Origin of the sequence: Glycomyces harbinensis, assembly GCF_900101745.1 — a bacterium.
GTDB lineage: Bacteria > Actinomycetota > Actinomycetes > Mycobacteriales > Micromonosporaceae > Glycomyces > Glycomyces harbinensis.
In genome coordinates, this window is the sequence record NZ_FNAD01000023.1 from 42,249 (window position 1) to 89,259 (window position 47,011).

Annotated in this window: 44 protein-coding genes, 1 pseudogene and 1 riboswitch; of the genes and pseudogenes, 26 read left to right on the forward strand and 19 right to left on the reverse strand. The window is 73.0% G+C overall.

The features are described 5' to 3' along the window. Positions 1 to 265: 265 nt before the first annotated feature. From BLQ63_RS25750 to BLQ63_RS25785, 8 genes are all read right to left on the reverse strand, one after another. Positions 266 to 748 carry an Rv3654c family TadE-like protein gene (locus BLQ63_RS25750; protein ID WP_091040405.1) on the reverse strand — a complete coding sequence of 161 codons (483 nt, stop codon included), beginning with the start codon at positions 746 to 748 and terminating at the stop codon, positions 266 to 268. Further along, positions 745 to 1,272, reverse strand: coding sequence for a TadE family type IV pilus minor pilin (locus tag BLQ63_RS29485; protein ID WP_177155112.1), 528 nt, complete (start codon positions 1,270 to 1,272; stop codon positions 745 to 747). Before BLQ63_RS29485 ends, BLQ63_RS25750 begins: the two co-directional genes overlap by 4 nt. Beyond that, on the reverse strand, positions 1,269 to 1,415 hold the full coding sequence (locus tag BLQ63_RS25760; protein ID WP_290427474.1) for a DUF4244 domain-containing protein: 147 nt from the start codon (positions 1,413 to 1,415) through the stop codon (positions 1,269 to 1,271). Before BLQ63_RS25760 ends, BLQ63_RS29485 begins: the two co-directional genes overlap by 4 nt. A gap of 458 nt (positions 1,416 to 1,873) precedes the next feature. Continuing rightward, on the reverse strand, positions 1,874 to 2,476 hold the full coding sequence (locus tag BLQ63_RS25765) for a type II secretion system F family protein (RefSeq protein WP_091040408.1): 603 nt from the start codon (positions 2,474 to 2,476) through the stop codon (positions 1,874 to 1,876). Then, a complete protein-coding gene (locus BLQ63_RS25770) occupies positions 2,473 to 3,150 on the reverse strand; it encodes a type II secretion system F family protein (protein ID WP_091040409.1) in 678 nt (225 codons plus the stop codon). The genes BLQ63_RS25765 and BLQ63_RS25770 overlap by 4 nt, the downstream gene beginning before the upstream one ends. A 256-nt stretch (positions 3,151 to 3,406) precedes the next feature. After that, positions 3,407 to 4,570, reverse strand: coding sequence for a TadA family conjugal transfer-associated ATPase (locus tag BLQ63_RS25775; RefSeq protein WP_091040410.1), 1,164 nt, complete (start codon positions 4,568 to 4,570; stop codon positions 3,407 to 3,409). After that, positions 4,567 to 5,766, reverse strand: coding sequence for a septum site-determining protein Ssd (gene ssd, locus BLQ63_RS25780; RefSeq protein ID WP_091040411.1), 1,200 nt, complete (start codon positions 5,764 to 5,766; stop codon positions 4,567 to 4,569). Before ssd ends, BLQ63_RS25775 begins: the two co-directional genes overlap by 4 nt. A 231-nt stretch (positions 5,767 to 5,997) precedes the next feature. After that, complete coding sequence (locus BLQ63_RS25785; protein WP_245681098.1) at positions 5,998 to 6,909, reverse strand: aldose 1-epimerase family protein; 912 nt, start codon at positions 6,907 to 6,909, stop codon at positions 5,998 to 6,000. A 341-nt stretch (positions 6,910 to 7,250) separates the two neighbouring features. On the opposite strand from BLQ63_RS25785, the gene BLQ63_RS25790 reads away from it, so the two are divergent. The 3 genes from BLQ63_RS25790 to serC all read left to right on the forward strand — a co-directional run bounded on the left by BLQ63_RS25790 (position 7,251) and on the right by serC (position 11,739). Beyond that, positions 7,251 to 8,339, forward strand: coding sequence for a citrate synthase 2 (locus BLQ63_RS25790; protein WP_091040413.1), 1,089 nt, complete (start codon positions 7,251 to 7,253; stop codon positions 8,337 to 8,339). 146 nt (positions 8,340 to 8,485) lie between these two features. Beyond that, entirely contained in the window at positions 8,486 to 10,525 is a 2,040-nt protein-coding gene (locus tag BLQ63_RS25795) for a PIG-L family deacetylase (RefSeq protein WP_091040414.1), read from the forward strand. Positions 10,526 to 10,623: 98 nt separating this feature from the next. Continuing rightward, complete coding sequence (gene serC, locus BLQ63_RS25800; protein WP_245681099.1) at positions 10,624 to 11,739, forward strand: phosphoserine transaminase; 1,116 nt, start codon at positions 10,624 to 10,626, stop codon at positions 11,737 to 11,739. A gap of 194 nt (positions 11,740 to 11,933) precedes the next feature. Here serC and BLQ63_RS25805 read toward each other — a convergent pair whose 3' ends face one another. After that, a complete protein-coding gene (locus BLQ63_RS25805; protein WP_091040415.1) occupies positions 11,934 to 13,127 on the reverse strand; it encodes a sulfotransferase family protein in 1,194 nt (397 codons plus the stop codon). A gap of 81 nt (positions 13,128 to 13,208) precedes the next feature. Here BLQ63_RS25805 and BLQ63_RS25810 point away from each other — a divergent pair, with 81 nt between their 5' ends. From BLQ63_RS25810 to BLQ63_RS25830, 5 genes and pseudogenes are all read left to right on the forward strand, one after another. Further along, positions 13,209 to 14,120, forward strand: a complete 912-nt coding sequence (locus tag BLQ63_RS25810) for a fructosamine kinase family protein (RefSeq protein WP_218125508.1) — start codon at positions 13,209 to 13,211, stop codon at positions 14,118 to 14,120. 17 nt (positions 14,121 to 14,137) lie between these two features. Continuing rightward, positions 14,138 to 15,178 carry a GTP 3',8-cyclase MoaA gene (gene moaA / locus BLQ63_RS25815; protein WP_091040417.1) on the forward strand — a complete coding sequence of 347 codons (1,041 nt, stop codon included), beginning with the start codon at positions 14,138 to 14,140 and terminating at the stop codon, positions 15,176 to 15,178. Between the two features lie 2 nt (positions 15,179 to 15,180). After that, on the forward strand, positions 15,181 to 15,420 hold the full coding sequence (locus BLQ63_RS25820) for a MoaD/ThiS family protein (RefSeq protein ID WP_091040418.1): 240 nt from the start codon (positions 15,181 to 15,183) through the stop codon (positions 15,418 to 15,420). Between the two features lie 394 nt (positions 15,421 to 15,814). Further along, positions 15,815 to 17,011, forward strand: a complete 1,197-nt coding sequence (locus BLQ63_RS25825) for a UvrD-helicase domain-containing protein (RefSeq protein WP_143015097.1) — start codon at positions 15,815 to 15,817, stop codon at positions 17,009 to 17,011. Positions 17,012 to 17,140: 129 nt separating this feature from the next. After that, positions 17,141 to 18,406 (forward strand): annotated as a pseudogene (locus BLQ63_RS25830) (MinD/ParA family ATP-binding protein); the annotation flags it as partial. Here the strand turns inward: BLQ63_RS25830 and BLQ63_RS25835 are convergent. Then, positions 18,334 to 18,993, reverse strand: coding sequence for a TetR/AcrR family transcriptional regulator (locus BLQ63_RS25835; RefSeq protein WP_177155113.1), 660 nt, complete (start codon positions 18,991 to 18,993; stop codon positions 18,334 to 18,336). The pseudogene BLQ63_RS25830 and the gene BLQ63_RS25835 sit on opposite strands and share 73 nt — an antisense overlap. 99 nt (positions 18,994 to 19,092) lie before the next feature. Beyond that, positions 19,093 to 19,315: riboswitch (cobalamin riboswitch) on the forward strand. An 82-nt stretch (positions 19,316 to 19,397) separates the two neighbouring features. Between BLQ63_RS25835 and BLQ63_RS25840 the strand changes: the two genes are divergently transcribed. The 5 genes from BLQ63_RS25840 to BLQ63_RS25860 all read left to right on the forward strand — a co-directional run bounded on the left by BLQ63_RS25840 (position 19,398) and on the right by BLQ63_RS25860 (position 25,485). Then, positions 19,398 to 20,723 carry a prenyltransferase/squalene oxidase repeat-containing protein gene (locus BLQ63_RS25840; protein WP_091040421.1) on the forward strand — a complete coding sequence of 442 codons (1,326 nt, stop codon included), beginning with the start codon at positions 19,398 to 19,400 and terminating at the stop codon, positions 20,721 to 20,723. 533 nt (positions 20,724 to 21,256) lie between these two features. Continuing rightward, positions 21,257 to 21,928, forward strand: a complete 672-nt coding sequence (locus BLQ63_RS25845) for a hypothetical protein (protein WP_091040422.1) — start codon at positions 21,257 to 21,259, stop codon at positions 21,926 to 21,928. 2 nt (positions 21,929 to 21,930) lie between these two features. After that, positions 21,931 to 23,082 carry a CbiQ family ECF transporter T component gene (locus tag BLQ63_RS25850; protein ID WP_091040423.1) on the forward strand — a complete coding sequence of 384 codons (1,152 nt, stop codon included), beginning with the start codon at positions 21,931 to 21,933 and terminating at the stop codon, positions 23,080 to 23,082. Continuing rightward, positions 23,079 to 24,698 carry an ABC transporter ATP-binding protein gene (locus BLQ63_RS25855; RefSeq protein ID WP_091040424.1) on the forward strand — a complete coding sequence of 540 codons (1,620 nt, stop codon included), beginning with the start codon at positions 23,079 to 23,081 and terminating at the stop codon, positions 24,696 to 24,698. Before BLQ63_RS25850 ends, BLQ63_RS25855 begins: the two co-directional genes overlap by 4 nt. A gap of 1 nt (position 24,699) precedes the next feature. After that, the gene (locus BLQ63_RS25860) at positions 24,700 to 25,485 is read left to right on the forward strand and encodes an ECF transporter S component family protein (RefSeq protein ID WP_091040450.1); all 786 of its coding nucleotides are present in this window, start codon (positions 24,700 to 24,702) and stop codon (positions 25,483 to 25,485) included. A 30-nt stretch (positions 25,486 to 25,515) separates the two neighbouring features. Here the strand turns inward: BLQ63_RS25860 and BLQ63_RS25865 are convergent, their stop codons facing one another. Next, positions 25,516 to 26,220 (reverse strand): formylglycine-generating enzyme family protein, encoded by a 705-nt coding sequence (locus BLQ63_RS25865; RefSeq protein WP_091040451.1) that lies wholly within the window; start codon positions 26,218 to 26,220, stop codon positions 25,516 to 25,518. Between the two features lie 147 nt (positions 26,221 to 26,367). On the opposite strand from BLQ63_RS25865, the gene BLQ63_RS25870 reads away from it, so the two are divergent. Continuing rightward, a complete protein-coding gene (locus BLQ63_RS25870; protein WP_091040425.1) occupies positions 26,368 to 26,715 on the forward strand; it encodes a DoxX family protein in 348 nt (115 codons plus the stop codon). Between the two features lie 51 nt (positions 26,716 to 26,766). Here BLQ63_RS25870 and BLQ63_RS25875 read toward each other — a convergent pair whose 3' ends face one another. Next, positions 26,767 to 27,237, reverse strand: a complete 471-nt coding sequence (locus BLQ63_RS25875; protein WP_091040426.1) for a carboxymuconolactone decarboxylase family protein — start codon at positions 27,235 to 27,237, stop codon at positions 26,767 to 26,769. A gap of 93 nt (positions 27,238 to 27,330) precedes the next feature. Next, entirely contained in the window at positions 27,331 to 28,212 is an 882-nt protein-coding gene (locus BLQ63_RS25880) for a LysR family transcriptional regulator (RefSeq protein ID WP_091040427.1), read from the reverse strand. A 102-nt stretch (positions 28,213 to 28,314) separates the two neighbouring features. Between BLQ63_RS25880 and BLQ63_RS25885 the strand changes: the two genes are divergently transcribed. Continuing rightward, positions 28,315 to 29,172: an oxidoreductase gene (locus tag BLQ63_RS25885; RefSeq protein ID WP_091040428.1), complete on the forward strand. Its 858-nt coding sequence runs from the start codon at positions 28,315 to 28,317 to the stop codon at positions 29,170 to 29,172. A gap of 306 nt (positions 29,173 to 29,478) precedes the next feature. On the opposite strand, the gene dnaE is transcribed toward BLQ63_RS25885, so the two are convergent. Together dnaE and BLQ63_RS25895 are read right to left on the reverse strand one after the other, a co-directional pair. After that, a complete protein-coding gene (dnaE, locus tag BLQ63_RS25890) occupies positions 29,479 to 33,021 on the reverse strand; it encodes a DNA polymerase III subunit alpha (protein WP_091040429.1) in 3,543 nt (1,180 codons plus the stop codon). Between the two features lie 95 nt (positions 33,022 to 33,116). Beyond that, positions 33,117 to 33,998 carry a helix-turn-helix domain-containing protein gene (locus BLQ63_RS25895; protein WP_218125511.1) on the reverse strand — a complete coding sequence of 294 codons (882 nt, stop codon included), beginning with the start codon at positions 33,996 to 33,998 and terminating at the stop codon, positions 33,117 to 33,119. A gap of 128 nt (positions 33,999 to 34,126) precedes the next feature. Between BLQ63_RS25895 and BLQ63_RS25900 the strand changes: the two genes are divergently transcribed. The 3 genes from BLQ63_RS25900 to mobA all read left to right on the forward strand — a co-directional run bounded on the left by BLQ63_RS25900 (position 34,127) and on the right by mobA (position 36,413). Beyond that, positions 34,127 to 34,528, forward strand: a complete 402-nt coding sequence (locus tag BLQ63_RS25900) for a hypothetical protein (protein WP_091040430.1) — start codon at positions 34,127 to 34,129, stop codon at positions 34,526 to 34,528. A gap of 123 nt (positions 34,529 to 34,651) precedes the next feature. Continuing rightward, on the forward strand, positions 34,652 to 35,626 hold the full coding sequence (locus tag BLQ63_RS25905) for a DUF4192 domain-containing protein (protein WP_177155114.1): 975 nt from the start codon (positions 34,652 to 34,654) through the stop codon (positions 35,624 to 35,626). A gap of 172 nt (positions 35,627 to 35,798) precedes the next feature. Beyond that, positions 35,799 to 36,413: a molybdenum cofactor guanylyltransferase gene (gene mobA, locus BLQ63_RS25910; protein WP_091040432.1), complete on the forward strand. Its 615-nt coding sequence runs from the start codon at positions 35,799 to 35,801 to the stop codon at positions 36,411 to 36,413. A gap of 210 nt (positions 36,414 to 36,623) precedes the next feature. Here mobA and BLQ63_RS25915 read toward each other — a convergent pair whose 3' ends face one another. Continuing rightward, positions 36,624 to 37,550, reverse strand: coding sequence for a rhomboid family intramembrane serine protease (locus BLQ63_RS25915; RefSeq protein WP_143015098.1), 927 nt, complete (start codon positions 37,548 to 37,550; stop codon positions 36,624 to 36,626). A gap of 10 nt (positions 37,551 to 37,560) precedes the next feature. Beyond that, positions 37,561 to 38,073 carry a peptidylprolyl isomerase gene (locus BLQ63_RS25920; RefSeq protein WP_091040434.1) on the reverse strand — a complete coding sequence of 171 codons (513 nt, stop codon included), beginning with the start codon at positions 38,071 to 38,073 and terminating at the stop codon, positions 37,561 to 37,563. A gap of 116 nt (positions 38,074 to 38,189) precedes the next feature. Between BLQ63_RS25920 and BLQ63_RS25925 the strand changes: the two genes are divergently transcribed. Beyond that, positions 38,190 to 38,552: a hypothetical protein gene (locus tag BLQ63_RS25925; RefSeq protein WP_091040435.1), complete on the forward strand. Its 363-nt coding sequence runs from the start codon at positions 38,190 to 38,192 to the stop codon at positions 38,550 to 38,552. A 398-nt stretch (positions 38,553 to 38,950) separates the two neighbouring features. On the opposite strand, the gene BLQ63_RS25930 is transcribed toward BLQ63_RS25925, so the two are convergent. Further along, positions 38,951 to 40,045, reverse strand: coding sequence for an aminotransferase-like domain-containing protein (locus tag BLQ63_RS25930; RefSeq protein ID WP_091040436.1), 1,095 nt, complete (start codon positions 40,043 to 40,045; stop codon positions 38,951 to 38,953). Between the two features lie 420 nt (positions 40,046 to 40,465). On the opposite strand from BLQ63_RS25930, the gene BLQ63_RS25940 reads away from it, so the two are divergent. Together BLQ63_RS25940 and BLQ63_RS25945 are read left to right on the forward strand one after the other, a co-directional pair. Beyond that, positions 40,466 to 40,984 (forward strand): YbhB/YbcL family Raf kinase inhibitor-like protein, encoded by a 519-nt coding sequence (locus BLQ63_RS25940; protein ID WP_091040438.1) that lies wholly within the window; start codon positions 40,466 to 40,468, stop codon positions 40,982 to 40,984. Beyond that, positions 40,977 to 42,134, forward strand: coding sequence for a thiolase family protein (locus BLQ63_RS25945; RefSeq protein WP_091040439.1), 1,158 nt, complete (start codon positions 40,977 to 40,979; stop codon positions 42,132 to 42,134). Before BLQ63_RS25940 ends, BLQ63_RS25945 begins: the two co-directional genes overlap by 8 nt. 137 nt (positions 42,135 to 42,271) lie before the next feature. Here BLQ63_RS25945 and BLQ63_RS25950 read toward each other — a convergent pair whose 3' ends face one another. Continuing rightward, positions 42,272 to 42,532: a cell division protein CrgA gene (locus tag BLQ63_RS25950; protein ID WP_091040440.1), complete on the reverse strand. Its 261-nt coding sequence runs from the start codon at positions 42,530 to 42,532 to the stop codon at positions 42,272 to 42,274. Positions 42,533 to 43,154: 622 nt separating this feature from the next. Here BLQ63_RS25950 and BLQ63_RS25955 point away from each other — a divergent pair. From BLQ63_RS25955 to BLQ63_RS25975, 5 genes are all read left to right on the forward strand, one after another. Then, positions 43,155 to 44,201, forward strand: a complete 1,047-nt coding sequence (locus tag BLQ63_RS25955; protein WP_091040441.1) for a class E sortase — start codon at positions 43,155 to 43,157, stop codon at positions 44,199 to 44,201. 1 nt (position 44,202) lies between these two features. Next, the gene (locus BLQ63_RS25960) at positions 44,203 to 44,511 is read left to right on the forward strand and encodes a hypothetical protein (protein WP_091040442.1); all 309 of its coding nucleotides are present in this window, start codon (positions 44,203 to 44,205) and stop codon (positions 44,509 to 44,511) included. A 63-nt stretch (positions 44,512 to 44,574) separates the two neighbouring features. Next, a complete protein-coding gene (locus BLQ63_RS25965) occupies positions 44,575 to 45,165 on the forward strand; it encodes an anthranilate synthase component II (RefSeq protein ID WP_091040443.1) in 591 nt (196 codons plus the stop codon). Positions 45,166 to 45,330: 165 nt separating this feature from the next. Further along, positions 45,331 to 45,774 carry a DUF7144 family membrane protein gene (locus BLQ63_RS25970; protein WP_091040444.1) on the forward strand — a complete coding sequence of 148 codons (444 nt, stop codon included), beginning with the start codon at positions 45,331 to 45,333 and terminating at the stop codon, positions 45,772 to 45,774. Between the two features lie 58 nt (positions 45,775 to 45,832). After that, positions 45,833 to 46,777 carry a YihY/virulence factor BrkB family protein gene (locus tag BLQ63_RS25975; RefSeq protein ID WP_091040445.1) on the forward strand — a complete coding sequence of 315 codons (945 nt, stop codon included), beginning with the start codon at positions 45,833 to 45,835 and terminating at the stop codon, positions 46,775 to 46,777. The last annotated feature ends 234 nt before the right edge of the window (positions 46,778 to 47,011 follow it).

Below are 47,011 nucleotides of genomic sequence, written 5' to 3' on the forward strand. Positions count from 1 at the left end.
CGGTTCGCGGTTCGCGGTTCGCGGTTCGCGGTTCGCGGTTCGCGGTTCGCGGTTCGCGGTTCGCGGTTCGCGGAATTCTGCACGCGGTAGGTCGGGGCCGAAAGACCACGAGGTTTCGCGGGTGCGGGCAGAGGTCTTCCGGGGCCCCCTCCCCCTCCCCCCATGCCCACCCTCCGCCGACCTGCACACCGATGGCAACGTTGAAGACCTGTCTTGGTTTCGGTTCCCGGCGGCCTGGCCTCGGCCGCCGGGAACCGGTGTTCGTCTACTCCACGGTGACCGGGCCCGCTCGGGAGACCGCCCTGGCCGGGCCGAAGGCGGCCGGGACCCCTGTCGGGACCTCACTCACGCGGACCGTCACCTCCAGGCCGCCCACCTCGCATCCCTCCAGCTCGGCACCCGCACTCTCCACCATGGCCCGCGCCGCATCGCATGCCTCGCCCTCTCCGAACAGGACCCTCGCGGCGCCCGCCAGCGCGGCCGCGTCCGCCGCACCCTGCGCTCGGTGCCGGGCGGCGCTCGCCTGGCCGACCGCAGTGAATGCCACCGCGGTCACCATCAGCGCCGCCACGACTCCCGCGGCCAGAACCGTTGCCGAACCGCGTTCCCGGTCGCCCTCCGCAGCCGCGCGTCGGGCTTCGCCGGGCCTTCGATCGGCTCTCCTGCCGCTGCTCAGGGCTACTGCCTCGCTCACCCTTGACTCCGACCCTGGTGCGGGCGCCTTCGCCGGTATCCGGAACTCCGTCACGGCAGGCCCGGTTCCATCGGGGCTGCGGCTTCCGCGGTTATCGACATCGGCGGCGTCAGCGGGCCCAGCGGACTGGTCGGGGCCGTGACCCTCGCCCGTGCCACCTCACCGTCGATCGAAACCGCCACGGAGGCGCCTTCGGGCAGGTAGGCCGCCGCCACCGCCTGCGCGTCTTCGCCCCGGGCGGCGGCGATCGCGGCGCTGTTCGCGGCGTCGATCGCGCGGACCTTCATGCCCACGGCCGCCACCGCCCATATGCCGAGCGCCAGTACCGCCACGATCGCCGGGAGCGCCGCCGCCATCTCGGCGGTGACGAATCCGCTTTGGCCCCGGTCCCCGCAGGGGGCGCGCCCGCGGCGGAATAGTCGCCGTCTCAACAGCGGCGTGCTCGCTGCCGTGTCGCTGTCCTGCCCGTTCGGGGGGTCTTCTCTCAGGTTCGGTCTCCGGGTCACCGTCCGGTGTGCGGGGCCCTTTTCGGGCGATGGCCGGCAGTCGCTGCGCAGGCGCAGGATCGACGCGGTCATGCCAGTGCCTTCTCGATGAGGGCGGTCAGTGCGCTTTGGACCGGGCCCGAGGTGACGACCTTCAGCAGGACGCCCGCGAAGGCGACGGCCGCCAAGGTCCCGACGGCGTATTCTGCGGTGCTCATCCCGCTCTCGCCCCGCATCTTCGCGGCGAACTTCCCGCCCCAGCTCGGTTTGGTCACACCCTGCATCCGGCCCGGGCTCCACTCGTCCTCTTCGCTCGGCCGGGGGCTCGGGCGCCGCCGCTCGGGCGCCGGGCGGTCGTCGGGTACCGCCGGCGGCCCTGCGGTGATCGGCGGCCTGCTCCGGTTGGCGCCCGGCGACCAGCTGGTCTCGGTCGCCGGTGTCCCTTCGGCGGCGGCCGGTTCGACCGGTTCGGCCCGTGTCGCCCGGTCGCCGCATGCGGGCGTTCGACAGGCGCTGCTCGCATTGCACGGGGGACGCTGGCGGCTCTCGGGCCTGCAGGAAGCCTTCCGCGCATCGGGCCGGTCGGATGCCCGGCGGGCTCGTCGGGTCGGGAGGGCGATGGTCGTGCCGGTGTCGGCGTTCATTGCGGTTTCCTCTCTTCGGTGGTCGGGCAGAGCGATCAGGAAGGGACGGTTCAGAGTCCGGTGGCCAGGGTGTCGGAGACGATGCCGAGCACCACCGGTCCGATCCCGGCGATCACGAATGCGGGCAGGAAGCACAGGCACAGCGGTCCGACCAGCGCCACGGCGGCGCGTCCGGCGCGTTCCTCGGCCCGATTGCGCAGTTCCGACCGGAGCGAGGCCGCCAGTTGTTCGAGGCCTCCCGCGATCGCCGCGCCAGAGTCGCCGGAGCGGTCGAGTTGCCGGGCCAGGCGGGACGCCCCCGGCAGCCGCCCGAGTTCGGGTAGCGCCTCGGTCGCGCTGGCGCCCAGGTGGATCGCACCGGCGAAGCGGCTCAGCCGCTCGCCGATCTCCGGGTCGTCGGCATCGGCGACGGCGAACGCGGCCTGCGGGAACGGCGCCCCGGCCCGCATGCCCGCGGCGAGCAGGTCGAGCGTCCACGGCCAGGCCGGGGCGAGCCGTTCGGCCGCGGTCCGTTCGGTGCGGTCGGGATCGGACCGCAGAAGCTTGGCGACCAGCCACCAGGTGCCGAAGCCGAGGACGATGCCGGTGGGACCGCCGATCGCGAAGGCGGCCGCGACGCCCGCGACGGGGCCCAGGAGTCGGCGCGTCATCATGCGCCCCCTGTGCCGACGGACCGGATCAGCGCGCCCGTCCAGAGGAGGCCCGCGGCCTGGAGTCCCATCGCGGCGGCCGCCGCGCCGAGGCCTGCGGGGCCGGCGAAGAGGAAGGCGACGGCGTCGACGCCGAGCGCTTCGCCGAGTGCGACTCCGGCGGCGGGCAGTGCGATGAGGAGCGCGGCGGTGGCGCGGATCGAGGCGGTCTGGGCCCGGGTCCTGGCCGCGGCCTGCTCGTCTTCGCGGAGGTGTTCGGCGAGTCTCCGGCACAGGTCGGCTGCGGGGGCGCCGAGTTCGGCGGCGATCCGCAGGGCGGCGCGGAGGCGCTTCGCGGTGGTGGCGGCCTCGGCGGGCCAGTCGGGTTCCGCCGCTGCGACGGCGCGGGCCGGGTCGGTGCCGGCGGCGAGGTCGGCCGCCAGGTAGGCGACCGTGTCGGCGGCGGCACGGCCGGCTTCGCCGAGTCGTCTGCGGCGCAGGGCGCGGTGCCAGGCAGTCACGGCCGCCGCGGCGTAGACGGCGGCGACGGCTCCGGCGCCGGCCGCCGCGAGCGGGCCGAGTCCGCTGTCGTGGCGGTATCCGGCGAGCCAGGCGGCGGCGAGCGCCGCGGTCAGGGCGGCGCAGGCGGCGGCGGTTCTGGGCCGGTGGGCGATCAGGGCGTGGGCTGCGGCGGTCATGTGTCGGCTCCTTTCCGGTTCCGGTTCGGTGTCCGGCCGGTGCCTTCGGCGGCCATCGGCCGGGCTGCCACGGTCAGGCGCATGCGGGTGCACTCCGGTCGGTCGGCGGCGCGGGGCCGCCCGGTCCTGGTGCGGCGGGTCCGGACGGGTGGGGCGTCCGCGCCCTGGTCTCGGTGGGCTGCGGGCGGTCGCGGCAGCCGGCCAGAGGCGCGGCAGCGGCGGCGGTCGGGCGGCAGGGCGGAGGCGGCGGGGCTGCTCATGCGGTCCGCTCCCTCAGCAGGCGTTCGAGCAGTCCCGCGGCGGGACCCGGGCCGCGGCGGGTCCACGCGGTGGTCACTGTCAGCCCCGGCCCGTCGGCATCGGTGCCGATCAGGGCGATCTCGGTGACCTGGCGGCCGGTTCCGGTGCGCCGCAAGTGGACGATGACGCGCAGGGCCGCCACGAGCTGGGCGTGGAGTCCGGCCCTCGGCAGACCGTGCGGGAGCGCGAGCGCTTCGAGCCTGGCGGGCGCGTCGGCGGCCGCGTTGCAGTGGAGCGTTCCGGAGCCGCCCTCGTGGCCGGTGTTGAGTGCGCCGAGCAGTTCGAGCACTTCGGCGCCGCGGCATTCGCCGACGATGATCCGGTCGGGCCGCATCCGCAGCGCCTGCCGCACGAGCGCGGCCAGGTCGACCTCGCCGGCGCCCTCGATGTTCGCCGGGCGCGATTCGAGCGTGAGCGCGTGCGGGTGGTCGGGGGCGAGTTCGGCCGCGTCCTCGACGATGACGATGCGCTCCTGCGGCGGCGCGGTCGACAGGAGACTCGCCAGCAGCGTCGTCTTGCCCGTGCCGGTCCCGCCGGTGACCAGGTAGGCGAGGCGGGCTTTGACGATGCGCAGCAGCAGGTCGGCCATGTCGGCGGTGAGCGTGTCGGCCTCGACCAGCTGCGTGAGCGTGAACGCCTTCGACCGGTGGGTGCGGAAGGAGAGGTACGGCCCCGAGGCGGCGACCGGCGGCAGGACGGCGTGGAACCGGGTGCCGTCGGGAAGCCGCACGTCGGCGTACGGGCTGCCGGAGTCGAGGCGCCGCCCGGCGGCCGCGGCGAGTCGGCAGGCGAGCGAGCGGATCGCGTCGGGGCCGCCGAGGCGGACCTCGGCCGGGCGCAGTCCCTCGCCGCGGTCGACCCAGGCGCCTCCCGCGCCGTTGACGACCACGTCGGTGACTTCCGGATCGTCCAGCAGCGGCTGGAGCGGCCCGGCCCCGATGAGGTCGTCGCGCAGCGCCCCGGAGAGCCGCAGCAGCGAGTCCTGATCGGGCGGCGCGGCCCCGGCCGCGCGCAGGGCCCGCACGATGTCCGCCTTCGCCGAGCCGCGGCCGCGTACGGCGCCGGGCCGGGTCTGGGCCGCGAGCTGGCGGCGGACCTTGTCGAGCAGTTCGAGGCTCATCGCGACCCGCCGGTCCGGTCGGCGCCCGAGCCGACGAGTTCGCCGCGCGGCCGGGCGCGGCTCAGTTCGGCGGTGAGCTCGTGGATGCCGCGGCCGAGGCGGCCCCGCGGGATGCGGCCTTGGCGCAGCAGGACCGGGAGCCGGCGGTCGGTCGGGACGGCGCCCCACACGGGCGGGTCGCGCCAGTCCGCTTCACGCGGGCCGTCCCAGGACGCGCCGGCCGGCGGCGCTTCGGCCTCGCCGCGCAGGACCACGCCGAGGTTGGGGTTGTGGAGCCCGTAGGCGGCCGTGACGCTGCGGGCCGCTTCCCAAGAGCGCGAACCGGGCCCGAGCGTCACCGCGATCGAGCGGGCCGCCGCCGCGGCCCGGGCGGCGGCCCCGGTGCGGGCGCGCGGCAGGTCGACCACGACCAGGTCGGCCGCGAGGCGGGCCGCGCGCAGCACCTGGTCGAACGCGTCGGCGTCCACTTCGGCCGGATTGCGCGGGTCGGGGCCGACCACGTGGAGGCCGCCGCGCTGCGGCAGGCCGGCGAGCAGCCCCTCGGGTTCGAGCAGCCCGGCGTTCGCGAGCGAAGGCCACCGCCAGCCCGGTTGGGCCGCGAGCCCGGCGGCGGCGTCGATGCCCCCGCCGGTGTGGTCGAGGTCGACCAGGACGACCCTGCCGCCGTCCCGTGCGGCGCCGGTGGCCGAGGCGAGGGCCAGCGTCGAGGCGCCGGCGCCGCCGTGACCGGCGACGTGGGCGATGACGGGCGCCGGTTCGACATCGCGGACGGTCCGGGTGAACAGGTCGATGAGCCAGTCGCGCGCGTCGGGCAGGGCGACCACGCCGGTGGCCCGCATCTGGATCGCCAGCGGCCACAGCATCGAGGTGTCGGCGGAGTCGGCCCCGAGCCAGGACATGGTGGTGCACAGGACGAGGTGGTCTCTCGCAGGGAAGTCGCAGGCCACGCATTCGGGTGCGAGGTCGGGCCCGACGAGGACCATCGGGGCCCGCTGCCAGAGCATCGCGGCGTCGAGCGGATGGGTGACCCGGCGCAGCGAGTGCCCGGACGCGGCCGCGAGCGGGGTGATCGTCTCGGCGAGGCGGTCGTCGCCGGTGATGAGCAGGGATTCGGCCGCCGGAGCGGGTGCGGCGGGGCCGCCGCGGGCGTTCGCGGAGCCGCGGGTCGATGCGGTGCGGTCGAGTGTCGCTGCCATGGCTGCTCCTACGTTCGGTGATGTTCACGTGCCTAGGAGTAACCGTGACCGACGGCGCCATAGATCGGCAAGGAAAAGTTTTGCGCCTGTGGATAACTCCGCGAGGAAGGGACACATTGGCTGGTCGCGCACCTGTGGATAACCCGGGCCGGAAACCGCGAGGAGTATTCGGGCCCCGACGCGACGAGGGACCGCCCCGATGGGACGGTCCCTCGCGCAAGCCTGACGTCGCTATTCCGGGCGGATGCCCCAGACGCCGAACCACGCCTCGCTCGGCGAGAGTTCGACCAGGTCCTCACCCGTGGCGAGGGCGTTCGGCGGGCACGTGGTCGGCTCGATCGCGACCGCACCGCGCTTGCGGTCCCCCTCGAGGCCGTCCGAGGTGTAGATGTGGACCCACCCGAAGGAGTCGTCCATCCACACCGTCACCGCCTGCCCCGAGACCGGGTCGGCCAGCCGCACTTCGGCCGTCCCGTCGGAGCCGCGCTTGAGGTCCCCGTAGCAGTCGTCGATCACCAGGTCCTTGAGGACCGTCGGGTCGTCGAAGTCCGCCGCACCGGCTCCGACGGGGATGCGCTGCTTGTCGAGCTTGAGCTTCTTCGCCGCCGGGACGTGCAGCGTCGCCTCGTCGATCCGCTCGAGCGAACCGGGGATGAGATAGGAGTGGGTGCCCAGGCCGAACGGCGCGGTCTTGTGGCCGGGATTGGAGACCGTGTGTGCGGCGCGCAGGCCGCCGGGCCCGACCGACCAGCGCGTGCGCAGCTGGAGCGTCCACGGGTAGCCCAGGCGCGCGGGCAGGCGGCACTCGAGGGTGACCGAGGTGTCGGTCACGTCGACGGCGTTCCACTCGGCCCAGGCCACGAAGCCGTGGAGGGCGGTGTTGGTCTCGATCTCGTTGACCGGCAGCTGGTACTCGGTGCCGTCGTAGGCGTACTTGCCGTCGCGGATCCGGTTCGGCCAGGGGGCCAGCACGTGGCCCGACCAGCCGGGCGCGAGCTCCTCGTCGGCGTAGCCCATGACGACCGGGCGGCCGCGGTAGGTATAAGAGCGCACGCCGCCGCCTACGGCGACGATGACAGCCTCGTGATCGTTGTAGGCGATCGCCCATTGCTCGCCGGACAGCGCCATAGGGGGTACCTCCATGTCGTTATCGCTGGGCGGGATGTGCTTTGACGTTAGCTCATGTCCAATGACCTGCGGCACGCGTGTCGATGTGGGCGAGATCGCAGGAAACCGTTGAAACCAACAAGACCCATTATCGAAACCCTCCCAACAAAAAGTGCAAACTTGGACAAATAACCAGGCTCACGATGGTTGTCTCATATTTTGCGCCACTTCTGTACCGCCATTCAGGATCACCCCCGCACCCTGGGCACTTCCGTCCAGGACCGGCGTGAGGCACCATTTCCAGATAACTACGAACCGTCGCCTCCCGGAAGCCCCCGGTCGGCAACCACAGGGACAACACACTCAGGAGTACAACGATGTCTGAGTTCAAGCCCGGCCTCGAAGGCGTGATCGCCTTCGAAACCGAGATCGCCGAGCCTGACAAAGAGGGTGGATCGCTCCGCTACCGCGGTGTCGATATCCAGGACCTGGTCGGCCAGAGCACCTACGGCGACGTATGGGGCCTCCTCGTCGACGGCAAGTTCGGCAACGGCCTGCCCGCCGCCGAGCCCGTGCCGGTGCCCGTCTCCTCCGGCGACACCCGCGTCGACGCCCAGGCCGCGGTCGCCATGCTCGCCCCCTACTGGGGCCTTCAGCCGCTGCTCGACATCGACGACGAGACCGCCCGGGACGATCTCGCCCGCGTCTCGGTCACCACGCTGTCGTTCATCGCCCAGTCCGCCCGCGGATCCGGCCGGCCCGCCGTCCCGCAGTCGGAGATCGACAAGGCCGGCACCATCACCGAGCGGTTCATGCGGCGCTGGCGCGGCGAGCCCGACCCCGCCCACGTCAAGGCCGTCGACACCTATCTCATGTCCGCCGCCGAGCACGGCATGAACGCCTCCACCTTCACCTCCCGCGTCGTCGCCTCCACCGGGGCCGACGCGGCCGCCGCGATCTCCTCCGGCATCGGCGCGCTCTCCGGCCCGCTCCACGGCGGCGCCCCCTCGCGCGTCCTCCACATGATCGAAGGGGTAGAGAAGACCGGCGACGCCGACGCCTACGTCAAGAACCTCCTCGACTCCGGCGAGCGCCTCATGGGCTTCGGCCACCGCGTCTACCGCGCCGAGGACCCGCGCTCGCGCGTGCTGCGCGCCGCCGCCAAGGAACTGGGCGCCCCCCGCTACGAGGTCGCCGAGGCCCTGGAGAAGGCCGCCCTGGCCGAGCTCAAGGCCCGCAAGCCCGACCGCGTGCTCGCCACCAACGTCGAGTTCTGGTCCGCGGTGCTCCTCGACTTCGCCGAGGTCCCCGCCGACCTGTTCACCCCGATCTTCACCTGCGCCCGCGTGGCCGGCTGGAGCGCCCACATCCTCGAGCAGAAGAAGCTCGGCCGGATCGTGCGCCCCTCGGCCACCTATGTGGGCCCGGCCCCGCGCGGCATCGCCGAGGTCGAGGGCTGGAAGTAGCCCCCCGCACGCCGTGAGCGGCCCGCGCCCCGCGGGGCGCGGGCCGCTTCGCGTCCGCCCGAGTCCCCATATGCGAGGGCTCGTCTCGAACCTCCGGGTTCCGGATAGGATCGGGCGTCGAACCCGAACCACCCGAACGAGACCGCATGCCCGCCTCCCGGCACCCGTCACTGCGCCGCCGCGACCTCCTGGTCGGCGGCCTCGCCGGGCTGGCCGTGACCGCCGCGGTCGCCGAGAGCGCCTTCTCCCTGCGCGAGGCCTCGGGCACGGGCGACTTCCCCGCGCCGACGCGCACCGGGCCGATCCACATGCAGATCGTCGCCCACCCCGACGACTGCCTCTACTTCCTCAACCCACGCGTCGCCCGCGTCCTGCACGACGGCGCCGGCATCTGCACCGTCGTGCTCACCGCCGGCGAGGCCGACGGGCGCAACACCTGGAACGAGGCCGCCCCCGCCGACTACGCCGGGTACACCGCCGCCCGCGACAGCGGCCTGCGTCGCGCCTACGCCCACCTGGCCCTCGGCGACCCCGAAGCGCCCTGGGACCGGTACACGGCGAACCTCGACTCCGGGCAGGACGTCGAACTGTGCGTCCTGCGCGACAAGCCCGAGGTCCACGTCGTGTTCTGCTCGCTGTGGACGAACCTCGGGCGCCTCACCGGCGACTTCACGCGCCTGCTGGCCCTGTGGGAGGGGCGCCTGGACGCCTCCGCGATCCTGCCGCCGGCCGGCTCGCCCCTCAACTCCTCGTCCACCGTGGAACGGGCGACGGTGCACGCGAGCCTCGTCGAACTCCTCGACCGCTACCGGCCCGCCGTCGTCAACACGCTCGACCCCGACCCCGACCCGGTGGTCGGCGAGAAGCTCGGCGCCGAGCAGAGCGGCTACTCCGACCACATCGACCACACCGCCGCCGCCCTCTTCGCCTGGGAGGCCGTCACCGCCTGGGGCGGCGCCCGCGCCGTCGAGTCCTGGCGCGGCTACTACAACCGCCGCTGGCCCGGCAACCTCGGCCCCGCCGACCTGGAGACCAAGGGCGACGCCGTCGACGTCTACTCCTGGGCCGACGGCGTCGACGGGGCCGACTGCGCCGTCCCGAGCGGCTGCGGCGACCGCCTCATCGTCGGCCCCGGCGCCGGAACCACCTACGGCCACGCCACCCACCCGCGCTACACCGCCGGGCTCGCCACCACCGAGATCGACGGCCTCATCCGCCCGATCACCGTGCGCGGCACCCGCATCCAGTCCCTCGGCGACGACGGCTGGGAAGACCTCGGCGGACCCGACGCCCTGCCCTGCCTGGCCCGCGCCGGAACTGGGCTGTACGCCGCGAGCGCCCGCCACACGCACGACCCCGCCGCCCACGAGCGGGACGTCCACTGCCTCGACCTGGTCTCCGGCCAGTGGCAGTCCCTGGGCAACCCCGCCGGGACGGGCCCGGACGCCCGCACCGTCGGGCAGGTCGCGGCCGCCGACGACGGGCGCACCGCCGTGGTCTGCGTCCGCGGACCCGAAGGCGGGCTGTCGGCGCGCACCCGGCCCGAAGGGGGACAGTGGAGCGAGTGGACCCCCATCGAGGGGCCCGCCGTCCACGAGTCCCCCGTCGCGCTCGCCGCCGAGGGCGCGTTCACCGTCATCGCCGCCACCCCCGTCAACGTCGCGGCCTGGGAGGGCGACGGCACCGCCTGGACCGGTCGCACGCTCGACCTGCCCGGGCCCGGCGGCCAGACCTACGTCCCCGCCAGCGCCGTCACCGCCGTCACGGCTCCGGACGGGCGCGTCGTGATCGGCTCGCGCGCCGCCGAGTCGAGCGACGTGGTGCTCCACCTCGGGCAGGGCGAGACGTGGACGGCGGCGCTCGTGCCCCTGGAGGGCGGCGTGCTGGCGCCGGCGCTCGCGATCGGCCCCGACGGCTCCCTGGCGGTGGCGTGCGACGACGGCACCGGTGCGCCCGCGGTGCTGGTCCTGGACCTCGCCGACCTCGACGCCGGCGCGGCCGGGGAGGTCGCGCTGCTGTCGCGGCCGTGGTCGCGCGGCGACATCACCCTCGTCAAGCGCCCGGCCGCCGCGTTCGGGTCCGACGGGGCGCTGCGGCTGTGGGCGGTCGCCGCCGACGGTGAAGTGTGGACGGCCGGGGCCGAGCCCGGCGGGCAGGCCCCGACGGGCTGGGAACCCGCGGCCTGAGGCCCGTCCCACCCGTCGGCCGGTGCGGGCCCGCCCGGTCACGTTCGGAAACGCCGGGTTTACAGTGGCCCCGAGGACCGACGAGAACGGAGCCGAACGTGACCGACCCGATCACCATCCCCGCTGAGCTGCTGCCCGCTGACGGGCGCTTCGGATCAGGCCCCTCCAAGGTGCCGTCCGAGGCGATCGGCGCACTCGCCGGTCTGGGCCGGTCCGTCATGGGCACCTCCCACCGCCAGAAGGCGGTCAAATCGCAGGTCGGCCGGCTCCGCGCCGGCCTGGCCGAGTTCTTCGCGCTGCCCGAGGGCTACGAAGTGGTGCTCGGCGTCGGCGGCGCGACCGCGTTCTGGGAGGTCGCGGTGTTCGGCCTCGTCGAGGACCGGGCGCAGGCCGCTTCGTTCGGCGAGTTCGGCTCGAAGTTCGCCAAGGCCATCAAGATCGCCCCGCACCTGGGGGAGCCGACCGTGGTGACCGCCGAGCCCGGCACGGCCGCGTACCTGTCCTTCGAGGACGGCGTCGACGTCTACGCCACCCCGCACAACGAGACCTCGACCGGTGTGGCCGTGGAGGTCAAGCGCGTCGCGGCCGAGAACGCGCTCATGCTGCACGACGCGACGTCGGCCGCCGCGGGCCTGCCCGTGGACCTGCGCGAGAGCGACTGCTACTACTTCGCGCCGCAGAAGGGCCTGGCCTCGGACGGCGGCCTGTGGATCGCGGTCATGAGCCCCGCCGCGATCGAGCGGGCGGAGCGGATCGCCGCTTCGGGCCGCTACATCCCGGCGTTCCTGGACCTGAAGACCGCGATCGACAACTCGCGCAAGGACCAGACGTACAACACGCCCGCGGTGGCGACCGTGGTGCTCGCGGCCGAGCAGGTGGACGCGCTCAACGCCGCGGGCGGCCTGGACGCGGCGGCCAAGCGCTGCGCCGAGTCGGCCGGGGCCCTGTACTCGTGGGCGGAGTCGCGCGCGTTCGCGAACCCGTTCGTGTCCGACCCGGACCTGCGCTCGAACGTGGTCGCCACGATCGACTTCGAGGGCGTGGACGCCGCCGAGATCGCGAAGATGCTGCGCGCCAACGGTGTGGTCGACACCGAGCCGTACCGCAAGCTCGGCCGCAACCAGCTGCGCGTCGCGACCTACCCGGCGGTGGACCCCTCGGACACGGCCAAGCTGACCGAGGCGATCGACTTCGTGGTGGAGAAGCTCTCCTGACCACCTCCTTCCGACCGGTGACCTCGGCCGTCCTGCGACGGCACGGCGGCCGGCCGGGCGACGCGGCACCCGCATGCCGCGCCGCCTGACCGAGACCAACGTAGCGCCGGCCACCGACACTTCGGGCCCCGACCGTTCGGTCGGGGCCCTTTTGCGCGCCGGCGCGTCCCCGGTCCGGGGTTTTCGAACGGCCGCTAGAACCCGAGGCGGCCGTAGTCGCCGAAGGCCGCTTCGACGTCGTCGAGTTCGATCCCGTAGCGCGACAGGTGGTATTCGTGGCTGCGGCGCGTGTCCGGCCGGGCCAGGACGTGCTCGAGGCTCGCCTTCTCGTCCGCGGTCCATTCCAGACCGAGCTTTTCGAACAGTTCCGGCAGGCAGGCGTGCGGTTCCGCCGTCAGCGAGCGGTAGGGCACGTCGATGAACCGCTCGCTCGGCGCGGTCGCGCGCACGCCGCGGGCGGCGGCGACGCCCTTCCCGAAGATGTCGAGCCACTCCGGGCCGATGGCCGCGGCGTCGTAGCGGCGGTGGTGCAGGGCCCGCCCGGTCTCGACGAGCGAGCACCACGAGCCCATGACCGTGGCCGGGTCGCGGTGCGTCCACACGATCGTCGCGTCCGCGAAGACCTCGAGGAGCACGTCGAGGTTGAACAGGTGGAAGGGCGACTTGAGGACCCATCGCCGCCGCGGCTGGTTCCACTGGAGCACCTGGAGGACGCGCTTGAGGTGGCGGTAGTCCCCGGTGTAGTCGCGCTCGTCGGCCCAGCGCCGGTAGGCGGGCATCGCCGCGCGGGTGATGAACTGGTAGCCGTGGGGCAGCGCGAACACGCACTCCTCGGGCTGGAGCGCGTTCATCGGGTGGATGAGGTCCCAGACCGGCGAGGCCCTGCTGGCGAGGCCGGCCATCTGCTGGGCGTCCTTGACGAGCTTGTCGCGCAGCTTCGGTTCGATGTCGCCGCGGTGGGTGTTCATGAGCTCCCACATGAGCGGGGCCCGGTTGCCCTCGGGCTGGATGAGGATCTTGTGGGTGAGGGTGGTGGCCGTGCGCGGCAGGCCGACGACCACGACGGGGCGCGCGATCGGCTCGGCGGTGATCTCGGGGTGCTCGGCGATGAGCCGCTCGACCCGCAGGTGGTTGGTCATGCGGCGGGTGAGGTCGTCGATGAAGCCCTGCCAGCCGACCATCGAGAGCGTCTCCTGCTTGGCGATCTCCTTGAACAGGAAGCGGTAGGAGTCGACGAAGTCGCGCGCCAGGGCGGCGTCGGCGTCGGCCCGCTGCTCGGCCTGCTGGACCATGCGGTCGAACACGCGGTCGGCGCGGGCCCGCTGGGCGGTCACCCTGGGGGCGCTGAGGGCGTTGACGGGGGTGAGCCAGCGGGCGGTGCGGCGCATGCGGCCTCCTCAATGCGGCGGAGCGAACACGAAGAGTTTTGCACGGCCGACGGTCCGGGCGATCTCCGCTACATTGGAGCGGTGAACGAAGCCCCCGCCGATGAGCGGCTGCGGCTGCTGCCCGAGCTCATCGAGCACCAGCGCGTGCGAACGACGCCGGTGAAGGCGAACGACTTCGCGATGCCGCTGGCGGGCGCGAGCGCCGGATCGGCCGCGGCGCAGCGCCTGACGTTCGACGACGGCACCAGCATGTTCGCGAAGATCGCCGAAGGCCCCCGTCCCGGCTACCTCGCCGCCGAGGCGAACGGGCTGCGGTGGCTGGGCGAGGCCTGCGAGGCGGTGGTCGAGGTCCGCTACGCCGACGACCGGCTCCTGGTCGAGCCGTGGATCGAACCGGCCGAGCCGACGGAGGGGCACGCCCGGGAGCTGGGCCGCCAGATCGCGCTCATGCACTCGGCGGGGGCCGACCGCTTCGGCGCGCCCTGGCGCGGCTACATCGGCGAGACGTTCATGGACAACGACCCGGCCGGCACCACCTGGGCGGAGTGGTACGCGGCCAGGCGGATCGCGCCCTACCTGGGGCCTTCGCGCGACAACGGGGCCCTGGACGCGGCCGACGTGGCCGCGATCGAGGCCCTGGCCTCGCGGCTGCCCCGGCTCGCCGGACCCGAGGAGGCGCCCGCGCGGACGCACGGCGACCTGTGGTGGGGGAACGTGCTCTGGGGCGCCGACCGGGCCTGGCTGATCGACCCGGCCGCGCACGGCGGGCACCGCGAGACCGACCTGGCGAACCTGCGGCTGTGGGGCGCCGTGCCCCGTCTGGAGGCGATCTTCGACGGATACGCCGAGGTCAGCCCGCCCGCGGAGGGCTGGGAGGAGCGCACGGGGCTCCACCACCTGTTCCCGCTGCTGGTGCACACGACGCTCTTCGGCCGCGCCTATCGTGACCAGTTGATGGGAATCGTGTCTCACTTTACGGACTTGTCATATTGACGAACTACGCTCGAACCATGTTGGCACCGACCTCCCCGACCGCAGGCGAGGCCGCCGCGGAAGCGACGGCCGGGCTGCGCGACCGCCACGGCCGCACCGCGACCGATCTGCGCGTCTCGCTCACCGACCGCTGCAATCTGCGCTGCACCTACTGCATGCCCGAAGCCGGGCTGCCGTGGCTGCCCAAACCCACGCTGCTCACCGACGATGAAGTCGTCAGGCTGGTCGGGATCGCCGTGCGCGATCTCGGCGTCAAGGAGGTGCGCTTCACCGGCGGCGAGCCGCTGCTGCGCCCGGGCCTGGTCGGCATCGTCGAGGCCGCGGCCGCCCTGGAGCCGCGCCCCGAGATCTCCTTGACCACCAATGCGATCGGCCTCGAGCGCCTGGCGGGACCGCTCGTGGCCGCCGGGCTCGACCGCGTCAACGTCTCGCTCGACACGCTGCGTCCGGGCACCTTCAAGGACCTGGCCAAACGCGACCGGCTCGACGCCACCCTGCGCGGCGTCGAGGGCGCGGCCGAGGCCGGGCTCGCCCCCGTCAAGATCAACACCGTGCTCATGCGCGGGGTCAACGACGGCGAGGCGCCCGACCTGCTGCGCTTCGCCGTCGAGCACGGCTACCAGCTGCGGTTCATCGAGCAGATGCCGCTCGACGCCGCCGGGGTGTGGCGGCGCGACGAGATGGTCACCGCCGCCGAGATCCTCGAGGCGCTGCGCGCCGAGTTCGACCTGACGCCCGACCCGGCGCACCGCGGTTCGGCCCCGGCCGAGACGTGGCTGGTCGACGGCGGCCCCGCGAAGGTGGGCGTGATCGGCTCGGTCACGCGGCCGTTCTGCGGCGAGTGCGACCGGACCCGGCTGACCGCCGACGGGCAGGTCCGCAACTGCCTGTTCGCGCGCGGCGAGACGGACCTGCGCGACCTCGCGCGGTCGGGCGCGTCGGACGCCGAGATCGCCGAGCGGTGGCGCGAGGCGATGCGCGGCAAGCTCCCCGGGCACGGCATCGACGACCCGTCGTTCCTGCAACCCGCCCGCCCGATGTCGGCGATCGGAGGCTGACGGTGGTGACGGTGCGGTACTTCGCGGGCGCGAAGGCGGCGGCGGGGCGCGGCGAGGAGCAGGTGAGCGCCGCGGACGTGGCCGAGCTCCGGGCGGTCCTGGCGCGGCGGCACGGCCCGGCGCTGGACAAGGTGCTGTCGGTCGCGACCCTCCTGGTGGACGGTCTGGCCGCGAAGGACCCCGAGACCGCGATCCCGGCGGGGTCAACGGTCGAAGTGCTCCCGCCGTTCGCGGGAGGCTGAACCGGGCCGGACGCCGCAACGTCTCCGTCGTTCGCGGGGATCGCGGCGGGCACGCCGGTGCGTCGGCCGTTCGGGGGCGGCGAAGCCGGCCGGGAACCGCGGCGCGGTCGCGGCACTCGGCAGACCGGATCGGGCCTGGTTGATGGAATGCGTTGCACGCGAAGGGGATCGCGGGAGCTGCCGCAAACATGAAAGCGGATTTTCCGGATATGTCCCTCGATCGGACCCCCTTTCCATGACCGTACGTCGCGGGTGCGACACGGTGCGGAGATGCGTGCGAAGGTGCGCGGGGTTCGGTTCGGGGGCGATGTGAGGGCGGGTCGGATCCGGCCCGGGGGGTGCACATGCGGGAGCCGCTGGCTCGTGCGCGTCGCCTGTCTGCGAGGATGCAGGGGTGCGCCGTCCTGATGAACGCAGACAACCGCAGGTGGCGTCCCCGCTGTTCGAGCTCTCCGCCGACATGCGGACGACCGCCGAGCGGCGCCGCCGCTCCCACCGGTCCCACTCCAAGTACGACCGTGAAGTGGTGCCGATGCCCGAGCCCGCGCTGACGACGCGGACGCCGGACCCGTGGATGGAATCCGCACCCCTGCTCACCGGCATGGACGAGGTCGGCGCGGGACTGCTCGACTCACTGGACGCGATGCAGCGCGTCGCCGCCTCCGCGGGCCGCGGCCCCCTGCTCATCAACGCCTCGCCGGGCACCGGCAAGACGCACCTGCTCATCCGCCGCGTGGCCTACCTCGTGCAGGAGCTCGGCGTACCGGCCGGGCAGTGCCTGGTCCTGGCCGCCGCCGCGCCCGGCGCCGCCCGCATCCGCCGCGAACTGGGCACGCTCATGGGCCGCGAGGCCGCCTCGATCACCGTCGCCGAGTTCGACGACTTCGCCGCCGCGAGCCCGCCCGGACTGGGCCACCTGTTCATCGACGACCTTCCGCGCATGCCGATGCGCCTGTTCCGCCAGCTCACCGAGCGCCGCGGGCCCGAAGCGGACGTCACCGCGACCGGCGACCCCGACTCGGCCCTGTGCCCCGGCGACCCGGCCGCGTTCGCCGCGTTCTCCGAGCAGTTCACGCAGGCCCACGTCATGCGTCTGTCCCGCAACCACCGCAGCCCCGCCGCGGTCTTGGTCGCCGCCTCCCAGGTGATCGAGCCGATCAGCCGCGTCCCGGGCCGCCTCGTGCAGCCCGAGCGGCCCGCGCTCGAAGGCTCGGGCATCGGCCGCTACTTCGCCCTCGACCCCGACGACGAGAAGCGCTTCGTCGCCGACCTCACCGACCGGCTCGACGAGCTGGGCGTCGCGCCCGAGGAGCTGGCGGTCATCGGACCCGACGGCATGTCGGTCGCCGAAGCCGCCGACGGCGAGTTCCGCGTGGTGTGCCTCACCGGGATGACCGCCGAGGACTGGCCGAACACGGCCGCCGCGCGCCGCGAGCTCTACGTCGCGCTCGGGCGCACCAGGGACCTGGCCTACGTGAGCCACACCGGTACGGGCTCGCCGCTCCTGGCCGATGTGGACCAGGGCCTGTTCAGTCCTTTCGGGATGGTCCCGCGTCCGCGTTCGGGCCCTGAGCAGCCGCGACTGCTGTAGCCCGGTACGCACCGGCCACGCGGAGTTCCCACGCGACCACGAACGGATGGGACACAATAGTCGGGTAACCGCCGTCTCACGCTGGGAGTCCCGATGGAGCACACCGAAGAGGACACCGTGCCTCTGCACCGGCCCGACGCTCCAGGGTGGTCACCGTTCGCCCCGCCGGAATTGAACCGGCAGTACGCCGCTCCCCAGGAGCCGCACCGGCATCCGCCCGAGGCGGTCCGCAATCCGCGCAGCGGCGACCACGTCCCCAGCGCGCCGCCGCCCGCGGCGACGCCGATGCCCGGCGCCGAGGCCGAACCGGTCGCCGCCGATCCCGCCGCCCCCTTCATCCAGGGAAGCGACGGCTGGCCCGCGCCCCCGCAGCCGACGCCGCCGCAGGCCGCGCCGAACGGCCGGCAGCCGGACCGGCTGCCCGTGCCCGTCTTCCCCGACCACACCGGGGCCCTCGAACGCGTCGGCGTCACCGCCGACGACTTCTCCTCCCGCCGGGTCGTCCCGCCGCGCCCGCCCGTGGCCGAGACCGGCCTGCGCGGCGCGCTCCACCGCCTCAGCCTCGGCGTCCTCGCCCTCCCGCCCGGCCCGCGCGAGACGGCCCGCAACCGGGCGGTCGAGACGGTGCGCCGCAACTTCGGCGGGCTGCGCCAGATCACCGTCGTCAACCCCAAGGGCGGGGCGGGCAAGACCGTCGCGGTCCTCATGCTCGCCATGACCTTCGGCCGCCACCGCGGCGGCTACGTCCTCGCCTGGGACAACAACGAGACGCAGGGGACGCTGGGGATGCGGGCCCAGCAGGACTTCCACGTCCGCACCGTCCGCGACCTGCTGCGGGACCTCGACCACTTCCGGGGTCCGACCGGGCGCATCGGCGACCTGTCGCAGTACGTGCGGGCGCAGGGCGGGGCGATGTTCGACGTGCTCGCCTCCGACGAGTCCGCGACGGCCGGGGAGATGCTCACCTCGCAGGCCTTCGGGGATCTGCGCGAGGCGGTCTCGCGGTTCTACAAGCTCATCGTGGTCGACACCGGCAACAACGTGCGGGCGGCGAACTGGCAGGCGGCCATCGACGCGACCGATCAGCTGGTGGTGACCATGTCGGCCCGCAACGACTCGGCCGAGACGGCGGCGAGGATGCTCGACCACCTGGAGCAGACCGGCAGGCGGGACCTGGTGCGCGGGGCGGTGTCGGTGGTCTCGATGCCCGCCCACCGCAAGGACGTGGACCTGCCCGCGGTGCAGCGGCACTTCGCGGCCCGCACGAGGGCGGTGCTGCTGGCGCCCTATGAGAAGCTCCTCGACTCGGGGGAGCCGATCCGCTACGACTCGTTGAGCAAGGCGTCGTCGGGCGCCTGGCTGAGGATCTCCTCGGCCGTCGCCGAGGGGCTGTGAGCCGACAGGAGGTCGACCAGGCCCGCCGCGGCGTCGGCGAGGCGGCCGTCGTCCTCGTCGGCGTGGCCGATGACCAGCGCGCCCTGGATGAACACGAGGGCGGTGCGGGCCAGGCGGCCGGTGTCGGCCGCCGCGTCCATCTCGCCGCGCTCGACCGCCCGTGCCAGGATTGCGGCGAGATCGCGTTCGAGTTCGGTCCACGCCTCTTGGACGCGGCGCATCGTGGCCGGGTCGTCGGCCAGCTCGACGGCGGCGCGGACGACGAAGCCGCCCTCCTTGGAGTGGCGCACCACGACGTCGAGCAGGTCGCCCACGACCCGCGGCGCGTCGAGCCGCTCCTCCTCCACCTGATCGAGAGCCCGGCGGGTTATCGCGCGCAGTTCGGGTTCGGTGTCCTCTCTATAGCGGCCCAGGGCCGTGATGTAGAGCTGGTGCTTGGAGCCGAAGGCGGCGTAGAGTCCGGCCCGGTTCATGCCGGTGGCCGCCACGAGGTCCGACATGGAGGTCGCGGAGAAGCCGCGCTCCAGGAACACGCGTGTCGCAGCCCGCAGGACTCTGTCCAAATCGGCGTTCTTATTTCTGCTCACGTTGTGCACCGTATCGACACCCGGTGCTACGGGTCAATAACCGGAAGGCGGGAGTTCACTCGCGAGACGCGAGTGAACGGATGCACTGGGAGTACTCCCAGCTTGACACCCAGCGAAGTCACCCGCGAGAATGAGCCCAAACTGAACAGGCGCGAGGCGGGGGAAGTCCGGTGAAAGGCCGGCGCTGACCCGCAACGGTAGTCGCGGTTCGACGTCTTCAGCGAGCACGGTCGAAGCGAGCATGTCGAACGAATGCCGAGCACCCTTCAAAGCTCGGTCCACCCGCGTGAGCCCGAATACCCGTCTGCGCCGAACCCATTTTGTCAACGCCTGTCGTGGTCTACAGGCGCTTGCGGCGCCGCCGCCTGCCCGAAGACCCCACTCGCTCTAGGAAAGGTCAGGCAATGCGCCACCTGTCCGGTCGACTGCTGGCCGCCGCCGCGGTCGTGCCCATCTCCGTCCTCGCCTCCGCCGTACCGGCCCAGGCCCAATCCGAGACGTTCGACGCGCCCGCCCAGGCCGCCGCGAGCTGGCTCGTCTCCCAGTCCGACGGCACGTCCTGGTCCGCGGGCGACGTCTCGACCTCCCTGGACGCGGTCATCGCGCTCCAGGCCGCCGGGGTCGGCGGCGACCACGTCAAGACCACTTTGGAATGGCTGAACGACACCGAGACGCTCACGCCGTACGTGTACCCGGCGGTCGAGGGCGCGGCCGAACCGGTCCTGAGCGCGGGCTCGGCCGGGAAGGTCATGTACGCGGTCGCCACCGCCGGGGGCGACGCGACCGACTTCGCCGGGATCAGGCTCGCCGACGAGGTGACGGCCGCGCAGACCGCGAACGGCACCTATGGCGACGGGACCGCGCTGTCGACGGCGTGGGCGGTGCTCGGACTCTCGCGCACCGACGCCCCCGCGGGCGAGGAGGCGGCCGCGGGTCTCGCGGCGGTCCAGTGCCCCGACGGCGGCTTCAGCTTCGGCGACATCGACGGCGGGGACGACTGCGTCTCCGACCCGGACTCGACGGGCCTGGTCGTCTCGGCCCTGGCGACGCTCCCGGGCGACGCCGCCTCGACCTCGGTCGAGTCGGCCGTGACCTGGCTGGAGTCGGCGCAGGCCGAGAACGGCGGGTTCGACAACGGCTTCGGCGAGAACGCGAACTCGACGGCGATGGCCGCGCAGGCGTTCTTCGCGACTGAGCGCGCCGACGCGGCCGAGCGAGCCGTGGCGTACCTCCTGGAGCTCCAGTTCGACTGCGCCGGAACGGCTCCGGGCGCGTTCATGTACACCGACCCCGAGGACCCCGAGTTCGGCGAGGCGACGCGCCTGCTGGCGACGGCGCAGGCCATGGTCCCGGTGTCGGGTCAGAACCTCGCCGACCTCGACGCCTCGAGCATCGCGGCCGACGTGCCGGGCGACGCCTGCGCGGTGGCCGACGGCGGCGACGCGACCGAAGCGGAGACGGAGGCCGACGCCGACACGGCGGCGTGGCTGCCGTGGGCGATCGGCGCCGCGGTGCTGGTGCTGGCCGCGCTCATCATCGCGTTCGCCGTCAAGGCGCGCAAGAACGGTGAGAACGGCGCGGCCCCGACCGACCCGGACGCCCGTGCGGCCGACGTCGAGACGGACGCGCTCGCGACCGGCGAGGCCCCGGCGGCCGATGACGCGACCGGCACCGATTCCGGTCTCGACGACGAGCCGAAGGGCGACGAGCCCGGCCGGGACAAGCAGTAGCCGGGCGCATGATCCGCGCCGGGCGATCCGCGCGTAGCGCCCGCCGATTCGGCGGGCGCTACGCGCGCTTCACCGGGGCCGGCCTCCGGTCGGGACGCGGGCCGGGAGGCGATGTCGCACCCCGGTGGCACCCTGAAGACCGGGGGCCCGCGGCCCCGGCAACGCGATACCTTCGCGGTGCCCGCCGGGCGGCACGCCCCCTCGATGCCGCACCGCTGTGGCACCTTCGAAACCGGGGGCTTTCGCCACTGCCGCCCCGGGCCTCGCGGGGTGCCCGCCTGGCCCGGTGGGCCGACCGGGTCCTCGCGCCGCTGAACCTGCTGTGGCGCCCGCGCGCGCGGGCGCCGTTCCGGCACCTCCTCGCCGCGTTCCCCATGGCAGGCGCGAACCGCCCGGCGTCGAGGCGGGCCGGTTCCGCGGCGATCGCAGACGCCTGCAACGGCCGGACCCGCTGCCTCACGACGCCCGCCGAGGGCCGCGGTCCGGTGCCGTACCGGGCCGGTGTCCCGAGCAGTCGGCACCATGCGCTTCCGGTGCCCGCGGCGAGCCGCCGTCGAAGCCCGCGCCGGGCCGACGCCTCGGCGGTCGGGGCCGCTCGTGACGCCCGGCGCCGTGCGCTCGCGCCGAAGCGCCTCCGATCGGCCGGACTGTTCGCCTCGCTTCTCCCCGCGCTCGCGCTCGTGTTCGCGTCGGCCGTTCCGGCCACTGCGCAGGAGCCCTGCTCCGGGGTCACGGTGGTGGTCGACTTCGGTTCGCTCGCCTCCGATCCCGCGACCGGGTGCGCCGCCGATCCGGCCGACGGCCTCGACGCGCTCGTCCAGGCGGGCTTCTCGGTCACCGAGGTCGCCGCGATCCGCGGCATGGTCTGCCGCATCGACGAACTCCCCGCGACCGACTGCGGCGGCGCCCCTCCCGCCGACCGGTACTGGTCGTACTGGCGCGCCGAGGCCGGCGACGCCGAGTGGACCTACTCGGCCGTCGGCGGCGCCTTCGCCACGCCCGACGCCGGCGACCTCGAAGGCTGGGCCTTCGGCGACGGCGCCTCGCCGCCCGCGATCAGCCCCGCCGACGCGGCCGCCCCGGCCGCCGATGCCGATGCCGAATCCGACACGGGCGGCTCCCTCACCTGGCTCGTCGCCGTCGCCGCACTCGCCGTCATCGCCGGGCTCGTCATCTGGCGCCTGCGCCGCGACCGGCGCGCGTGACCATGTCCCCCGACGCGTCCCAGCGCACGGCCCCCGAAGCGACGCGGACCGTCCCGCTGCGCGCGCCCGGCCGCCGGGTCCACCCCGTCGCCTGGTGGGGCTGGGCGCTCCTGCTCGCCACCGTCGCCGGACGCACCGCGAACCCGTGGCTGCTGCTGCTCATCGTCGCCGTCGCCGGCCTCGTCGTGACCTGGTGCCGCGGCCCAGAGCCATGGTCGGACGCCTACCGGGTCTTCCTGTTCATCGGCCTCAGCGCCGTCGCGGTCCGCATGGCGTTCTACATCGTCTTCGGCGGCTCCGACGGCCCGACCGTGCTCGTCACGCTCCCCTCCGCGACCCTCCCGGAGTGGGCCGCGGGCTTCCGGGTCGGCGGCGCCGTCACCGCCGAGGGCGCCCTCGCGGCCGCCTACGACGGCCTGCGCCTGGCGACGCTCCTGGTCTGCGTCGGCGCCGCGAACGCCCTCGCGAGCCCGCGGCGGCTCCTGCGGTCGGTCCCGGCCGCCCTCTACGAGGTGAGCGTCGCGGTCGTCGTCGCGTTGTCGGTGGCGCCGCAGCTGGTCGAGAGCGTCGGGCGGGTCCGCCGCGCGAGGGCCCTGCGCGGCAACACCGGCCGCACCCCCGCGAACCTCATGCGCACCGTCGTCGCCCCGGTCCTGCACGACGCGCTCGACCGGTCCCTCTCCCTCGCCGCCGCGATGGCCTCGCGCGGGTACGGCCGCGCCGCGGGCGTCCCGGCCCCGGCCCGCCGCGCCACCGGCGCGGCCCTCCTCTTCGGACTCCTCGGGTTGTGCGCGGGCGCGTACGCGCTGCTCGGCACCACCACGCCGGCGCCGCTGGCCTGGGCGCTGCTCGCGGCCGGCGCCGCCGCGGCCGTCTTCGGGATCGCGTTCGCGTCCAGGCGCGTCCCGCACACCCGCTACCGGCCCGACCGCTTCAAAGCCGTGGACTGGGCGGTGATCGCCTCGGGCGCGGCGGCCGTCGCCGGGACCGTCCTCAGCGGCGTGTTCGAGCCCGCCGCGCTGTGGCCCGCGACGAACCCCCTCCGCGTACCCGAACTGCCGCTGTGGGCCGCGGCCGGCGTCGTCCTCGCCGCCGCCCCCGCGCTGCTCGCACCGTCCGCCCCGTCGTCAAAGCCGCCGAAGGGAACACCATGAGCACCGGGATCGCCTTCGAGCGCGTCTCCTTCGCGTACGAGGACGCGCTCGTCCTCGACGACGTGTCGTTCGACCTCCCCGAAGGCGAGTTCTGCCTGCTCGTGGGCCCCACCGGCGCGGGCAAGTCGACACTGCTCAAGACCGTGAACGGGCTCGTCCCGCACTTCACCGGCGGCACCATGCGCGGCGACGTCCGCGTCGCGGGCCGCGCCGTCCGCGGCGCCACCCCCGCCGACCTGGCCGACCTCGTCGGCTACGTCGGCCAGGACCCGCTGGCGGGCTTCGTGACCGACGAGGTCGAACTCGAACTCGCCTACACCGCCGAGCAGCTCGGACTCGCGCCCGCCGCCATGCGCAAGCGCGTCACCGAGATCGTGGACCTCCTCGGCCTCGCCGACGTGCGCGACCGCGCCCTCGCCCAGCTCTCCTCCGGTCAGCGCCAGCGGGTCGCGATCGGCGCGGCCCTGGTCGCCGGGCCCGCCGCGCTCGTGCTCGACGAGCCGACCTCGGCACTCGACCCGACCGCCGCCGACGAGGTGCTCTCGGCGCTCCACCGGCTCGTCCACGACCTCGGCGTCACGGTGCTCCTGGCCGAGCACCGGCTCGAACGCGTCGCCCAGTACGCCGACTCGGCGCTGCTCCTCAACGGCGGCAAGGTGACCGCGGGCCCGATCGCGGAGGTCCTGGCCGTCTCCCCGGTCGCCCCGCCCGTGGTCGCGCTCGGCCGCCTCGCCGCGTGGCCCGGCCCGCCGGTGACCATCCGCGAGGCCCGCAGGCACGCCGCCGGGCTGCGCGAGCGCCTCACCGGGCTCGAACGGCCGGCGATCGCCCCGGCCCAGGCGGGGCCGCCGCTGCTGGAGGCCCGCGGCGTCACCGTCGACTATCCCGGGGTGCGCGCGGTCGACGGCCTCGACCTCGCGGCCGGGCGCGGCGAGCGCATCGCCCTCATGGGCCGCAACGGCTCGGGCAAGTCGAGCCTGCTGTGGGCCCTGCAGGGCACCGGGAAGCGCTCGGGCGGGCGCGTCGCGATCGGCGGCGCCGACCCCGCCTCGCGCAGGCCCGGCGAACGCCGCCAGCTCGCCGGACTCGTCCCGGCCGAACCCGCCGACCTCCTGTACGCCGAGACCGTCGCCGCCGAATGCGAGGGCGCGGACGAGGACGGGCGGGCGCCGCGCGGCACGTGCGCGAAGATCCTCGACGACCTCGTGGACGACCTCGACGACGCGACGCACCCGCGCGACCTCTCCGAAGGCCAGCGCCTCGCGCTCGCCCTGGCCGTGACCCTCACGGCCGCACCGCCGCTGCTGCTGCTCGACGAGCCGACGCGCGGCCTCGACTACCCGGGCAAGGCCGCGCTCGCCGCGCGCCTGACCCAGCTCACCGCGGCCGGGCACTGCGTGGTCGTGTCGACCCATGACGTCGAGTTCTGCGCGGAGTTCGCCAGCCGCGTCGTGATCCTCTCGGACGGCGAGATCGTCGCGGACGGCCCGGCCCGCCAGATCGTGGCGGCGTCGCCGATGTTCGCCCCGCAGGTCGCGAAGATCCTGCCGGGGTGGCTCACGGTCGCCGAGGTCGCCGCGGCCCTGGAGGCGGACGGCGATGTCGCGGGAGGCTGAGATGGTCGCGGCGCCGCGCCCGGCGCTGCGGTGGCGGGCGGCGCTCGCGCTGGCGCTGGCGGCGGTGTTCGGGCTGGTCGCGATGTCGTGGCCGCTGCTGGCGGCCCCGGGCGGTGCGCTGACGGAGACGACTTCGGGCCCTTGGCTGTTCGTGCTGCTGCTGCCGCTGGTGACGGCGTCGGTGCTGATCCAGCTCGCCGACGGCGGCCTGGACGCGCGGGCGGTGGCGATGCTGGGCGTGATGTCGGCGGTGGTCGCGGCGGTGCGGCCGTTCGGGGCGGGTGCGGCCGGGGTGGAGACGGTGTTCTTCCTGATCATCCTGGCGGGCAGGGTGTTCGGGGCGGGGTTCGGGTTCATCCTGGGCTGCACGGGCTTGTTCGCGTCGGCGCTGCTCACGGGCGGTGTGGGCCCGTGGATGCCGTATCAGATGCTGGCGGCGGCGTTCGTGGGCCTGGGGGCGGGGCTGCTGCCGCGCACCGGGGCGTCGCGGGGCGGCCGGGCCGGGGAGTTGGCGCTGCTCGCGGGGTACGGGGCGGTGTCGTCGCTCGTCTACGGGCTCTTGCTGAACCTGTCGTACTGGCCGTTCGCGCTGACGCAGGGGAACCTGGCGTACGTTCCGGGCGGGAGTGTGGAGGAGAACCTGCCGCGGCTGGTCACGTACACGCTCGCGACTTCGCTGGGCTGGGACGTGGGGCGGGCGGTGACCACGGTGGTGCTGGTGCTCGCGACCGGGCCGCTGCTGCTGCGGGTGCTGCGGCGGGCGGCGCGGCGCGCGAACTGGGTCTGAGGCTTCGAAGCCGCCGCCGGCGCGCTGTCCTCAGGCGTTGCGCGCCAGGCGGAATCCGAGGTCGTCGATCTCCAGGACGGGCATGGTGCGGCGGCGCACGCCGGCCCGGCACGACCAGTGCTCGTCGAACCAGCCGCCGCCCTTGATGACCCGGTAGTCGCGGTAGACCTCCGGGTCGTAGACGTCGAAGCACCACTCCCAGGCGTTGCCGATCATGTCGTACAGGCCCCAGGGGTTCGGGAGCCTCCCGCCGCCGCGGTGCAGGCGCTCGCCGGAGTTGCCGCGGTACCAGGCGATCCGGTCGAGTTCGCCGTAGCGCGGCCCGGTGGTCCCGGCCCGGCACGCGTGCTCCCATTCGGCTTCGGCGGGCAGCCGGTATCCGTCGGCCGACCGGTCCCAGGCGATCCGCTCACTGCCGGACTCGGCGGCCGTCGGCGCGACCGCGCCGTCCCGAGCGCCGCTTTCAAGCGTGCCGGCCTCGAGTGGGCCGCCCCGGTAGGCCGGTGCGAGCCCGTCGCGTTCGGACAGGGCGTTGCAGCAGCGGACGGCGTCGAGCCAGGACACGTTCACCGCCGGGAGGGACGGGTCCCCGGCCGCCGGGCGTCCGGTCGCCTCGGCGTAGGTCCCCTGCGTGAGGTGTCTGTCCGACAGGAGGAACGGTGCGACCTCCACGGTCCAGCTCCGTTCGGTGCGCCGGTCGGTCAACGTCACGGACCCCGCCTCGATCGCCTGCATCGTCTCCACGGTCGAATCCTAGGCGCGGCCTCGCGGCGAACCCGGGTTCGTGACGCCGGACATGTTCGCGTCCCGGCTGTCACGTTCGCGGCGGCCGGGGGTTCAACCGGATGTCAGCGTCACCGCGAAACGAACCGGAGCCCTCCCATGAACACCGCCCACGTCATCGTCACGATCGCCGCCGCGCTCTGGGTGGGCTTCTCGGCCTACTCGATCCTCACGAAGGCCCCGTTCGTGGTCGAGCCGCTCACCGACTACGGCGTGCCGAGCTCGTGGTGGCCCTGGCTCGGCGCCGCGAAGGCCGCCGGGGCTCTGGGCCTCCTGGTCGGCCTGTTCGTCCCGGTCATCGGCGTCGCCGCCGCGGTCGGGATCATCCTCTACTTCACCGGCGCGGTCGTCACGGTCCTGCGGGCCCGCTCCTACAAGACCGTGGCCTACCCGGTCCTGTACCTGGTCCCGACCGCGGCCGCGCTCGTCCTCGGCGCCCTCGCCTAGCGGTGCGGACGGAACGGGCCCGCGCATCGCGCGGGCCCGTTCCGTCTGCGGCTACTTCGTCCACTGCTCGGCGAAGGACACGCCGACCTTCGGGTTCCCGATGAGGGCCAGCGGGATGAAGAATCCGATCTGGCCCAGGACCGCGGTGAGGACGACGAGCTCCTTGTCGCTGAAGTGCTTCGCGGCCTCGTCGAACAGCTCGTCGCTGACGCGCTCGCCGGACGGGTTCGGCGTGTGGACGGCCTCGGTCAGGGCGAGGGCGGCCCGCTCGGCGTCGGTGAAGTACGGCGAGGTGCGCCAGGTGGCGACCGCGCCGAGCCGCTCGGGGGTGTCCTCGGCGTCCAGGAGCTGGCGGGCGGTGAAGTAGGAGCTGCCGAGGATCTGGCCGACGCGCAGCTGCACGAGCGAGACGAGCGCCTTGGGGAGGACCCCCTCGGCGTTCGCCTTGTTGACGGCGGCGGCGATCTCGCCGACGACGGGCAGGTGCTGGACGGGGTTGTCGAAACGCGGGTAGGTGCTCATGGCGGTGTTCCTCTCTCGTTCTCTCTCACCGCCATGACGGATGCCGGGCCGCGGACGTGACCGCCCCCGAGCCCCGGGTTGACGTGATGCCGGTCATACTCCGGCGAGTTCGCGGACGACCTCGGCGAAACCGCGGACCAGGGGCGTCTCGGCGCCGACGGGCCAGGCGAGGACGACGCGCAGCGGCTCGACGTCGTCGATCGGGACCCACGCCAGGTCGGGCCGGGCGTAGTACGCGGCCATGCTCTGCGGCGCGATGCACACGGCGGTCCCCTCGGCGACCTGTTCGAGCATCTCCTCGACGTTGCCGTTCTTCGGCCCCCACAGGGGTTCGGACCCGTCGGGGCGCGGGTTGACCGCCCACCAGTCGACCCACTCGCGCGGCGCGTCCTCCGTCCACATGAGGGGCTCATCGTTCGTCTCGAGCACGCTGACGCCCGACCGGCCCGCAAGGTGGTGGCCGACGGCGAGGCCGACCACGCGCGGCTCGGTGTAGACCAGGACGGTGCGCATCCCGTCGAGATCGGCCGGGAGCCACACGAACGCGACGTCGACCAGGCCCTCGCGCAGGGCCGCGGCCTCCCCGCCCCAGTCGAACCGCTTGGGCTCCACGCGGACCCGCGGGTGCCGCCGCGCGAATTCGGCCCGGGCCCGCGTGGTCAGCTCGCCGGCGCCGCTGGCCTCGAAGCCGACGCGCAGCACCCCGTCCTCGGTGCGGCGGTGCCGCTCGGCGACCGCGACGACCCTGTCGGCCGCCGCGATCGCCTCGTCCGCGGCGCGCAGGACTTCGCGTCCGGCCGCGGTCGGCGCCACCCCGGCGGGCGTGCGGTCGAACAGGCGCACCCCGAGTTCGGACTCCAACCGCTTGAGCGCGTAGGAGAGCGCGGGCTGGCTCACGTACAGCGCCTTCGCGGCGCGCCCGAGGTTCCCGTGCTCGCCGATCATCGCCAGATACCGCAACTGCCGCAGCTCCATGCAGCGATCATAAGCCGCGCTTATGGCGTGGTCGAAGAACGGTATTGGACGCCCGCGCCGCAGCCGGGGGATAAAGGAGCGGACACCACCGAAGGGAACACCATGAGCGACAACCGCACCCGCACCGCCGAAGGCCGCGTCTGGCTCATCACGGGCACCTCCTCGGGCTTCGGCCGCGCCCTCGCCGTCGCGGCCCTCGAAGCGGGCGACACCGTGATCGCCACGGCCCGCAGGCCCGAGGCCCTCGACGACCTGGCCGCCGCCTACCCGGGCCGGGCGGTGCCCGTGGCCCTGGACGTCACCGACCCCGACCGCGTCAAGGCGGTCGTGGCCGAGGCCGTGCTCTGGTACGGCCGCATCGACGTCCTGGTCAACAATGCCGGCAGGGGCCATGTGGGCGCGGTCGAGGAGTCGACCGACGCCGAGCTGCGCTCGCTGATGGAGCTGCACTTCTTCGGTCCGGCCGCACTGGTCCGGGCGGCCCTGCCGCACATGCGCTCCCGGGGTTCGGGCGCGATCGTGCAGTTCAGCAGCATGGGCGGGCGCATGTCGTTCCCGGGCGTGGGCGCCTATTCGGCCACCAAGCACGCCTTGGAGGGGCTGAGCGCGGCTCTCGCCGCGGAGGTCCGGCCGCACGGGATCGACGTGCTCGTGGTCGAACCGGGCGCGTTCCGCACCGGCCTGGCGGCGGGCGGCCAGTCGCAGTCGGCGCCGATCGCGGGCTACGAGGCGACGGTGGGGCCGTTCAGGACCGCGTTCCCCGACTCGGACGGGACGCAGCCGGGCGACCCGGCGAAGGCCGCCGCGGCGATCATCGACGCCCTAGGGGCCGAGGAGATCCCGCTGCGGCTGGTCCTCGGCGCCGACGCGGCGGACGCGATCGGTGCCGAACTGAAAGCGCAGCAGGCGGAGTTCACCGCCTGGGAGCCGGTCGCGCGCGGCACGGACTTCGACGCGTAGCGGCGCCCAGCCCCGGTTCGACAGGAGCCACCGCCGGCGCGGCGGCTCGGCGACCAGGCTCGTGAGGGCCAAGGCGCTCAGGGCGGTCGCGGCCCAGGCGCCGATCCCGGTGTGAAAGCGGAGCACGGCGGCTTTGCGGCGCGCGGGCGAGGCCGCGCCGAGTTCGTGGACGGAGGTCACGGCGTCGGTCTTGGCGCAGCAGCCGCACACGACCGACACCAGTGGCCCAGGATGACCACGCCCGTTTCGGTGCGGGACACGCATGAAGGCCCGGCCGCTGGGAGGCGGCCGGGCCTGTCGTGTTCGCTAGCCGATGAGGGCCCCGGCGCCCAGGAGCGCCTTCAGGTCCGCGGACAACTCCACCGAGGGGCGCACGCGCCAGGCGTCGCCGAGCGCGAGCAGCGTCGTCTTGGGCCCGTTGGCGAGCTGGACGCGCACCTGCGCTTCGCCGCGGTGGGTCTTGAACGTGTCGGAGAGCTTCTCGATGAGCGCGGGGTTGACCGACGCGGCCCGCAGCGCGAGCGTGATCGGCGCCGAGTTCGCCTCGGGCCCCGTCGAGGTGTCGAGGACGGCGAGGTCCTGCGCGATGAGCTGCGCGGTGCCGTCGCGGCGGTCGAGCTTCCCCTTCACGCAGCACACGAGGTCGTCGGCGAGGGACTCGGAGACGAGCTCGTACGTGTTGGGGAAGAACCGGACCTCGATGGACCCGGCCAGGTCCTCCAGGGTCGCCGAGGCCCACAGCTTGCCCTGCTTGGTGACGCGCTTGGCGACGTTCTGGAGGATGCCGGCGACGCGCACGTTCGCGCCGTCGGGGATCTCCTCGCCGTGCAGGGCCGCGACGGGCCGGTCGGCGTTGGAGGACAGGAGCCGCTCGAAGCCGTTGAGCGGGTGGTCGGAGACGTACAGGCCGAGCATCTCGCGTTCGAACCCGAGCTTGTCGCGCCGCTCCCATTCGTCGTCGGCGATGGTGAGGTCGACCCCGAGCGTCTCGGTCGTGTCGTCCATCATGCCGCCGAACAGGTCGAACTGGCCGCGGGCCTCCTCCTTCTTGATGGACACCATCGCGTCGATGGCCTTCTCGTGCACTTCGGCGAGGCCCCGCCGGGCGTGCCCGAGCGAGTCGAACGCGCCCGCCTTGATGAGCGACTCGACGGTGCGCTTGTTGCACACCGGCGCGGGCACCTTCTGGAGGAAGTCCTTGAAGTCGGTGTAGGCGCCCTTCTCCTCGCGCGCCTCGATGATCCCGGCGACGACGTTCGCGCCGACGTTGCGGACCGCGCCCATGCCGTAGCGGATGTCCGTGCCGACCGGGTGGAACATGTGGCGCGACTCGTTGACGTCCGGGGGCATGACGGTGATGCCCATGCGCCGGCACTCCGAGAGGTACACGGCCGCTTTGTCCTTCGAGTCACCGACGCTGGTGAGCAGCGCCGACATGTACTCGGCGGGGTAGTTGGCCTTCAGGTAGGCGGTCCAGTAGCCGACGAGGGCGTAGCCGGCGGCGTGCGACTTGTTGAACGCGTACCCGGCGAAGGGGAGCATGATGTCCCACAGGGTCTTGATCGAGTCCTTGGAGTAGCCGTTGCCGAGCATGCCCGCCTCGTAGTCGGCGTACATCTTCTCCAGCACGTCGATCTTCTTCTTGCCCATGGCCTTGCGGAGCATGTCCGCCTGGCCCATCGTGAAGCCGGCGAGCTTCTGGGCGATGCGCATGATCTGCTCCTGGTAGACGATCAGACCGTACGTCTCCGAGAGGATCTCCTCCAGGGCCTCGCCGAGCTCGGGGTGGAGCGGGGCGACCTCCTGGCGCTTGTTCTTGCGGTCGGCGTAGTTGTTGTGCGAGTTCGCCGCCATCGGGCCCGGCCGGTACAGCGCGTTGACCGCGATGATGTCGTTGAACTCGGTGGGCTGCATGCGCTTGAGCAGTTCGCGCATGGCACCGCCGTCGAGCTGGAACACGCCCAGGCTGTCGCCGCGCGCGAGCAGCTCGTACGCCTTCGGGTCGTCCGTCGCGAGCGTGTCGAGGTCGATGTCCACGCCCCGGTTGAGCTTGATCGCCTCGATCGCGTCGCCGATCACCGTGAGGTTCCGCAGCCCCAGGAAGTCCATCTTCAGCAGGCCGATGTCCTCACAGGAGGGGTAGTCCCAGCCGGTGATGATCGACCCGTCGTTCCTGGCCCACATCGGAATGCAGTCCACGAGCGGCTGCGAGGAGAGGATCACCGCGCAGGCGTGGACGCCCGCGTTGCGGATCAGGCCCTCCAGTCCCAGCGCGGTGTCGAAGATCTGGCGGACGTCCCCGTCGTTCTCGATGAGGGTGCGGACCTCGCCGGCCTCCTTGTACCGGGGGTGCTCCGAGTCGAGGATCCCCGACAGGGGGATGTCGGTGGCGGCCACCGGCGGCGGCAGCGCCTTCGTGATCCGCTCGGCGATCGAGAAGCCCGGCTGGCCGTGGTGGACGCGCGCGGCGTCCTTGATCGCGGCCTTGGTCTTGATGGTGCCGAACGTGATGACCTGGGCGACGAACTCCTTGCCGTACTTCTCCGTCGCGTACGTGATCATCTCGCCGCGGCGGCGGTCGTCGAAGTCGATGTCGATGTCGGGCATGGAGACGCGCTCGGGGTTGAGGAACCGCTCGAACAGGAGGCCGTGCTCGATCGGGTCGATGTTGGTGATCTTCATGGCGTACGCGACCAGCGAACCGGCCGCCGAACCGCGGCCCGGGCCCACGTAGATCCCGACCGACCGGGCGTGGGAGATGAGGTCGGCGACGACGAGGAAGTACGAGGGGTACCCGGCGTTGATGATGACGTTCAGCTCGAGCTCGGCCCGCTCCAGGTACTCGACCGGGACGTCCTGGCCCGGGAACCGTCCCTTGAGGCCGGTCGTGACCTGCTCGCGCAGCCACGTCCCCTGGTCGTGGCCCTCGGGGACCTCGATGATCGGCATGCGGTCCTGGACGGCGAAGATCTCGTCGTACGACTCGACGCGCTCCGCGACCAGGAGCGTGTTCGCGCAGCCCTCCTGCCACAGCTCGTCGTTGCGGACCCCGTACATCTGCTCGGCCGAGCGCAGGAAGTAGCCCTCGCCGTCGAACTTGAACCGCTTCGGGTCGTCCAGCGTCGTCCCCGACTGGACGCACAGCAGCGCCGCGTGCGTCGACTTCTGCTCCTCGGTCACGAAGTGGGAGTCGTTCGTGACCAGCGGCGGAATGCCCATCTTCTGCGCCAGCTCGTACAACTCGGCCTTGACGCGGTTGTCGATCTGGTTGTCGTGGTCCATGAGCTCCAGGAAGAAGTTCTCCGCCCCGAAGATGTCCCGGTAGTCCGAGGCCGCCTGGTAGGCCTCCTTCGTCTGCCCGAGCCGGAAGCGCGTCTGCACCTCGCCCGAGGGGCAGCCGGTCGTCGCGATGATCCCCTCGGAGTGCTGCGCGATGAGCTCGCGGTCCATGCGCGGCTTGTAGTAGTAGCCCTCGAACGAGGCCATGCTGGAGAGCCGGAAGAGGTTGCGCACCCCGGCCGCGGTGCGCCCGAGCATCGTCATGTGCGTGTACGAACCGCCACCGGAGAGGTCGTCGCCGCGCTGGCTCGGCTCGCCCCAGAACACCGGCTTCTTGTGGAACCGGTCCTGCGGCGCGATGTACGCCTCGATGCCGAGGATCGGCTTGATCCCGGACTTCTTCGCCGCCTGGTAGAAGCCGAACCCGCCGTACATGTTCCCGTGGTCGGTCATCGCGATGGCGGGCTGCCCTAGCCGCTCCGCCTCTGCGAACAGGGGTTTGAGTTTCGCGGCCCCGTCCAGCATCGAGTACTCGGTGTGCACATGCAGGTGGACGTACTGATTCGACACGCTTCGCTCCCGCTGACCTGTGGTTTTGTTCCCGGGCGACCCGGCGCGGGCCCTGCGCGGCACGGGCGCGGGCGGCCGGGTTCAGACCTTCAACACTAGTCCCCCGCGGCGGTGGGCCGCGACGACTCCGCACCCGCGATGGGGTCCGTCTCGGCGCCTTCGGCGGCCGCCGCGGCGGCCTCCCGGAACACCGCCGCGGTCGCCTCGTCGAGCGGGAAGAACAGCTCCACGGCCAACTCCGAGACCGTGATGTCGCGGGGCGCGCCGAACGTCGCCACGGTCGTGAACATCGACAGATCGCCCCTGGCCGAGCGCACGCGCAGCGGCAGCGCGAACGGGCTCGGCGCCGCCCCGTCCCAGACGCCGTCGTCCGCCGCGACCGGCCCGTAGGCCCGGACCTCCTCGATCAGCGCGAACGCCGCCGGGGCCTCGTCGACCGCCAGCTGGGCCCGCAGCCGGTCGAGGAAGTACTGCCGCACCTCCCCGAAGTTCCGCAGCCGCGGCGCCATCCCGCGCGGGTGCAGCGCGACCCGCGCCAGATTCACCCGCCCGGACAACAGCTCCGGGTCGACGCCCTCCATCAGGACCCCCGCGCCCGCGTTGAAGTCAAGGAGGTTCCCGAACCGGTCGACCACGACCGCCGGGAGCGGATCGTGGTGGTCGAGGATCATCCCGATCGCCTCCCGGGCCGGTGCGAGCCCCTCGTCCCAGTAGTCGGTCTCGGCCCACTCCGGCGCGTACCCGGCCGCGACCAGCAGCGCGTTGCGCTCGCGCAGCGGGACTTCCAGGGCCACGGCCAGGCGCTCCACCATTCGGCGGCTGGGTTCGGCGCGCCCGGTCTCGATGCGCGAGAGGTGCCGCGACGACACGCCGGTCAGCACGGACAGGTCGAACTGGCTGGTGCGCCGGCGCGTACGCCACTGCCGCAGCAGCGCGCCGAACGCGGTCAAAGTCTGCGGGGTCGTCTGGGTGTTCACGGCCGCAACGTTAACCACGGACGCGACGCGAGTCCATGACCTCGGAGGTCATTGCGGGGCGGCGCGGGGCCGCCCAGGATTGGCCCACCGGCGGCAGTCCGCCGCCGCGACACGAACCGGAGGACCCCATGACCGCCACGACCACCACCGCCGCCGCCCAGGCCCGGCTTCGCAATGTCCTGCTCCAGGACGCCGCCGGCTGCACCGCCTTCGGCCTCCTCATGACCGCCGGCGCCCCGCTGGTGGACCGCTTCCTCGGGCTCGGCACGGCCTGGGCCGTCCCGTTCGGGGTGTACCTGCTCGGCTGCGCGGTCGCCATCGCACTGATCGCCGGGTATCCGGTCCCGGTGCGCGGCCATGTGATCGGCGTGGTGGTGAACAACGTGCTCGCCGTGGCCGCGCTGGCGGTGGTGCCGTTCACCGATCTGGTGGACCTGACCGGCGCCGGATACGCGGTGATGCTGGGCGGGGCGGGACTGGTGGCGATGTTCGCGGTGCTCGAAACGGCGGGGCTACGCCGCCTCGCGTGAGACCGAGGGCTATCACATCGGACGCCGTTTCGGAGGTTGTCCACAGGCCCGATTCGGTTATCCACAGGCTAAAAAATAATTCTTGCCAGTAGTGGGCATGTCACGGACAGTTGACCTATGAACATGACACAAGCGAGAATCCGCATCAACGGCCCCACGGACCTCATCACGACGGTCCCCCTGCTGCTGGGTTTCCACCCTGAACACAGCCTGGTGGTGGTGGGCCTCCTCGGCGGCGAGCTCCAGTGCACCTTCCGCGTCGACCTGCCCGGCTCGGCCGACCACATGGAGCACCTGCGGGACCTGACGGGCCAGCTCAGCCACAACGAATGCGACGAGTGCGTACTCATCGCCTACGGCGACAAGGAGATCGGCGAGGCGGCGATCGAGCGGGCGGCGGCCCGCTTCGACGCCGCCGGCGTCGAGCCGGTGGACCGGCTGCGCGTGGCCGCGGGCCGCTGGTTCAGCCTCACCTGCGAGGAGCCCTGCTGCCCGCCCGAGGGCCTGTTGGTTCCGGAGACCACTGCGGCGTCCTGCGAGGTCGCGGTCGCGGGCGGGTACGCGGCGGCCGACCGGTCCGCGGTCGCCGACCAGCTCACCCCGGCCCCGATCGGCCGCCGCGCGGCGGTGGCCTCGGCGGTGGTCGAGATCCTCACGGCCGAAGCGGACATGGACTGGGCCGCGCAGCGCTCGCGCGACCTCCACGCGATCGACCACTGGATGGGCGTGAACACGCTGCCGGGCCCGGCCGACACCGCGGCGGTGGGCCTGGCGCTCGGCGACCTGGACATCAGGGACTACGCCTTGCGGCGCGTCAACTCCGGCCAGTTCGAGGGCAACCGGGTCGATCTGTGGATCTGGGTGGCCCGGCACATGGAGGAGGACCTGGTGGCCCCGGCCGCCACGGTGGCGGGCTTCGCGGCCTACCGCTTCGGGAACGGGGTGCTCGCGCTCGAGGCGCTGGAACTCGCGCTGCGGGCGAGCCCGCACTACCGCCTGGCGCAGATGCTCATGGCGGCCCTGCAGGCGGGCATTCCCCCGGGCGCGCTCTCGAGGATCGGCTACGGAGACCGGGAGGCGTCAGAAATCAACGGCTGAGGCCCCGCCCGCCTACCGAGAAAACCAAAGCACCCAGAACCCGACCCGACCCGAAGGAAGCCGATGAAGTCAAAGGCAAAGACAAGATGACCAGCCGGAGAACCGCTGGGAACGGTGAGGCGGGCCAGGCGGTGGCACCCCGTGAGCGCGGAGTGATCGCTAGTCTGGTGGCATGGCTGAGCTCCCGAGCAGTTACGCCGCGATCGTCTTGGTCGGAGGCAAGGCCCGGCGGTTCGCCGGGTGCGCGAAGAGCGAGTTGGTCGTCGAGGGCGCGACGATCCTGGAGCGGATGCTGTCCGCCATCGAGGATGCGGCGGTGCGAGTGGTCGTGGGCGCGAGGCCCGCCGACGCGAAGCCCCTGCCTGCGGGGGTGCTCCAGATCCTGGAGGACCCGCCGCGATCGGGCCCGGCCCGATCGGTCGCGGCCGGTCTGGCGCTGGTGCCGGACCACTGCGACCGGGTGGCGATCCTCGGCGGCGACCTGCCGTTCTTCACCGCTGAGGCGCTGGACCTGCTGCGAGGCAAGGCCAGTGCCGCGGGAGCGGAGACCGGGGCGCTCTTCTGCGACGACGCGGGGCGCAGGCAGTGGCTGTGCGGTCTGTGGCCGGCGGCCCTGATCCGCCGCAACGCGGCGGGCATCGAGCCGGGAGCACCGGCGAGGCGCCTGTTCACCGGGATCGAGGTCGAGACCGTCCACTGGGATGAGGCGAGTCCGCCCCCGTGGTTCGACTGCGACACTCCGGCCGACCTCGAGCAGGCCCGGTCCTGGGCCGCCGAACTGAAATAGCGGCACCGGCGAAGGCCGGTCCGCGAGGACGGTCAACGCCGACCGTCGGCCGATCGCCCCGGCGAAGGCCCTCATGACCATGCACACCAACAACAACCGGGCGGGTGGGCGCGGGGAGGGGTGGGGCGGGGAGGGGGGAGGCCCCCCTTGGTCATCGGGAGCCGGCTCGGTCCGGCATCCATGCGGCCGGGCCGCCTGGGGCGGCCCGGGCTACACGATGTCGAAACGGTTGTCGAGCATCCCGGTCTGCAGGAACGTGACCACCGCCAGCGCCGCCAGGAACACGGCGAAGCCGATCCAGTGGAGCGAGCGTCGCTCGCGCGGCACGAAGGTGAGGATCGCTCCGCAGATCAGGCCGCCGACGAGGCCGCCCACGTGCCCGGCGAAGCTGAACCCCATCATGAGGGTCAGGACCAGGTTGAGTCCGAGGAGCACGTAGATGCCGCGGTTGTCGCGGCTGAGCTTGCGGTTGACCAGGATCATCAGGCCGAACAGGCCGTAGACGGCGCCGGAGGCGCCCGCGGTGAAGGTGTCGTACGAGAACAGGTACACCGCGACCGACCCCGCCAGCCCGGAGAGCATGTAGGCCGTGAGGAAGCGCGCGGGTCCCAGGTCCCGTTCGAGGATGCGTCCGAGCATCCACAGCACGACCATGTTGAACAGCAGGTGGATCGCGCCGAAGTGCAGGAACATGGCCGTGAGCATCCGGAAGTAGCCGCCCGCGGCGACGACCGGTGCGGTGATGGACAGACCGAAGAGGTCCACCGTCACCTCGGGGTCGTAGCCGGGCATGTACCCGATCTCGGTTCCGAGCCAGTGGACCGGGGTCATCATCGAGGTGGTGGCCGCGGCCAGGGAGCCCGCCGAGATGACGGCGAGCACGAACACCGCGACGTTCGCGCCGATGAGCGTCTTGGTGACCGTGCCGGCCGCGCCCGCCCGGGCCCCGCCGCCGAACGAGGAGCGCGGTTTGCGCATCGTTCGGCGGCCTTCGGCCACGCAGTCGGGGCATTGGAACCCGACGGGCGCGTCGATGCGGCAGTCGGCGCAGATCGGCTTGTCGCAGCGGACGCAGCGCAGGTAGGTCTGGCGGTTCCGGTGGCGATAGCAGACCGGGGCCGACTGCTCTTCGCTCATCGAGGCGTCGTTACTTCTCGATGACGACGGACTCGATGACGACCTCGTTGACCGGGCGGTCCATCGGGCCGACCGCGGTCTTGCCGATGCGGTCGACGACGGACTTGGAGTCCTCGTCGGCGACCTTGCCGAAGATGGTGTGCTTGAAGTTCAGGTGCGGGGTCGGGCCCAGCGTGATGAAGAACTGGGAGCCGTTGGTGCCGGGCCCGGCGTTCGCCATGGCCAGCAGGTAGGGCTCGCCGAAGTGGAGGTCGGGGTGGAACTCGTCGGCGAACTTGTAGCCGGGTCCGCCGCGGCCGGTGCCGGTCGGGTCGCCGCCCTGGATCATGAATCCGTCGATGACCCGGTGGAAGATCACACCGTCGTAGTACGGGCCCGAACCCGGAGCCCCGGTCTCGGAGTCGGTGTATTCCTTGGTGCCCTCGGCCAGACCCACGAAGTTCGCCACGGTCTTGGGCGCGTGGTTGTCGAGCAGCTCGATGGTGATGTCACCGGCATTGGTCTTCAGCGTCGCCTTCGTCATGGCGTCTATGGTGCCAGACGGCCGAGGTTCGTCCAACTTTCTGCCCCGTTTCCCTCGACGGGTGTCACAGGCCGGTGCACGATGAGTGGAACAGGCACCTAGAGGAGGCATTCACGATGGGCTTCAGCCGACACGCCACGACTCCCGCCCGGGAGGCCGTGGACCATTTCACGCAGGGTGTGACCTCGCTCAAGCACGCGGGGTACGCGGCTGCGCGCGGCACGAGAGACGCGGCGGCGCCGCGGGTCAACGTCGTCCTGACCAAGGTCGGGCTCAAGAAGCCGCCGGCGCCCAAGTGGCCGTGGGTCGCGGGGGCGATCGGCGCGGGGCTCGCGCTGGGGGGCGCGGCGTTCTACGTGTGGTACCGGCAGCGCACCGAGTCGATCGGTGAGCAGCTCCTGGCGGACGAGCTGCTCGACGACTCCGAGCTCGACGACCGGGCGCTCTCGGAGGAGCTGGTCGACAGCGTCACCCGATAGGAGCCCGCTCCTGTTCGGCGAAGCGAATATCGGGTCGCCGGTCGGCGTGTGCGCCGGCCGGAGGCGGCACTGCGGCTCGGCAAGGGCGCGACCGGTTCGGTCGCGTGTCGCAGGCCGGTTGCGAATCGGGGATCCGCGCGTCGCGCGGGTCCCCGCAGTCGTGGAAAGGGCGACGCCGGACCGGTGCCTCGCCTCGGGGGGAGTGGGCGAGTCCACCGATCCGGCGTTCATGGGGGCGGGATAACGACCTGTCCGCGGCTGTACCGCGGTCACGCAACGATTCTCGCGCCCCTTTCACGTTCTGTGAAGAGCGCCGCGGTGGCGGTTATACGCCATGTCGCATAACCGCCATCCAATGTCGACGTTCCGTTTCGCAGTGGTCACGGAACGTGCGGCGATCAGGCCCGGGTGGCCTCGACGGCCCTGGCGAGGCGCCGCACGCCCTCGTCGATCCGGTCGGCCTTGACGGCCGAGTACGCCAGTCGCAGGCAGGTCTCGCCGCCGTCGAGCACGAAGTCGGTGCCCTTGACGACCTGGACGCCCTCGTCGGCGGCGGCCGCGGCGACCTTCGCGCAGTCGACGCCCTCGCCGAGGTCGACCCACAGGAAGTAGCCGCCGTCGGGCACGACGAACTCGCTGCCGGGCAGGTGCGCGCGCAGTGAGGCGGCGAGCTGGTCGACCCGCTCCTCGAGCGCGTCCTTCACCGTCGCGATGGACCGGTCGAGCGCCCCGGAGGCCGCGAACTGGTAGATCGTGGCCTGCGCAAACATGTTCGGCGCGATGTAGGTGTTGGTCGCGGCCTCGGCGATCGTCTTGATGAGGCCGGCCGGGCCGACGAGGTAGCCGGTGCGCAGGCCGGGGCAGACGGTCTTGGAGAACGAGCAGGCGTAGACGACGCGGTTCTCGGCGTCCTGCTCCAGCATCGTCGGGTGCTGCTCGCCGCGGAAGCGGATGTCGTAGTACGGGTCGTCTTCGAAGATCGTGAAGTCGTACTCGTTCGCGAGCTGGAGCAGCCGGACGCGCTTGTCGCCCGAGAGCGACACGCCCGCCGGGTTCTGGAAGTTCGGGATGATGTGCGCGAGGGTCGGGCGCACGCCGCCCTTGAGCAGGGCCTCCAGTTCGTCGACGTCGAGCCCGTCGGCCTGGACGCGGACCGGGTGCAGCTCGCCGCGGCGGTTGCGCAGGCCCAGGAGCGTCCGGTCGTAGGTGGGCCGCTCCACGATCACGGGGGAGTCGGGCTTGACGAGCTCGTCGAACAGGAACGCGTCGGCCTGCATCGAGCCGTTGGTGATGAGGACGTTCGCGGTCTGCACGCCGTGCTTGGCAGCGATCCACTCCCGCAGCGGGCCGTAGCCCACCGAGGTGCCGTAGCCGGTGACTCCGGCCGGATCGGCTTCGAGTGCCGCGACGGCGGCGGCCTTGAGGCCTTCGGTGTCGACGATGTCGAGCGACGGGGCGCCCCGGGAGAAAGAGATGACGTCGGTGTTCGGCATGACACCAGCGTAAGCGGCCCATAGGGCGGACGTCGAGCGGTATGAGCGCGGCTGAGGGCACGCTCACCGGGCGGCACGGCTGGTCAGGGCCGGTCACGCGCCGGTACGGCGCGGATCACGCGAGGGCGCGGCGCGTTGCGGGAGCCGGCGGTGCGCGCCGGCCCCGGGGAAGCGGCGGCGCCGCGCCGGGCCCGCGGCGCCCGCACACGGTCTCGTCGGGCCCCGGGACGGCGGCGTCAGCGATCCTCCATGCCGCCGCGGCGGCCGCCGCGATACGGTGCAAGAGGGGCCCGCGGGCCCTCGACGAGTTCTTGACGGTGCTGTAGAACATGCGGTCCCGCAAGCGGAAAGCCGCCGCGCCCGTCCTCCGCGGACGGTCGGCGGCGGCGCCCCGCCGGCGGGCCCCGAAGGAGGAGGACGATGACGTCGCTCGATCGCACGAGAGCCCCCTGGCCCTACGATTTCCTTCCCCCGCTGCCGTCGTTCACGGTGGCCTCGAACGACGTCGCCGACGGCGCGACCCTGCCGCAGGCCCAGGTCGCGGGGCAGGACGTCTCGCCGCACCTGGCCTGGTCGGGCTTCCCCGCCGAGACGGCCGCGTTCGCCGTCACCTGCTTCGACCCCGACGCGCCGACCGGCTCGGGCTGGTGGCACTGGATGCTGCTGGGCCTGGACGCGTCGGTCACCGAGCTGCCGACCGGCGCCGCGGCCGCCCCGCCGGCGGGCGCCGTGCAGTTGCGCAACGACTCCGGCGCGGTGGGCTTCGCCGGGGCCGCGCCGCCGCCGGGCGACCCCGACCACCGCTACCTGTTCGCCGTCCACGCCCTGAAGGCCCCCGTCGAGGTCGACCCGGGCTCCTCGATGGCGGTGGGCGCCTTCCACCTCACGTTCAACGCGATCGCGCGGGCGGTCATCGCGCCGGTGTACCGCAATGGCTGAGGCCGTGATCCTGGCCGCCGCCCGGACCCCGCTGGGACGCCGCGGCGGCATCCTCGCGGGCGTCCACGCCGTGGACCTCGCCGCGCACGCGATGAACGCGGCACTGCTGCGGTCCGGGCTCGGACCCGACGCGGTCGACGACGTCATGTTCGGCTGCGTCTCGCAGGTCGGCGAGCAGTCCTGGAACATCGGCCGCAACGCGGTGCTCGCCGCGGGCTGGCCCGAGGCGATCCCGGGAACCACCATCGACAGGCAGTGCGGTTCGAGCCAGCAGGCGGTCGCGTTCGCGGCCGCGGCGGTCCTGGCCGGGCACGCCGACGTCGTCGTCGCGGGCGGGGTCGAGTCGATGACGCGCGTCCCGATGGGGTCGAACGTCGGCGCGGGCGCGGGCGAGCCGTACGGTCCGGCGGTGCGCGAGCGCTATGCCGCGAGCGTCGACGCCGAAGCGGCGGTGCCGTTCAACCAGGGCGTGGCCGCCGAGCTGGTGGCCGAACGGTACGGGATCGGCCGCGAAGCGATGGACGCATTCGCGCTGGCCAGCCACGAGAAGGCTGCTGCGGCGAGCGACAAGGGCGCGTTCGCGGTCGAGATTTCACCGGTGGCGGGCGCGGCGGCCGACGAGGGGATCCGGCGGGACACGAACATCGCGAAGCTCGCCGGGTTGAAGCCGGCGTTCACCGCCGACGGCTCGGTGACGGCCGGGTCGTCCTCGCAGATCTCGGACGGGGCCGCGGCCCTGGTGATCACCACCGACGAGCACGCGCGGCGGCTCGGGGTGCGGCCGCTGGCGCGGATCGCGGCGGCGTGCGCGGTCGGGTCGGACCCGGTGCTCATGCTCGACGGTCCGATTCCGGCGACGGCGAAGATCTTGCGGCGCACCGGACTCGACCTCGACGAGATCGACGTGTTCGAGGTCAACGAGGCGTTCGCGGCGATTCCGCTCGCGTGGCTCGCCGAGACCGGCGCCGACGAGGAGCGGCTCAACCCGCGCGGCGGGGCGATCGCGCTCGGGCACCCGCTGGGGGCGTCGGGTGCGCGGCTGGCCGCGACGATGCTGCACTACATGCAGGACACCGGGTCGCGGCGCGGCCTCCAGGTGATGTGCGAGGGCGGCGGCATGGCGAACGCGACGGTCTTCGAACTCCTGTGAACCGCAATAGCGGATGAATCCGGAAATATCCTGATAAATCCGCCCTTAGGGACCCCTGGTGCGAAGTTTACGCCGGGGGTCCGACATGTACTTCGCGCCGGGATACGCGAGGAGTCCTCAAGCGGCTGGGGCGGGGGTCAGCGCCACTTCGAGAGGACGAGCAGGGCGGCGACCATGCAGGAGAAGCCGACGGCCAGGTTCCAATAGCCCCAGGCGGCGACCGGGTAGGCCATGCCCGAGAGATAGAAGAGCGTCAACCAGCCGATGCCGATCACGATGAGGGCGACGGCGGTGATCGGCACCCATGTCGGGCTCGGCTCGTAGCTCTCACCTGCGGTGGTGGTAGAGCCCGTGGAGCTCGAGTAGACCTTCTTCTTGCGCACGCGTGACTTCGGCATCGACGACTCTCCAACTGAGGGACATGTCCGTGCTCCAGGGTACCGTCCGCCGGTGACGCCCCGTCCGCGCGGCATCGCGTAGCTCACACTCCGCGGGTGAGCTGCCGGAGCGCTCCCCCGCGCGCCCGATCGGGGCCTCGGCGGGGCTGTCGGCGGGCAGGGGCGGGCGACTCGCGGGCCCCGGGGTCGGGCCCCCGGTCGACAATGGTGCCCCGCGGGTGCGACATTCCGGACGGGCGGGGCTTCGAACAGGCCGCACGCCGCCCGTACGGGCGATAGTCGGGTTCGCGGTGCATCGCCGGGATGGCCTCGCGCGTTATGGTTACGACATCATCCAGGCGTTGAGTACACGGGCACGACGGAGGGAACGTTCCAGGTGAGCGATCAGGACTGGTCCCCCTTCGCGAACGAGCCGCCGTCGCGGCCGCCGCAGGGGCCCGCCGCGGGCGAGCCGCCGTCGCGGCCGCAGCCGACGGCGGGATCGCAGCCGCCGGCGAATCCCCTCGCCGCCGAGCCCCCGCCGGGCCCGCCGCCGGGGGCCGCCCCGAGCCCCGGACGCGCCAGCGTCCCCGGCCCGAGCGGTCAGGCGAAAGTCCCCCCTCCCGGCCCCGACCCTCGCGCGGTGCCCTCGCCGCCGGGCTCGCTCCCGCCCAGGCCCAACGGGTCCCGGCCCGCCCCCGGCCCCCGCCCGGACCCCGGCCCCGCCTTCGCCCCGCCCCCGCAGGCCACCCCGCCGCCCCAGACCTCCCCGCCGAAGCCGGTTTCGCCGCCCGCGTCGTTCGCGGCCACCCCGCCGCCGGCCGCACCGGACTTCGACACCACCACCGCGCTCCGCCCGCCGGGCCTCGCGAAGGCCGCGACCGCCCCGCTGGTGCCCGAGCCCGACGGGACCGCGATCCTCCCGGTGATCCCCGCCGACGACATGCCCGCGCCTCCCGGCGCCGACAGCGCCGTCCGCAAGAAGCGCTCGGTCAAACGCCACCGGGGCGATGCCGGGGGCCTGCGCGGCACCGTCCGCGGCCTGGGCGAAGCGCTCATCACCCTCGGCGCGGTCGTCCTCCTCTACGCCGGCTACGAGGTCTTCGGCGTCTCCGGCGAGATCAACAACGAGCAGGAGACCCTCTCCACCGACCTCGACACGATCTGGGACAGCGGCGAGGAGGAGGGCGTCGACGGCGCGCCCGTCCCCGAACTCGGCGACGCCTTCGCCCGCATGTGGGCCCCCGACATCCGCGCCGAGTCCTGGACCCTCGTCGAGGGCACCGAGCCGGCCGACATCGAGTACGCCCCCGGCCGCTACCTCGACGGCGCCTACCCCGGCGAGCAGGGCAACTTCACCCTCGCCGGCCACAACGTGCCCGCGATCTTCCAGAAGATCCGCGACCTCGAACCGGGCGACAAGATCGTGATCGAGACCAAGGAGAACTTCTACGTCTACGAGGTCCAGGAACACGAGGTCGTCAACGAGACCCAGGTGGACATCACCGCCCCGGTCCCCGGCGAGCCCGGCTCCGAGCCCGGCGACGAGGACTACTGGCTGACCCTGTTCACCTGCCACCCGCTGTGGGACAACTACGAGCGATACGTCGTCTACAGCCAGCTGGTGGAAACGATCGAACGCGACCCCGAGGGCGACCTTCCCCCGGCCGCCATCGACCCGGAGGTCTGACGTGTACTCGTGGATCTGGAGCAAGCTCCCGTTCGGCCTGCCCGGCAAGATCGCCGGCTCGGTCGCGCTCGGCGCGGGCACGGTCGCCCTGCTGTGGTTCGTGCTGTTCCCGGCGATCCGACCGCACATGCCCTGGAGCAACGTCGACCCCGCGGGCGGCGTGAACGTCGAGCAGCCCGAGGACGGCGGCGCCGACGCCGAGTCGCCCACGTGCACGCCCGGCGTGGACTGCCAGGGCACCGGATTCGACCCCGACGACTGGCAGACCGCGCAGTCGCCGGGCGGGGAGTCGAGCGAGGACGCCGATTGAGCCGGGCCGAACCTTTGGGGCGCACGGTGGGGCGCGCGCCGGAACGCATTCGGGAACGCACCGATGAGTAGCGTGCTGGTCGTCGACTTCCGCGACTCGTTCGTCCACACCATCGTCTCCTACCTGCGGGCGCTGGGCGCCAAGGTCGAAGTGCGTCGCTCCGACCGGACGGACGCCGACGAGGCCGAGCGGCTGCGCCCCGCCGGGCTGCTGCTCTCGCCCGGGCCCGGACGCCCCGACGAGGCCCGCCTCGGCCACGAACTGCTCGACCGCTTCGCCGGCGCGGTCCCCGTCCTCGGGGTCTGCCTGGGCCACCAGGTGATCGCCGAGCACTGGGGCGCGATCGTCTCGCGCGCGGCCGAGCTGCGGCACGGCGAGACCTCCCCGATACGCCACGACGGCGCGGGCGTCTTCGCCGGACTCGCGAACCCGTTCACCGCCACCAGGTACCACTCGCTCGCGGTCGAGCCCGCGAGCGTCCGCGACCCGCTCACGGTGAGCGCCACCAGCGAGGACGGCACCGTCATGGGCCTGCGCCACCGCACCGTCGACGTCGAGGGGGTGCAGTTCCACCCCGAGTCGATCCTCACCGAGGACGGCAGCGCCCTGCTCGGCAACTGGCTGCGCCGCGTCGAAGACGCCAAGGGCGCGTAGCGGACCGCGCGGCGGCCCGGTTCGGCGAACGTCCCGCCGCGGACGCCGCGGCGAGCGCTTGCGGCCCGTCCCCGGGCGTCGAAGCCGAGGCCCCGCCGACGCGTCGCCTAAGCTGGGCTTCGCAAGCGGCGGCGCCGGAGCCGTCCGGCATCCGGGGGACCGCACATGACGCAAGGGGACTGGAATCCTCGCCGAGGGCCCGGCGGCTCCGCGTTCGCCGGGATCCTGCTCCTGCTGGTCGGCGCCTGGCAGGTCTTCGTCGGGTACGCCGTCGCCAGCGGCGAGGCGTTCGTGTTCACCGGCGGCGGGTACTGGTACCGGGCCGACAACACCGGCTGGGGCTGGGTCAGCATCGCGATCGGCCTGGCCGCCATCGTGATCGGGCTCGCGCAGTGGGGCCCGGGCCGAATCTTCGAGCCGCTGCGGCGCAGTCCCGTCCCGGCGCTCCTGGTCGCGGTGGTCTCCGCGATGAACCAGTTCTTCCTCGCGCCGCAGTACCCGCTGTGGGCGGCGCTGGTGGTCGCCGTCGACGTCTTCATCATCTGGGACCTCGCCACGCGCACCCGCCCCACCGGCGGCGGCGAGGAGCCCGGCCGCTACACCCGATAGGACGCATCCGGTTCGCCGTTCGCCCCCGCGGGAGCGCGGGACCTGGCACGGTGGATTGATGGGCGGACGTTCGATCATCAAAGCCGCCAAGCGGTACGGCGCCGAGAGCCGCGGCGACGCCGCGGCGGCCCTCACCTACTACTCGGTGCTGTCGCTGTTCCCGGCGATCCTGGTGGGCACCTCCCTCATCGGGCTGCTCGACGAGGACGCGACCGCTTCGCTCCTGGACGGCATCGCCTCGCTGGCTCCCGCCGAATCCATGTCGATCATCGAGGACGCCGTGGCGCGTCTCCAGATGAACCCGGCCGCGGCCGGGTTCGTCGCGCTCGCGGGTCTGGTGGCGGCGCTGTGGGCGGCCTCGAACTACGTGGCCGCGTTCTCGCGGGCCCTCAACGCGGTCAACGGGACCGGGGAGACGCGCAAGTGGTGGACGGTCCTCATCGTGCGGGTCGTGCTCACCCTCGTGGTGGGCGCCCTGACGGCGGTGTGCGCGGTGGTGGCGGCGACCGGCGGTTCGGTGGCGCGCGCGATCGGGCGCGCGGCGGGCGCCGACGAGGCGGCCGCGACGGTGTGGACCTGGGTGAAGTGGCCCGTGATCACGGTGCTGGTCGTCGTGATCGTGGCGCTCCTGTACTGGCTGGCGCCGGCGAAGCGCTCGCGTTTTCGGGAGCGGGCGGCGGGCGCGGCGCTGGCGGTGGTGCTGTGGCTGGCGGCCTCGGCCCTGTTCGGTCTGTATGCGGCGTCTTTCGCGAGCTACGACGAGACGTACGGCGCGCTCGGCGGCGTGATCGTGTTCCTGGTGTGGCTGTGGATCACCAACGCGGCCTTGCTGTTCGGGTCCGAGTTCAACGCCACCGCCGACCCGGAGGCCGACACGGCGGGCACCGCCGAAGGCGAGGCGGGCGAACCGAGCGCGACCGAGGATGACGGCGGCGGCGGTGACGGTGACGGTGACGGTGACGGCGATGCTTCCGGCAACCCGGGGCGTACCGGCCATCCCTAACCCCCACCCTCCCTGGGGAAAGGTAGTCCCACCTTCCCTCGGGGGTCCGACAGGAACCGCGCCCCGCGGTCCCCGTGTCATCCGAAAGGGGTAACGGCTGCCCACGCAGACGCGGCGCGAGCGGCGAGCGGCGAGCGGCGAGCGGGGAGCGGGGAGCGGGGAGCGGGGAGCGGGGAGCGGGGAGCGGGGAGCGGGGAGCGGGGAGCGGGGAGCGGGGAGCGGGGAGCGGGGAGC

Coding starts and splice junctions, on each gene's coding strand:
- BLQ63_RS29485 (WP_177155112.1), bottom strand. CDS start 1,272: ATGACCGCGTCGATCCTGCGCCTGCGCAGCGACTGCCGGCCATCGCCC.
- BLQ63_RS25760 (WP_290427474.1), bottom strand. CDS start 1,415: ATGCGGGGCGAGAGCGGGATGAGCACCGCAGAATACGCCGTCGGGACC.
- BLQ63_RS25765 (WP_091040408.1), bottom strand. CDS start 2,476: ATGATGACGCGCCGACTCCTGGGCCCCGTCGCGGGCGTCGCGGCCGCC.
- BLQ63_RS25770 (WP_091040409.1), bottom strand. CDS start 3,150: ATGACCGCCGCAGCCCACGCCCTGATCGCCCACCGGCCCAGAACCGCC.
- BLQ63_RS25775 (WP_091040410.1), bottom strand. CDS start 4,570: ATGAGCCTCGAACTGCTCGACAAGGTCCGCCGCCAGCTCGCGGCCCAG.
- ssd (WP_091040411.1), bottom strand. CDS start 5,766: ATGGCAGCGACACTCGACCGCACCGCATCGACCCGCGGCTCCGCGAAC.
- BLQ63_RS25785 (WP_245681098.1), bottom strand. CDS start 6,909: ATGGAGGTACCCCCTATGGCGCTGTCCGGCGAGCAATGGGCGATCGCC.
- BLQ63_RS25790 (WP_091040413.1), top strand. CDS start 7,251: ATGTCTGAGTTCAAGCCCGGCCTCGAAGGCGTGATCGCCTTCGAAACC.
- BLQ63_RS25795 (WP_091040414.1), top strand. CDS start 8,486: ATGCCCGCCTCCCGGCACCCGTCACTGCGCCGCCGCGACCTCCTGGTC.
- BLQ63_RS25805 (WP_091040415.1), bottom strand. CDS start 13,127: ATGCGCCGCACCGCCCGCTGGCTCACCCCCGTCAACGCCCTCAGCGCC.
- moaA (WP_091040417.1), top strand. CDS start 14,138: ATGTTGGCACCGACCTCCCCGACCGCAGGCGAGGCCGCCGCGGAAGCG.
- BLQ63_RS25840 (WP_091040421.1), top strand. CDS start 19,398: ATGCGCCACCTGTCCGGTCGACTGCTGGCCGCCGCCGCGGTCGTGCCC.
- BLQ63_RS25850 (WP_091040423.1), top strand. CDS start 21,931: ATGTCCCCCGACGCGTCCCAGCGCACGGCCCCCGAAGCGACGCGGACC.
- BLQ63_RS25855 (WP_091040424.1), top strand. CDS start 23,079: ATGAGCACCGGGATCGCCTTCGAGCGCGTCTCCTTCGCGTACGAGGAC.
- BLQ63_RS25860 (WP_091040450.1), top strand. CDS start 24,700: ATGGTCGCGGCGCCGCGCCCGGCGCTGCGGTGGCGGGCGGCGCTCGCG.
- BLQ63_RS25865 (WP_091040451.1), bottom strand. CDS start 26,220: ATGCAGGCGATCGAGGCGGGGTCCGTGACGTTGACCGACCGGCGCACC.
- BLQ63_RS25870 (WP_091040425.1), top strand. CDS start 26,368: ATGAACACCGCCCACGTCATCGTCACGATCGCCGCCGCGCTCTGGGTG.
- BLQ63_RS25875 (WP_091040426.1), bottom strand. CDS start 27,237: ATGAGCACCTACCCGCGTTTCGACAACCCCGTCCAGCACCTGCCCGTC.
- BLQ63_RS25880 (WP_091040427.1), bottom strand. CDS start 28,212: ATGGAGCTGCGGCAGTTGCGGTATCTGGCGATGATCGGCGAGCACGGG.
- BLQ63_RS25885 (WP_091040428.1), top strand. CDS start 28,315: ATGAGCGACAACCGCACCCGCACCGCCGAAGGCCGCGTCTGGCTCATC.
- BLQ63_RS25900 (WP_091040430.1), top strand. CDS start 34,127: ATGACCGCCACGACCACCACCGCCGCCGCCCAGGCCCGGCTTCGCAAT.
- BLQ63_RS25905 (WP_177155114.1), top strand. CDS start 34,652: ATGACACAAGCGAGAATCCGCATCAACGGCCCCACGGACCTCATCACG.
- mobA (WP_091040432.1), top strand. CDS start 35,799: ATGGCTGAGCTCCCGAGCAGTTACGCCGCGATCGTCTTGGTCGGAGGC.
- BLQ63_RS25915 (WP_143015098.1), bottom strand. CDS start 37,550: ATGAGCGAAGAGCAGTCGGCCCCGGTCTGCTATCGCCACCGGAACCGC.
- BLQ63_RS25920 (WP_091040434.1), bottom strand. CDS start 38,073: ATGACGAAGGCGACGCTGAAGACCAATGCCGGTGACATCACCATCGAG.
- BLQ63_RS25925 (WP_091040435.1), top strand. CDS start 38,190: ATGGGCTTCAGCCGACACGCCACGACTCCCGCCCGGGAGGCCGTGGAC.
- BLQ63_RS25930 (WP_091040436.1), bottom strand. CDS start 40,045: ATGCCGAACACCGACGTCATCTCTTTCTCCCGGGGCGCCCCGTCGCTC.
- BLQ63_RS25940 (WP_091040438.1), top strand. CDS start 40,466: ATGACGTCGCTCGATCGCACGAGAGCCCCCTGGCCCTACGATTTCCTT.
- BLQ63_RS25945 (WP_091040439.1), top strand. CDS start 40,977: ATGGCTGAGGCCGTGATCCTGGCCGCCGCCCGGACCCCGCTGGGACGC.
- BLQ63_RS25950 (WP_091040440.1), bottom strand. CDS start 42,532: ATGCCGAAGTCACGCGTGCGCAAGAAGAAGGTCTACTCGAGCTCCACG.
- BLQ63_RS25965 (WP_091040443.1), top strand. CDS start 44,575: ATGAGTAGCGTGCTGGTCGTCGACTTCCGCGACTCGTTCGTCCACACC.
- BLQ63_RS25970 (WP_091040444.1), top strand. CDS start 45,331: ATGACGCAAGGGGACTGGAATCCTCGCCGAGGGCCCGGCGGCTCCGCG.
- BLQ63_RS25975 (WP_091040445.1), top strand. CDS start 45,833: ATGGGCGGACGTTCGATCATCAAAGCCGCCAAGCGGTACGGCGCCGAG.